The organism is Shimia litoralis (genome assembly GCF_005518135.1).
GTDB lineage: Bacteria > Pseudomonadota > Alphaproteobacteria > Rhodobacterales > Rhodobacteraceae > Shimia_E > Shimia_E litoralis.
The window spans coordinates 111338-157855 of record NZ_SULI01000007.1 but is presented as its reverse complement, the minus strand read 5'-3'; the positions used below and the strand labels follow the sequence as shown (position 1 = coordinate 157855).

Genomic DNA, 46518 nt, shown 5'->3' with positions numbered 1-46518 from the left:
CATAGTTCATCTCCTTTGTTGCAGTAAATGCTATCAAAGGAGCGGCATCAAACCGTGACAGGTCCAGTGATATCCCCATCCATCGAAAACAAACCTTCGGTCGCGATCAGCACGCGGCCAAATTTTTCTCGGTCTTGGGTCAAAATTCGGTCAAGGTCATCAAGATCGCCATGCGCATACGTCCGCACTGTGAATTTGCCCGCTTTGGTGCCCATCATGATCGAATTATGGGCCAACTCGTCGACAACGACCAAGTCTTTGGATCCGACGACATGTCCAATCAGTGTGACGTTGGTCAAATATCCGGAAATGATGGACAAAGCACCGGTGGTTCCGACGAAATCGGCCAAATCGTCTTCTAGGGCGCGGTGGGCACAGCGTTCCCCGCCGACGAGGCGCGAGGCACCGACACCCGTGCCGTGCCGATCAATGGCGGCTTTTGCAGCGGCGGTTGTGTCAGGATGGTGCATCAACCCCAAATAGTCATAGTGAGACATCGAGAGATACCCGGCATCCCAGGTTGCACTTGCATCCTCTAAGGCATCGGTGGGCACAAAATACGGGTGCCCCTTTTCAATCAGAGCTTTACCGCTAAGCCGAAAACGACGCTCTGCGAAGGTTGAAAAGCTAGAGTTTTTAATAGTCATTTTGGTCTCCGGGTGAAATTTCACCCTAAAAATCAATGATACTAAAACGGATGGAAAAGATACATCCTTTTAAAATGAATTGGCTACGAGAAGGAAACGCAGCCAGAACGCTAGGTGACTTTCTTATAGACAAAACACCGGCCCTCAATTGCGCCGGGAGGTGTCGGAAGTTCAACCAACTTGTCAAAATACATCCGGTCGCTGGAAATCATCAGGCCGTTTGTGCCCAGCAAAGGTTCAATCAGCGGCGATACTTTTCTTGCGAACTGATCGTTTTTCTCCAGATTGTGCCCGCCAAGGTCAGCGTGGATCAGGCTCGCGGTCGGACCAAAGCGCACCAATGCTTGAGGTAGCGTTTCCATAACATCCCCCAGCAACACCATATCATCGTCTGGTGTCGACGCTGGATTAGACGCGATGGCGCGCTCGAACACAAAAATATCGCGTTCAGGCATGTTTTCGCACATGTGGTGATAGGTGCGCCCGTTGCCAAGGCCCAACTCGAACACTGGTCCGGTCATCCCCTTGGTTTCGGCGATGGCATAGTCAAGGCTCGCACGTTGCGAAACCATGCGATTGATAAAGATGTCCAGACGACTCATGCGGAACTCCGGTTTCACAATGGCTTTGTGTTTTGCAACGTCCTAGACCAGAAACGCGGGTAATGACAGTCCTGTGATGGAAATTGGGGGGCTGATCGCAAAATGATCGTGTCGCGCGCCCTCATGTCTCTTGCTTGAAATATATAAATAATGTTTCAATCACAAAGGTCAGAAAACTAACACAGACTCGATGTTAAGAATCGGGCACAGAATCTGACTACAGGGCCCCGCGAGGGGAGAGGGAGATGGCGTGACGACATTATTAACGGTTGAGGGGCTCACCATCGGCTTTGGCAATGCTGCGCCAGTCGTGGACAACGTAAGCTTTTCTGTCGAAGCTGGAAAGACGCTCGCTCTTGTTGGGGAAAGTGGATCAGGTAAGACCCTGAGTTGCCGCGCGGCACTGCGTATTTTGCCTGCAGCAGCGCAAATCCGATCGGGCTCTGTGACGTTACACGGCGCAAATGGACCTGTTAATCTGCTTGATCTCAGCGAGCGTCGCATGTGCGACATTCGTGGAAATCAGGTGTCGATGATTTTTCAGGAACCGATGCGGTCTCTGTCTCCGCTACACCGGATCGGGAATCAAGTGATTGAAGTGTTGCGCTTGCATGGCGCGGCAAAGGGGCAGGGTGCTCGCAGACAGGTTCTCGAGACGTTTGAGCGGGTCGGCTTTACTGACCCCGAGCGCATTTATGAATCTTATCCATTCGAGTTGTCTGGCGGAATGCGTCAGCGGGCGATGATCGCGATGGCGATTGTCGGGAAACCCGATTTGTTGATTGCAGATGAACCGACAACGGCGCTTGATGTGACAACACAAGCCCAAGTTCTTGGCTTGATCAAAGACATTCAAAAAGACACCGGGATGGCGGTGGTGTTGGTCACCCATGATCTGGGTGTTGTGGCCAACATGGCCGATAGTGTGACGGTGATGAACCGTGGGCGCGTGATGGAGTCCGGTCCAGCGCCTTTGGTGTTGGGCGATCCTCAGCACGGATACACCAAGGATTTGTTTGCCGCGGCTCCCAAAATTGCCGAGACGGCCACGGAAACAGTTCTGGATCACACGCCGGACTATATCCTCGAAATGAAAAATGTGTCCAAGACCTATGTCCTAAAGGGGTCCGCGCCTTGGGTGCCCAAAACGGTGGTGCGTGCCGTTCGGGGGATCGAATTTGGTGTTGAGCGTGGGAAAACACTTGCTGTGGTCGGGGAAAGCGGGTCAGGCAAAACGACCTGTGCGCGTATGGCGTTGGGCGCGGAACTTCCGGACGAGGGCGGGTCGATTGTATTTCGCCCCGATCTTGGTGGAGATGCTGTCGAGCTTCAGGATCTGGATCGGGCCGGGCGTTTGTCATTCCAACGCAAGGCACAGATGGTCTTTCAGGATCCGTATTCGACCCTGAATCCGCGGATGCGGGTCAAAGAAGCCTTGACCGAACCCATGGAAATTCATGGTTTGGGCAGTTGGGAAGAACGCACCGATCGTGCGGTCGAAATGCTCAATTGGGTAGGGCTTAGCCCAAATATGCTTACGCGGTATCCACATGCGTTCTCGGGGGGGCAGCGCCAAAGGCTGTCGATCGCGCGGGCGTTGATGCTTGGTCCAACATTTCTTGTTTGTGACGAACCGACCTCGGCATTGGATGTTTCGGTACAGGAACAGGTCTTGCAGCTGCTTGAGGAAATTCGGGATCGTCTGAATTTGTCGTACCTGTTTATCAGCCATGATTTGGCGGTTGTTGCGCGGATCGCGGATGAAGTCGCGGTCATGCGCGATGGTCTCGTGGTCGAGCAAGGCCCCCCTGAAACCCTGTTTTACGATCCTAAACATCCTTACACCAAGGCGCTTTTGGCGGCTCAACCAGAGCCGGATATCGAGCGCCCCATAAATCTAAAAATTGTTGCCCAAGGCGCTGGCGAGCCAACGACATGGCCAGATGCTTTCCGTTTTGACGGATTGCAGGCGCCGCCATTGATTCAGATGGGCCCCGGACACAAGGTACGTTGTCATGTTTAAGCGTTTGTTGGTCACTTTTTCGGCGATTGCTGTGGCAACAGCAAGTTGGGCCGATTTGTCAGAAAGCCAGTTTTGGCAAGGTGAAGTCGACGCAGGAGATTTGCCACCTGTGATGGAGCGGGTTCCAAGTGCGCCTTTGGTTGTGGATTTGCAGGGGAAGGGCCGCGAGCTGGGTCAGCAAGGCGGCACGCTTCATACGTTGATCACCCGAACCAAAGACGTGCGCCAGATGGTGGTTTACGGGTACGCGCGCCTGATGGGATATAATGACAGCTATGAGATTCAGGCGGATATCCTAGAGTCGATGGACATCGAGGACGGGCGCAAATTCACACTGAATTTGCGCAAAGGGCACAAATGGTCTGATGGGCATCCGTTCACGTCTGAAGATTTCCGGTACTGGTGGGAAGATGTGGCCAATAACCCTGAGCTCTCGCCTGCTGGCCCGCTCGAGTTCTTGCGTGTTGACGGCGAGTTGCCTACGGTCAGTTTCCCGGATGAAACTACGGTTATTTACGAGTGGGCGAACCCAAACCCCCAGTTTTTGCAAGAACTGGCCGAGGCCCGACCACCGTTCATCTATCGGCCTGCCCATTTTCTTAAGCCAATGCACGTGAAGTATTCCGAGGCAGCTGATCTCGAAGAAATGATCGCGGCCAAACGTGTACGCAGTTGGGCGGCGCTGCATAACAAGTCCGACAATATGTACAAGTTCGACAACCCGGATTTGCCGACGTTGCAGCCTTGGATGTTGGCGACAAAAGGCGGCAAGAGCCGGTTCTTGTTTGTGCGTAACCCGTATTACCACCGCGTTGATACCGCCGGCACGCAGTTGCCGTATATCGATGTGGTCGAAATGAATGTGGTCAGTGGTGGTCTTGTGGCAGCCAAAGCCAATGCTGGCGAAGTCGATCTTCAGGCCCGTGGCCTTGATTTCAAAGACATTGCGATCTTGAAAAAGGGCGAGAAAACTGGCGGCTATCACACGCTGTTGTGGGGGCAGGGTACGGCGTCGCAGATCGCGATTTATCTGAACCTGAACTTTAATGATGACGCGTGGCGCGGTGTGATGCGTGATGTTCGCTTCCGCCGTGCGTTGTCGATGGGCATTGATCGTAAGATCATCAACAAAACGCTGTATTTCGGCTTGGGCAACGAGGGTGGCATGACGATGTTGCCCCAAAGCCCGTTCTATAAAGAGGAAAACCTTAAGGCGTGGGCAAACTATGATGCGGATGCTGCGAATGCGCTTTTGGATGAGATGGGCTTGACCGAGCGTGACGAAGACGGGGTGCGATTGTTGCCGGATGGCCGTCCAGCATGGGTGGTGATTGAAACCGCAGGAGAACGTCAGGAAGTTGAAAACGCGCTGCAAATTATCGTAGATAATTGGGCCGCACTTGGCATCAAATTGATCATGCGCCCACTAGAGCGTGATATCTTGCGCAATCGGGTTTACTCGGGCGAGTCCATGGCGGCCGTATGGTTCGGTTGGGACAATGGGCTTGCGCAGCCGTACACGTCTCCCGACTTTGTTGCGCCACAACGTCAAGAATTCTTTGCTTGGCCGATGTGGGGGCAATACCATCAAACGAGCGGTGCTGCAGGCGAAGCCCCTGACATGCCAGAGGCCATTCGATTGGTTGAGCTGGCCGATCTGTGGCGCCATGCGTCTACAGACGAAGATCGATCCAAAATTTGGCAGGAAATGGTCGATATCCACGCCCAGCAGGTTTATGGCATCGGGCTTTTGTCCGGCGCACGCCAACCGGTCGTGGTCAGTGACAAGCTGATGAATGTCCCTGAAAAGGCAATCTGGGCTTGGTCTCCGGGGGCGCATTTCGGCGTTCACCGTCCTGATGAATTCTGGTTTGCGAACTAAGGGGCGCGATGAATGGCCATTTTACGCTTTGCGATTTTTAGGCTCCTGACCATGTTGGCCACCTTGTTGGTGGTTTCGGTCATGATCTTCGTGATCATCAACTTACCTCCTGGTGATTTCCTATCAAATCAGATCAATGAATTGCGCGCGACCGGCCAAAGCAGTGGCGTCGCCAAAGCAGAGTTTCTGCGCAAGGAATATGCGCTGGATCGCGCTCTTTGGGAGCAATATATGATCTGGGCCGGATTTATGCCGGGTCCGCATGGATTTGCGGGAATGCTGCAAGGCGAATTTGGATGGTCTTTTGAATTCGACCGTCCGGTTGCGGATATTGTTGGCGGGGCGCTGTGGTTGACGGTCTTGGTCAATTTGGCGGCGGTTCTTTTTGTGTACGCTGTGGCTTTGCCTTTGGGGGTGATCGCGGCGGCGCGCTCAAAAACATGGATCGACTATACCTCTGCGTTTGTCGGCTATCTGGGGTTGGCCACGCCAAACTTCTTGTTGGCCTTGATCTTGTTTTACTATGGCAACAGATATCTGAATCTGCCGATTGGCGGGCTTATGGCCCCCGAATTTGAAGGCCAACCGATGAGCTTTGAAAAGATGAAGTCGGTTCTGATCCACCTGATCATTCCGACATTTGTGATCGGGACATCTGGTGCGGCTGCGATGATGCAGCGATTGCGCGCCAATTTGCTGGACGAATTGAGTAAACCCTATGTTGAAACTGCGCGTGCCAAAGGCATGAGCGAAAGCCGGATGTTGGTCAAATATCCGCTACGGGTGGCATTTAACCCATTTGTAGCGGACATCGGCACGTTGCTTCCGGCGATGGTGTCGGGGTCGGTTTTGGTGTCGGTTGTGTTGGGGCTGCAAACCATCGGTCCTGTATTGTTGACGTCGCTTAAATCACAGGATCAGTTTCTGTCCGCGTTTGTTTTGATGTTTGTGGCGCTGCTGACGTTGATCGGTACGTTGATTTCAGACCTATTGCTGGCGCTGCTTGATCCGCGCATCCGTTTCGGAGGACGTGGCGCATGACACAACTACCTGATGGCCGTTATATCGATGACGCCCCATACGAGCGTGACATAGGTGCCGAGGCTCGGCACGCAGATTTGGATGTGCCCAATTGGGTGTTGGTCTGGCGCAGGTTTAAGCGTCACAAGCTTGGGCTTGTTTCCGGCTTGTTTCTGCTGATTTCCTATTTGTTGCTGCCCGTGGCGGGAACGATTGCGCCGTATACCGCGAACGAGCGGCATGCGGATCATCTGTATGCACCACCCCAAGGCATACACCTGTTTCACGATGGCAAGTTCATCGGGCCATATGTGTTTCCAATTACCTCCGAGGTCGATCTGGAGGACTATAGCTGGAAATATGTGGCGGACCTCGACAGCCCCGCAAAGCTCAGCTTTTTCTGTGAGGGATCGTATTACAAATTGGCAGGGTTGTTCAAAACCAACCGCCATCTGTTCTGCGCCCCCGAAGGCGCCACGGTGTTTCTGTTTGGTGCTGATCGCTTGGGGCGCGATGTGTTTTCCCGCATCCTCTATGGCGCGCAGCTTTCGCTGACGGTGGGATTGGTCGGAATCACGGTGTCATTTGTAATTGGGATCGTGTTGGGCAGTATTGCCGGCTATTTTGGCGGGTTTCTGGATTGGGTGATCAATCGCGTGATCGAGATTTTGCGTTCCCTGCCAGAGCTGCCACTTTGGTTGGCGTTGTCTGCGGCGGTGCCCTCGCACTGGGGGCCTGTGTCCGTCTTCTTTATCATCTCGATTATTCTGGGCATTCTGGATTGGCCGGGGTTGGCGCGTGCTGTGCGATCAAAATTCCTGTCTCTGAGGGAAGAGGAATTTGTGCGTGCCGCCGAAATGATGGGGGCCAAGCCCGCGCGGGTGATCCGTCGACATCTTTTGCCCAACTTCTTAAGTCACCTGATTGCCAGTGCGACACTGTCCATTCCTGCGATGATTTTGGGCGAGACCGCGCTGTCGTTCTTGGGTCTTGGGCTGCGTGCGCCTGCGGTCAGTTGGGGGGTCATGCTGAATGACGCGCAGAACCTGGCGTCCATCGAAATCTATCCCTGGACGGCGATACCCATGCTGCCGATTGTCATCGTGGTACTGGCGTTTAACTTTTTCGGCGATGGGCTTCGCGACTCGCTTGATCCTTACGAAACCTGAGACCTCGTTTCAGAAGTTGATAAAGGCGCGCCTGATATGTCAGGCGCGCCTTTTCTGTGTGATAGGGGCAAAGCCTTAGCGTTCGTCGCCGCCACCGCCTTCATCAAGCTCTTCTTCTACGATGGCCGCTTGAACGGCGCCTGCGACAGCTTCTTTCTGTTTGGGGGACAGGTTTTCAGAATCTTCGTCGGCCAATCGCACGGTGACTTCACGGTGCGCGAACTTGATGCCTTCGCGTTCGAACAGTGCCCGAATTTCCTCAAACACCTTCTTACGAACCAACCACTGATCCCCCGGTTTGGTCATGAATTTGACCCGAATGATCATCGCCGAATCCTGCATCTGAATGACGCCTTGGGATTTCAGCGGCTGGATAAAGTTGTCGCCAATCACGGGATCATCCAGCAATTCGATACCAAGATTTTTGATAAGTTTGCGGACTTTCTCAACATCCGTGTCATAGGTCACGCGCAGCGGTAGCTTCATGATAACCCAGTCGCGTGAATAGTTTGTCAGAAACTGAATTTCACCAAATGGGATGGTGTGAAGCGGGCCAAGGTGATGGCGCAGTTGGAAAGAGCGCACGGAGATTTTTTCCACCGTCCCTTTGACCGATCCAATGTCGATGTATTCACCTTTGCGAAAGGCATCATCAAACAAAAAGAACGCCCCAGAGAAAATATCGCGCACCAGAGATTGTGCACCAAATCCGATTGCCAAACCGACAACACCCGCACCGGCGAACAGTGGGCTTACGTTTACGCCAAACTCCATCAGGACGATCAGGATGATCGTGACGACGATGACCAGCAGGATAAAGTTCCGGAACAACGGAAGCAATGTCGCAAGCCTGCTTGCTCCGTTAGCTCCGCCTTCGTCGCCAAGCTCTGCTTCGGCTTCTTCCATGACACCCATTTCGTCGCGAATTTTGGTGTCGATCCAGATACGGAAAACGTGAAATACGATGTAGCCGATGAACATAATGATCACGATGTCCACAAGGCGCTCAGCCATGGCACCTTCGGTCATCAACCGCTCACCGCCCCACACACGCAGGCAGGCGATCAGACCTGCAACGAGCGCGAGAATACCCGAGATACGTCGGGCCAGTTCCTCGAACGTGTTCATTTTGCGTGAATCGATGTCTTCGACAATACTCTCGAGCTGGCTCACGTCTTCGGCGCTCATCTCGTCGCCGGCTTCAATGGCTTCGGCTGCGGCCAGTGCCGCCTCGTTCATTTCGCGGATAGTGCGCGCACGATCAAAGTACTTCTCGATCGCATAATTTATTGTGGCATACACAACGATGATTGACGTGAAGATGATATAGGCACCCGCGATGAACGGGATTGTCATTTCCTCCTCGAACACCAACGTCGAACTGAGCTTGGCAAGGCCGAAAAGCACATACACAATCAGAACAGGGGCCCATAACTGCGAAGCCAACCGTGTCGCAAAAGACACCTCTTCTGGGGGACGTCGGTTCAAAATTGCAGTTGAGATCGCCCGTTTGTTGAAGAAGATCATCGCAATGTTGAGGGCCGCAAACAGGGTGCTCAGCGCCAAAACCATCATCGCATAGACATCATAATTCAGGCCAAGCTCTGATAGCCAGATGCCGAAAAACATGGTGCAGATATCAAAGGTGGCAAGAAGGAATAGCCAATGATGCAGCCGTTTGGCATCTGGTGTGGTGAAGGCCGGCACACGATATTGCTCGAGGTAGGGCGATAATATCATGCGCCAAATCAGCGAGACGATGCGCACCAACCCATAGGCGGCCGTCACGGAGAATGCCGTGAACTCGATGGCAGTGTCATTTGTGGCCTCAAAAAGCGTGGACCCAATGAGCACCGCGACAAGGATCGAGACGCCGATCCCAATGATTCCGGCTATGAAACGAATGACGAGAAACGGCAATTTTTGGGAATACCCTTTTGGGTTTTCCTTGATCAATGGCACGACAAAGTTGCGTGCGAGGCGTTTCCCATAGATTTCACGTTCGACAACGATACCGATTGCCAGCAAAAACAGAGTCCATAGCGCGGTTTTGACAAAAGCAAAAATTTCGCCAGATGGGCTTGATGCGCGCAGAATAAACTCGACTTCGTTCAATGCCGCAGGCAAGGCTTCCAATCTTTGACGCAAAACTTGGCGAAAACTTCCTATTTTCGTCTGCATCTTCATCAGGGCTGACATGTGATGCGCGTCATCGTCGGCATTCTCTGGGGCAGGGGGCGAAGCATCTGATGTGCCGACCACATTTCCTGCCGTATCCAAGACGATTACGCTGACCCCACTGTCGGCGGCCTGGCGCATAACTTCGGCAAACCCTTCGGTCGTTTCCGCAGAGGACCCTGAGCTGAGTGCGCTGGTGGGCAGTTGCGCGTGTGCCGACGGTGCCAAGGCGATGGCGATCAACAAGGGAAATACAGTAGTGAGCAGACGAATGATCATAAAGAAAGCGCTTTCGAGCGATTGGGATTAGAACAGGTTTACTGCAACATCTGGTGCGGGGCAAACTGGCAATCGCAAGCGCTCAACAGAGCGGCATGACTTGGGACCCTAGAATTGCAACATGTGGGCGAATCCCTATGGAATTTTCTGTGCGGGGGGTGACATTTCCAACCAAAGGCGGTAGCGCAGAGGGGTGTGAATTTTGCACAGGTTTGAGCAGAGTTTGATACTGAATCTGCTACTCGGGATAGTTGCTGTTTTGCGCTCGGCTTTTCGGGGAAATGCCTGACCGGGTGCAACAATTTGAAAGCACTATTGGGGCTGAAGGGAAAACAGGTGTCTGAGTTTATCACCGCGAAAGGTCTGGGTTTGACACCATCTCCACGTGTGTTGTTTTACAGCCATGATACCTTTGGCTTGGGGCATCTGCGCAGATCACGTGCGCTTGCCAGCGCCATCTGTGGTGCAAACGATCAAATATCTGCGATTATTCTGACTGGATCGCCCGTGGCGGGCCGGTTTACCTTTCCTGACCGCGTTGACCATATTCGATTGCCGGGTGTGACGAAGAACCCAGACGGGTCGTATGCGTCGGAAACGCTGGGTTTGGATATTGACGAAACCACCGCGCTGCGCGCCGGGCTTATCAAATCTGCGGCCGAGCACTTTAACCCCGATATTCTTGTCGTCGACAAAGAACCGACCGGATTTCGCGGCGAACTGTTGCCCGCGTTAGATTGGCTTAAATCCAAACGTAAGGCCCATTTGGTATTAGGCTTGCGGGATGTCTTGGACGAACCTGATGTTCTGGCGGCTGAATGGGATCGCAAAGGTGCTCTTGAGGCTGCAGAAACTTACTACGACGAGATTTGGGTATATGGCTTGGAATCCATATATAACCCGACGTCGGGCTTGGACATGTCAGCGTCAATGCGCGACCGTATGAAATACACCGGGTATTTGCGCCGTGAAAACCTCGACGATGGCGTGGCGCCAGAAGATCCATATATCTTGATTACGCCTGGCGGCGGTGGTGACGGCGAGAGCATGGTCAACCTCGTGCTCTCGGCCTATGAACAGGACCCCAACCTGTCTCCGAATGCGGTGCTTGTGTACGGGCCGTTTCTGTCGGGCGCTGATCGGGCCGCATTCGAAGCCCGCGTCGAGGCGCTGCAAGGGCGCGTGCAGGCGGTTGGTTTTGACAGCCGGATCGAGAACTTGATTGCCGGCGCACATGGCATTGTTTCCATGGGCGGGTACAATACATTTTGTGAAGTTCTGTCGTTTGACAAACGCGCGGTTATCGTCCCGCGTACAAAGCCGCGTCTGGAACAGTATATTCGCGCCAGCCGTGCCGAAGAACTGGGTCTGGTACGCGTCTTGGATGAATATCGTGATGGCCTGACAGTGTCGTCTATGATCGAAGCGATCCGTGGATTGCCGGATCAGAAAAAACCCTCGAGTGTTGTTGTGGACGGGTTGTTGGATGGTCTGGATTTTGTGTCCGCGCGCGCGCTTGGCATGCTGGGATTGAATGACGAGGTAGACGTTGCATGACGGCCCAACGACCCAAGCTTGCGGTGGTGGTCAAGGGATGGCCCCGCCTGTCAGAGACGTTTATCGCCCAAGAATTGGTCGCGCTCGAGCAGATGGGACACCCGCTCGAGATTTGGTCACTGCGTTTTCCAACCGATAAAAAACGTCATCCATTACACGATCGGTTGCAGGCGCCGGTCAAATATCTGCCCGAATATCTGCACCAAGAGCCGCTGCGCGTTGGCAAGGCTGTCATCAAAGGCATGTTTCGCAAGAGCTTTTGGCGTGCTGGGTCTGTCTGGTTCAAAGACTTGCGGCGCGACCTGACGCGCAACCGTGTGCGTCGGTTTGGCCAAGCCTGCGTCTTGGCGGCCGAGATGCCGTTGGATACTGCGGCGCTGTATGCGCATTTCATGCATACTCCTGCATCGGTGACCCGCTATGCCGCGATACTGCGAGACATGAAGTGGGGCGTGTCTGCACATGCCAAAGATATTTGGACCTCTCCCGATTGGGAAAAACGCGAAAAGCTTCAGGCGACCACCCATGGCGCAGAGTTCCTTGCGACCTGCACTGCGTTTGGGGCAGAGCACCTAAAGGGGTTGGCGGATGATCCCGCCCGTGTGGCGCTTATTTATCATGGCCTGGATTTGGCTCGTTTCCCCGCTCCTCCTGAACTGCGCAAAACCGACGCAAGCCGAGTGCGGTTTCTGTCTGTGGGGCGATTGGTCGAGAAGAAGGGGTTTGATAACCTGATCGAGGCCTTGGCCCTGTTGCCCAAGTCATTGGATTGGCATTGGGAACACATTGGCGGTGGTGGACTGGGCGATGCGTTTGTGGCGCGTGCCAAAGTTTTGAACATCCATGACCGGATCACGTGGCGCGGGGCGTGTGATCAACCCGAAGTGATCAGCGCAATGCGGGACTCCGATGTTTTTGTGCTGCCAAGCCGTATCGCGCGCGATGGTGACCGTGACGGGCTGCCCAATGTCTTGATGGAAGCGGCGTCGCAAAAGCTGTGTATTTTGTCCACGCCGGTCTCTGCCATTCCAGAATTCATCGAAACGGGCACGCATGGCATCTTGTCAGATGACGCGCCGACCGCTTTGGCGGAGGCCATGACAGAGCTGGCAGCCCATCCAGAGCAACGCCTTGCCTTGGCAGATGCGGCATACGAACGCCTGACACAGCATTTCTTGATGGCGCCAGGGATCAAGATGCTTGACGAGCGTTTACGTGCAATGACGTCAGGGTAATACATGCGTGCCATTGCCTTTTACGCCCCAATGAAGCCGCCGACACATTCGGTTCCATCTGGTGATCGTGAAATGGCCCGCGGTGTGATCAAAGCGCTGTCCGACCCTGCGCGCGCAGTCAGCGTCGACCTCGCTTCGGAGTTCCGCTGCTATGACGGCAAGGGCGATGCGTCATTTCAGCGTCAATTGTTTGCGCAAGCCGAGATAGAGGCCGCGCGATTGGTGGCGCAGGGGGGCTGGGCTGCATGGGTGACCTATCACAGTTATTATAAGGCACCGGACCTGTTGGGCCCTGCTGTGTCAAAGGTGCTTGGAATCCCGTATGTGCAGATCGAAGCCACCCGTGCGGCCAAGCGATTTGGTGGGGCTTGGGATGTGTTTGCACATGCCGCGGATGCGTCCTGCGATATGGCCGACGCCATCTTTTATCTGACCCAGCAAGATGGCGAAGGCCTTTGGCCATACGAGAAGCCGGATCAGGTGCTCAAGCAATTGCATCCCTTTTTGCATTCCGAACACCTGCCGGACTGCCGAAGCAGCAATGCCCCCGTCATTTTGACGACGGCCATGATGCGACACGGAGACAAGCTAGCGTCGTATCAAATTATTGCGCAGGCACTGCGGATGTTAGGCGACACCGACTGGCAGTTTGAAATCGCGGGGGATGGCCCCGCCCGATCAGAGATCGAAGCACTGTTCGCATCCTTCGGCGATCGGGTCCGGTTTTTGGGGCAATTGGACCGCAAAGCTTTGCAGGCTGCGTATGCCAAGGCAGCAGTGTTTTTGTGGCCCGGCGTCAACGAAGCGTTTGGCATGGTCTATCTCGAGGCGCAGGCGGCGGGCGTTCCTGTGGTTGCGCAGGATCGCCCTGGCGTGCGAGATGTGCTGCCTCGGGGAACATGTATTCCCCAAGATGATATTGCCGCCCTGGCTGTTGAAATAGGTAAGCTCTTGGGGGAGCCTGCGTATCATTCCATGCGGTCCAATCAGGCCCGAGCACTGATCTCTGACAAACATTTGTTGGGGGCCGCACGAGACACGATCTGGTCCGTTCTGGGACCTTTGACAGGAGAGACATCATGATCCGATTTGCCATGCTGCGCCACGGACATACCGATTGGAACCGCGCCGGGCGCATTCAGGGCCGCACGGATATCGCGCTGGATGAGCAAGCCCGCAGTGATCTCAAGGGGTTTGCCCTGCCCACGGCATGGCAAGGTGCTGATCTTTACGCCAGCCCGTTGTCGCGTGCGCGTGAGACCGCAGGAATCGTGTCAGGGCGCGCCCCCAAAACAGTGGACGCCTTGATCGAAATGGACTGGGGTGATTGGGAAGGTCTTAAGGGTGTGGACCTTAAGGCGGATCCAAATTCAGGCTTTCGTGACATCGAGCATTGGGGATGGGCGTATCAACCGCCTAACGGAGAAAGCCCGAGTGATGTTTGGGACCGTCTGGCGCCGTGGTTGTTTAGCTTGAAACGGGACAGCATTGCCGTGTGTCATATCGGCACCATGCGCATGGTCTTGGCCAAAGCTTATGGTTGGGATTTCTTGGGGCCAGCACCATTTGCGATCAAGCGTAATCGCATGTTCGTCGTTGACATTGAAGGGACGGATATTCGCGTCTCCGATCCCGATATTGTGCGTTTGGACAAGATAGACACATGAACGTTTTGATTGTGGTGACCCATCTGTTGGGGACAGGGCATCTTTCCCGCGCCTTGACGCTTGGACGGGCATTTGCGCAGGCCGGCCATACGGTTTCGGTGCTGTCAGGCGGTATGCCTGCGCCTCATATGGATCAAACCGGGGTCACTGTTCTGCAGATGCCGCCTTTGTGTTCGGATGGCACAAACTTCACAACGCTCTTGGATGACGCGGGCAATGTCGCGGATCACGCCTATTTATCGCGCCGGAAACTTGCCGGAGTTCAGGCATTACATGACGTCGCGCCGGATGTTTTAATCACCGAGTTATTTCCCTTTGGTCGCAGATCGCTGTCCGCCGAGTTTACCGCCATTTTGGATGCTGCGCAGGCGTTGCCCAACCGCCCCGTTGTGCTGTGTTCGGTGCGTGACATTCTCGCGCCGCCTTCAAAGCCGTCTAAGGCAGAAAAAGCCCGCGAGATTTTGTTGCGATATTTTGATGGTGTGTTGGTGCATTCCGATCCGATGATTACCCAGTTGGCCAAGAGTTGGCCCATTGATGATGATCTGTCAGAACTGTTGAAATACACTGGGTATGTTGCACCGGCAGCCGCCGCGCCGCATCCAGACGGGGTTGGCCAGGGTGAGGTGCTGGTGAGCGCAGGCGGCGGATCGGTTGGGCAATCCTTGTTCGAAGCCGCCATAGATGCAGCAAAACAAAGCGAATTACCGTGGCGCCTGCTGGTGGGAGGCAAAGACGCCTCTGAACGGATCGCGGCTTTGCGTCAGCGTGCGGGATCATTGGACATCACAATTGAACCTGTTCGACCGGATTTTCGACAGATGCTTGCAGGAGCCGCTGCGTCTGTCAGCATGTGCGGATATAACACCGCGCTGGATTTGCTCCAGAGCGGAGTACCCGCCGTGTTGGTGCCTTTTGATGACGGCGGAGAGGTCGAACAAACTTTGCGGTCCCAATCATTGGCAGAGCAATCCGCAATGTCTGTCGTCATGGCCCAGGATTTGACGGCGCACAGTTTGCTAAGGTCTTTGAACGAGGTCGTTGCCCAAGGCCCGAGACATAACTTGAATGTGGATTTTGACGGTGCTGTGCAAACGGTGCGCATAGCCCAAGATATGTGCGAGGACAGAGCGTGAAAATTGACTGGAGCCCGTTGCGATCTGAATTGGCGCTTTGGCGAGCCCAAAATCTGATACTGCCGGTTTGGTGGCGTGATGATGACGCGACGTCCCCGTCGCAAGAGTTAGATCAATTGGTGGCGCTGTCTTGTGATTGTGACGTACCCGTGCATTTGGCGGTGATCCCCAAGACTGCAACGTCAGCATTGGCCAGCTATGTCGAAGACACATCCGCGTTGATCCCAGTGGTGCATGGCTTTGCACACAAGAACCACAACCCGCAAGATATGAAAAAGTCAGAATTTGGAGCCGCGCGGGATGTGGAAGACGCCAAGCGTGACATACAAACCGGTTTTGACACGTTGGACCAATTGTTTGGAAAACGTCTTGCACCCATGTTCGTGCCCCCGTGGAATCGTATGTCACCAGAGATGTTCCCGTTGCTGGCAGAGATCGGGTATGCGTCGGTGTCGGTGTTTTCCCCGCGAGACCGTGTCGAAGCCTGTGAAGGGCTTACGCAGATCAACACGCATCTTGATCCAATTTTTTGGCGCAAGACACGCGGCCTGATTCCCGCGCCGCTTCTGGTTGAAAAAATGGTGGGTCTTTTGCATGATCGCCGGACCGGCCTTACCGATAATTCTGAACCCCTGGGATATTTGACGCACCACCTTGTGCACACGCCGGATATCTGGGAATTCTCCCGCCAGTTCCTGTTGGAGCTTCGCGAGGGGCCGATCACATTATATCGGCACGAAACACGACACACCAAAAAGGACATTTGATGAGCCGCTTAGACAGTATGATGCGCCGTTTGGCCGCCCAACGGGATGGGTTGGAATGGGGCCTGAAAGAGGTCCACGGCCTTGATGGGGATGTGGTCGATATGGGGCTTGGCAATGGCCGGACATATGATCATCTGCGCGAAGTCGCATCAGGACGCCGTATTTGGGTGATTGATCGTATCTTGCAATGCCATCCGTCCTGTATTCCACCCGAGCAGGACTTTCTTCAGGGCGAAGCTGAAGAAATGCTTAAGAAACTCGCTGCAAGTGGGGCCAAGATCATCATGGCACATTATGATTTCGGGTTTGGCGAAAAAGAAAAAGACGTGGCCGAAGCCGCACGTCTCAGCCCGATGATTGCCGACATCATGGCACCTGGTGGGGTGTTGGTTTCAGGTCAGCCGCTGGTTGGGTTTTCCCAAGTGCGCGGTCCGGAAACGGTGTCTCCGGACCGGTATTGTTTTTACCGGACCTAAGCTTACTCGGCCGCCGGAAGCTTGAGTTCGGCGGCTTCGGCGCGTGACAGCTGCTCACCCTGCTTGCGTTGCAGCAGAATGTCGCGCGCTTTGGCATACATGTCGTCTTGCCAGAAAATCATGCATCCGTTGCAGCCTTTGCCACAGCAGCCCTCTGTGCCAGCGCGGTTGGTTTTGAACCGGCGGGTGTTGGTATCTGCTTCGATCGCCTCGACCAGCGCATCGCGGCGGCGTTTATAGGCTGTTTCGCCGACCGTGTCCTTGATTTCCATGGCTTGCGCCGTTTTGTCGAGCTGTAGTCGCTTCCACTGCTCTTCGGTCAGTGCACGTTCTTTTCGCAATACGGTATAGGGTGGGAAATTGCTGCGAAGGTCGTCGATATTTTCATGCTCAAACAGCGAAAACGGCAGGCGGATGATGGTTTTTGTTGACCCGTGCACAACCTCTTTGTGCTCGCCTGTGGCTGCGACCTCGTAATCATAGCCGCGCAACAGGATGGTATTGCGCGCAATCGGAGATACGATTTCGATCACATCGCCAGGCTCGAGCTTGTTTTTGACTTCGACATAGAACGCGTCGTCTTTGACGTCGGTTACATAGCCGGCGTATTCCCACTGGGCCAAGGCTTGGGTTTGCTCATAGCCATGTGCGAGATTGGTCAAGCGACCTTTGTGGAATGCAAGCGTATAGCCGCGGTTTCCAACGGTCTCGAGTTCGGCCATGTAGTTGCTGGCATCCCAATTGTCCGGATCTTCGTAATAGTCATCGATCGCCATGCGATACGCCCGCGCTACAACCGCAGCGTAATACTCGGACTTGCCGCGCCCCTCGACCTTGAGGGAATCAACGCCAATGCGCAGATAGTCGTCCAATTTGGGCATCAGACAGAGGTCTTTTGAGTTCAGGATATAGCTGCCGCGCTCGTCTTCCTGGATAGGCAGGAACTCTCCGGGGCGCACGCCTTCTTCCAATAGGAATTCGAACATGTCGAGATTGTCTTCGTCGATGTTGAGTTCCTGAATGGTGCCATCTTTCAGGCGCAGGTGGAATTTGTAATTCCAACGACATGAGTTGGCGCAATTGCCTTGGTTGGCACCGCGTTCGGCCATAAAGTTCGACAACAGGCAGCGCCCCGAATAGGTCATGCACATCGCGCCATGGATAAAGGCCTCGATTTTGATGTCGGGGCACATTTCGCGAATTTCTTCCATCTCCGGAAAAGACACTTCGCGGGCCATCACGACCAGTTCGGCACCTTGCTGTTCCCAGAATTGCACCGAAAGCCAAGACGCCACGTTTGCCTGTGTGCTGATGTGCAAAGGAAGCTCTGGCGCGCGTGTGCGCACATATTGAAACACCCCAGGGTCCGCAATGATCAACCCATCGGGTTTCACCGTGCGCACTGTGTCGATGTATTCATCAAGTTTGGGGATGTCTTTGTTATGTGAAAACAAGTTCAGCGTAAGATAGGCGCGACGTCCGTGTGCGTGACAAAAATTCACGCCCTCAATGACGTCATCGAGGGAAAACTCGGACTTGGTCCGAAGCGACATATCCGGCGTTCCCAGATATACGGCATCGGCACCATACAGGATGGCCATTTTTAGTTTACGTAGATTACCCGCAGGCATCAGCAGTTCGGATCGGTGTTGTGTCATTTCTCGCGCCTTCCATTCCGGAAGGCTGCTCCATACATCAAAATGATGCATACGCAAAGACACTGGATGAATTTGCCCCGCACGAGGCCATTCTGTCCGCCCGCAACGGGCAGGGTGGTCTGGACAGCCAAGCGGCCCAGACCGAAAAGTTTAGAGGCTTGCGTCGAGCGCAGCAATCACGGCATCGCCCATTTCTGTGGTTGACGCAGGTGTGCCACCGTCGGCTTGCATCAGATCCGCAGTGCGCACGCCGCTTGCCAGAACGCTTTCGACGGCTGCTTCAAGGCGATCGGCTTCTGCGCCCTGATCAAATGAATACCGCAGCGCCATGGCAAAGCTCAGAATACAGGCGCAAGGGTTGGCTTTGCCTTGGCCGGAAATATCTGGTGCAGAGCCGTGCACGGGTTCGTACATGGCTTTGGGCCGGCCGTTTTCCATCGGGGCGCCCAAGGATGCAGACGGCAACATGCCAAGCGATCCGGTCAGCATTGCGGCGCAATCAGACAGAAGGTCGCCGAACAGGTTGTCGGTCAAGATCACATCAAATTGTTTTGGAGCGCGCACCAACTGCATGGCGCCGTTGTCGGCATACATGTGGCTCAGCTCAATGTCGCTATAGTCTGCTGCGTGCACTTCGGTGACCACATCGCGCCAGAGAATGCCTGATTCCATGACGTTTGCTTTTTCCATCGAACACAGCTTGCCGCCACGTTTGCGGGCCAATTCAAAGGCTGCACGGGCAACGCGGTCAATTTCGCTCTCGGTATAGCGTTGTGTGTTGATCCCCACGCGCTCATTGTTCTCGGTAAAGATGCCGCGCGGTTCGCCAAAGTAAGACCCCGAGGTCAGTTCGCGCACGATCATGATGTCCAGACCGGCCACGATATCTTTTTTCAAAGACGAAAAATCGGCCAGCGCGTCAAAACACTGGGCTGGGCGCAGGTTGGCAAACAGGTCCATTTCTTTGCGCAGGCGCAACAGGCCGCGCTCGGGTTTGACCGAAAAATCAAGATCGTCATACGCAGGGCCGCCCACAGCCCCCAGCAGAACGGCGTCGACCTCTTGGGCTTTGGCCATTGTGTCATCGTGCAATGGCACACCATGCGCATCATATGCAGCCCCGCCCACAAGATCTTCGCTCACGTCAAAATTCAGGCCACGCTTATCGCCGTACCAAGCGATAATGCGTTGAACTTCGGTCATGACTTCGGGGCCGATGCCGTCACCGGCAAGAATGAGAAGCGAAGGATTGCTCATGGGTTTGTGTCCTTGATGAATATGCTTGCCGATGCCCTAGCGGGAAGGGGCGCAAAGATCAAGAAACGAAGGGCCGCAGACCCTGTTCCAAAAGCGCCCAGATGCGGGAAATACGCGGGGTATGGCGCATCGCCTGATGCGCAGTCAGCCAAACCGGCAAGGCGGGAATCGGCAAGTCTGTTAGGACGGGGAGCACTAGGGGGTCTTTATCTGCCGTTGCGCGCTGACAAAACCCGATGCCACATCCGGCCCTGACCAGTTGCCAATAGGCGCTCTGATTGTCGCAGCGAACCTTGAACCAGTCACGTGTTGCGGGCCACCCTGCATCCCGCATTGCACGGATGATGACGTCACTGCGATCATATCCCACCAGATCATGTTGCAAAAGGTCATCGGGGGTGCGCGGCGTTCCTGCGCGATCCAGATAAGATTTGGCGGCATACATCCCAAGCGGAATATCCCCAAGGTGGTGCGTAATCATATCAAGTTGTTGCGGGCGATACATGCGCACCGCGATATCGGCACGCCGAAACAACAGGTTTTCGGTTTCGTCAGAAGGATCAAGGTCAAGGGTGATCGCGGGCTCGGCCTTGCGAATATCAGACAAGATTTCGGGCATGACATGATGGGCCATGAAAACGCTGGTGGTGATGCGCACTTCGCCGTCCAGTTTTTTCTGCGCTCCGGCTGCTGTCATCGACAAGTCTTGCATGGCACGTTGCATGTTCCGAGCGGCAGGCAGCATGGCCTGCCCAAGGTCGGTCAGAGAAAAACCACGTGCGTGGCGATGAAAAAGCTCGACCTCCAACTCGGCCTCAAGTGTTTTGATATGGCGGCCCAAGGTTGGTTGGCTGGTGCCAAGGCGATGCGCCGCCTGTGACAAAGACCCTGTTTCGGCCACGGCGAGGAATGATTGAAGCAAAGTCCAGTTGGTGATGGTCGGCATATCCATTCAGTAATGAATACCATGTCTTCACATTTTGGCAATTTATAATTGATTATGAATGTTTATCTGTGATGTGAACTTCAATAACAGGAGACCCACATGACACAGTCTGTTCTTATTCTTGGCGCATCGGGACGTTTTGGGCGCAACGTTTCAGAGGCATTCCAACGCGCGGATTGGCATGTCCGTGAATTTGACCGTCAAAAGGATGATCTTTTGACAGCCGCCAAAGGTGTTGATGTCATCGTGGTGGGCTGGAATCCCGCCTATCCGGATTGGGCCGCGCAGCTGCCTGCGCTACATGACAGCGTGATCAAGGTGGCGCGAGACACGGGTGCAACGGTTGTGGTGCCAGGAAATGTATATGTCTATGGGCCTGACCAATCTCCGGTCTGGAGCGCATCGACCCCGCATTTGGCCCGAAATCCACTTGGACTGATCCGCATCGATATGGAGCGCGCGTATCGCGAAAGCGGTGTACGGACGATCTTGCTCCGCGCTGGTGATTTCATCGATACGCAAGCGTCAGGAAATTGGTTCGATATGATTATGACGCGCAAGATTGCCAGTGGCATACTCCGCTATCCGGGACGGACCGATGTGCCGCATGCATGGGCGTTTTTGCCCGATATGGCGCGTGCTGTGGTACAGCTGTCAGAAATGCGTCAGGGCCTGAATAACTTTGAAGAGGTTGCGTTCCCCGGATACACGTTGACGGGTCATGACATGTATCAGGCAATCAAAGACGTGGTCGACCGTCCTGTGGTGTGCAAGCCAGTCAATTGGTGGATGTTTCAAATTTTGGCACCGTTTTGGAAAATGGCGCGGTGTTTGCTGGAGATGCGATACCTTTGGGATACTCCGCATGAACTGAGCGGGGAGCGCTTCAACGTGTTGCTGCCAGATTTCGTGCCCACTCCGCTGCCCACCGCTTTGGTGCAGTCTTTGCCCAAGGATGTCGCTGGCGAGAACGCCTAATACTTGAGGTCAACCCAGACGAGCCGGTGTCGGCTGGCTGTTTGGATGGTGGCCAGCGACAGGGCAGCGTGTGTGTGTTGGCTGGGCCAAACAACACCGCTTGCCACCACGCGCAACGATCTTGCGGGCAGCACATAGTCCACACGCATATCGCCCGGAACGGGGTCGGTCCAATCCACGGTGTCTGTGCCATGCGCTTGTGTCTGTCGCATTGGGTCTTGTAACATCGGGTGGGTCAACAATGTGCGAATGGCGTGGTGTCGCCCTTGGCCCTTTGTTGAGTCAAGGTTTGCATTCCCCAAAATTACAAATGGTGTGTTGATCGGTCGGCCGATTTCTTGATCCATAAATTTGGCCCAAAACGTAATCTCGTCGGCATTGCGAAGCCCGTTTCGATCTTCGGGGCCGTCAAACACCGGGGGAGTCGCATCAAACGTCAACATGGATATCGGACCATGCGGAGTGTGGATCGGAACCACCCAATGTCCGGTGGATGACAGACGCTGCACGGCGTGCACTTCTTTTGATGGAAACGGCGCATTATTCACATAAGGCATTTGGGCGTTCGGAAGGTCTCTCCACAAGAGATCAGAGAAATCCTGAACAGAATGCTCATCAATTGGCCACCTCGACAGGATGGCCATGCCGCCCTGTCCCGAAAACCTTCCATATCCTTGGGCGTCCCTTGGTTCGCCTGTGATCCCGTTTCCATCCAGATCAAACGGTGTCATCAGACCCGCGTTGGGTCTGTGCGCGAACACATAAGAAAAGTGGTGCCCAGCGTTTGAAATCGCATCGCGAAGGGCCAGAAGCCCGAGCCGATCCATGTCCCAGTCGACGCCTTGAATGGCAATGATGTCTGGGGCGGTTTGGGCAATAATCGTGGCCACGGCATCGACCTGTGGGACGTTGCGGGAAATATCGCGCAGCATCAGGCCGGGCCCCTTGCGGGACAGCTCTGTATCGAAGGTTGCGACGCGGAGTGTGTCAGCCCAAGCGGGCCAAACCATAAAGATAAGGAGGCTGAGCGCTAAGACTAGGCGGCTTGCATCGCTTGCGACGCGGCATAGGCCCGACGACGGTTTTCGTCGATCATTTCTGCGACGCGCCCCATGGCCATGCCACGCATGATCAGGCTTGCGGGTATGAACGCCCATGCGCTTATCGTCCAGATCAGTGTCATCGGGTCATCCAGATAAATCGGATCCACCAGATCAGACATCATTTGAATAATTGCTGGGATCAAGAATGGCATCAAAAACCCTAACGCGATGTTAAGGCGTCCGTCACGTTGCAATCGGGGAAGCACATCGCCGCCTGCTGTCGGATCAAACAGAGGTAGGTTGATCCAGACGTTAAAGGCGCCGTTTCGGGCAGGCCACCCAAGAATGCGGACGTAAAAGAAAAATACCGCCAAGGTCATAAGTGACACAAGATACGACATGCCTGATGCGACCCGCACCGACATCACCAGTTCAGGCGTGGCGTTGTCCGGCAACATGATGACCATCAAACGCACCGGGGAATACGGAAAATCAATCGCGTCTCCGACCACAATGCCCAGTGTCGACAAAAAGCTGGTCAGCGCGTTTGGTTCGTACTGGCCGCGTCCAATGACAGACAGGATAAAGACAGTCAGAAAAATTGCGAGAAATCGTAGCCGGTTGAAAGGTGGGGCATATCGAAACTCGACAATGCTGGGGTACGTCGAGAAATATTCGATAAACACCAAACATGCAGCAAACAGTGAAAACAGGATCACAATATGGATCGCGTCTGTGCTGACATTTGGCAGCACCAATGCCGGAGTTGCCATCAGCAAAGCCCTCAATATCGCGCGAGTCACTGCACTCGTCAGTTTTCCGAACACTACCCAATTCCCTTCAACTTGGAGCGTCGCGATACGATGCCGCGATCTTTTTTCCAACTTGATCCCACCTGCTCTGGTGGGGTGCCTCATTCTTGCCTTAATCCTGCCTTGTTTGCGGCAAGGCCACAAGGTTTTGTTTGGCCAGCTCTGCAAAACGCCGTGAATGCCGGGGGAACTGGTGCGGGAATGCATCAAAATTTGCTGAGAAAAAGTGTTCTTTGCCAGCGGTCTACAAGATATTGGGGGCAATGGGCGTCAAGCTACTAGGGGCGTGTTGCTGTAGGGCGTGCCGACACACAGGACGGGACCACAAGAAAAACGGGCCACCCAAATAGGGCAGCCCGCACAGTTCAAGTTATGTGTTCGGCGTCAAACCCAAGGGCGTGCTGCGCCGGCTTTGGCTTCGAAAGCATCAATAGAGGCTTCTTTGGCCATCGTCAGGCCGATGTCATCCAGACCTTCGAGCAGGCAATGCTTCTTGAACGCATCGACTTCAAAGGAAATCACCTGACCGTCCGAGGTCGTGATCTCTTGGCTTTCAAGATCCACAGTCATGCGGGCGTTTTCGCCGCGTTCTGCGTCTTCCATCAGGATGTCGACCTGCTCTTGTGGCAGGACGATTGGCAGAATGCCGTTCTTGAAGCAGTTGTTAAAGAAGATGTCGGCAAACGATGTCGACACAACACATTTGATGCCAAAGTCAGCGATGGCCCAAGGTGCGTGCTCGCGGGACGAACCACAGCCAAAGTTGTCTCCCGCGACAAGAATTTCTGCCTTGCGGTACTGTGGCTTGTTCAGCACGAAATCTGCGATCTCGTTGCCTTGGCGGTCATACCGCATTTCATCAAACAAGTTCACGCCAAAGCCAGTGCGCTGAATGGACTTCAGGAACACTTTGGGGATGATCATGTCAGTGTCGATGTTCACCAGCGGCATTGGGGCCGCTACACCTTGGAGTTTTTGAAACTTTTCCATTTTGTAGGGTCCTTAGATCAAGTCACGGATGTCAGTGAGTTTGCCAGTCAGCGCAGCAGCCGCGGCCATGGCAGGGGACACAAGGTGCGTACGCCCCTTATAGCCCTGACGACCTTCAAAGTTGCGGTTCGACGTTGCAGCGCAACGCTCGCCTTCGGACAACTGATCGGGGTTCATCGCCAAACACATGGAACATCCTGCCAGACGCCATTCGAAGCCGGCCTCTTTAAAGATATCGGCCAGACCTTCTTCTTCGGCTTGGGCACGAACAAGGCCCGATCCGGGAACGATCATCGCACGCATACCGTCTTTGATTTTCTTGCCTTTGACCACTTCGGCCACAGCGCGGAAATCTTCGATACGACCGTTTGTGCACGATCCAATGAATACGGTATCGATTTCGATGTCTGTCAGTTTTTGACCGGGTGTCAGGCCCATATATTCGATGGAACGGCGGGCGGCTTCGACCTTACCACCTTCGAAATCTTCGGGGCTTGGTACGACGCCGGTGATTGGCAGAACATCCTCGGGTGAGGTGCCCCAAGTCACAACGGGCTGGATGTCTTCGCCTTTCAGAGTGACAACTTTGTCGAAATGCGCGCCTTCGTCAGTAAAGAGCGTCTTCCAATAGTCCAGAGCCTGCTCGAATTGGCCAGCCTTTGGCGCATGCGGGCGACCCTTGACGTATTCAAAGGTTGTTTCATCCGGTGCGATCAAGCCAGCGCGGGCGCCGCCTTCGATGGCCATGTTGCAGACAGTCATACGACCTTCCATCGACAGATCGCGGATCGCTTCACCGCAATATTCGATGACATAGCCAGTACCGCCACCGGTGCCAGTTTCACCGATTACGGCCAAGGTGATGTCTTTGGCGGTCACACCTGGCATCAGTTTGCCGGTGATTTCGACCTTCATGTTTTTGGATTTTTTCTGGATCAGCGTTTGCGTTGCCAGAACGTGCTCGACCTCGGATGTGCCGATGCCGTGGGCCAACGCACCAAACGCGCCGTGGGTGGCTGTGTGGCTGTCGCCGCACACAACGGTCATACCTGGAAGGGTCCAGCCTTGCTCGGGGCCAACGATGTGCACGATGCCCTGACGGACATCAGTCACAGGATAATAGTGCACGCCAAATTCTTTGGCATTGGTGTCCAGCGCCTGCACCTGAATGCGGCTTTCTTCTGTCATCTGCGCTGGGTCTTCACGACCCGCAGTTGTCGGCACGTTGTGATCTGGCACAGCGATGGTTTTCTCTGGTGCGCGCACCTTGCGGCCTGCCATGCGCAGACCTTCAAACGCCTGCGGCGAGGTCACTTCGTGGACCAGGTGGCGGTCGATATAGAGCAAGGTTGTGCCGTCTTCGGCTTCGTGGGCGACGTGGGCATCCCAGATTTTGTCATAGAGCGTTTTGGGGGACATGGGTCCTCTCCGATCTGTTTTGAATTGGCGAATAGGCTGCAAAACGGGCGCGCGGTTCAGCGCACCGGACGCTTATAGAGCGGCGATGACGGATTTGGACTGACCAAAAAAGCGCCAAGGCAAAAATGCGCGATCAGCAATGTCATAGATACGTTTCATGCGCTTGCCATACACGGCGAATCGACTTCCATCAAGCTCCGTTGACTAAAGTCTGGCAAAGAACACGATACTCATGCCCAGCCCAATCACGATAATCACAGCTCTGATGATGGATTTCGGCAACCTTTTGGCCAGTCTTGCGCCTGCAAACCCGCCTGCAATGGCCGCGCCGCCCATAAGAATGGCATGATACCAAACCACCACGCCTGCGATCACAAATGTGGTGACTGAAACTGCCGAGATCACAAAGGACAAAGCGTTCTTAAGTCCATTCATTTGGTTCATGTCGTGCATGCTCCAGAGCGCAAACAACGCCAACAGAACAATCCCCAACCCGCCATTGAAGTACCCGCCATAGATCGAAACCCCAAGAAGCCCGAGCGTGCCATAAGGGGTGGCCGTGAATTGTGCACGCCGCATCCAAGATTGTATTTGAGATTGGAACGCAAAGGCAGCAGTTGCCGCGAGCAGGAGAAATGGCACCAGCACCGAGAACACGTCGTTTGATGATACCAGCAACAGTAGACCGCCAATCAGCCCGCCGAACAAGGATACTGCGCTGGCTCGGATCAATTTCGCACGCGGTAGGTCCGATATTTCCTTCTTAAAGCCCATGGCAGCGGACAAATATCCGGGAAACACCGCGACCGCACTCGTTGCGTTTGCGGCCACGGGGGGGATCCCGATAAAGACTAATGCTGGAAAAGTTAAAAACGTGCCGCCGCCGGCAAGCGCATTCACCACGCCAGCCCCAAATCCGGCTGTTAAAATCAAAAGAATTTCAATCATTCCCGAGTGGTAGGCGGGATCAAACGCATGTGCAAGGTTATTGCCCAGCAGCCATCCCACGTGCATGATGGATATATGGCAGATGAAAAAACCGCAGACCAAGTAACGGAAACCAGTTTGGAACAGGTGGCCGAAGCTGCGGCCGCGCTTGATGATGCTGACGTCCAAGAGATCGCGTTGGGGGTGTGGGGGCAGGTTGTCTATTTCCTAGAGGGCTTGGTGCGGCCGTGGAATGCTTATCAAGTCGCCATTGCATTGGGGTTACTGGCACTGGCACTTTTGCTCGCGCGCGTTGTGAAACCCAAGTTGTACGAGTGGATGCGCGAGCGGGAAGATTGGCCCAAATGGCGATATCGTTATTTGGTCACGCTGCACCGTCGGCTGGCGCTCGTGTTTTTTGTTGGATTGTTGTGGGTAACCGTTTGGATCATGCGCGAAGCCACATGGCCGAGCCGATCCTATTTGTTGGCGATCCTGTCCAATCTTGCGACGGCCTGGCTTATTGTGGTGGTCGTGGTGCGCGTCGTCCAGAATGCGTTCTTGAGAGCGGTTCTGCGATATGGCGCGTGGATTTGGGTGACGGTTTCCATCTTAGGGCTGTCAGAAGAAGCCATGCAGTTGATGGATCATGTGGCCATAGATTTGGGGGACACCCGAATTTCAATGTGGATCGTGGCGCAGGCTGTGTTGCTCATTGGGATGACCATTGCGGTGGTCCGGTTTCTCTCGCGACAATCTGCGGCGACGATCCGCAGCAACCAAGACATTTCTCCGTCGATGCAGGTGCTGTTTGTCAAATTCTTGCAAGTCGTCCTGTATGGGGTCGGGTTCGTTGTGGGGATGCGCATTCTGGGGTTTGACCTGCGTGGGTTGGCCTTTATGTCGGGCTTTATCGGGGTCGGGCTTGGCTTTGGTTTACAAAAGGTCGTTTCCAACCTTGTGTCGGGAATTATCATTTTGTTGGATAAATCTATCAAGCCGGGTGATGTCATTTCGCTGGGCGAGACGTTTGGCTGGATCAACTCACTGGGGGCCCGATATGTGTCCGTGGTCACGCGTGACGGCAAAGAATTCCTGATCCCGAACGAAGATTTGATTACAGGTCAGGTGGTGAACTGGTCGCATTCCAACGCGTTTGTCCGGTTGGATATCTATTTTGGCACCGCCTATGGCGACGACCCTCATAAAGTGCGCGAGATTGCAATTGCGGCGGCGACAAGCGTTCCTCGGGTGCTTGAACATCCCAAGACGCCTGTGTGCCACATCGTGGGGTTCGGGGACTCGTCTGTGGATTATATCCTAAGGTTTTGGATACAGGACCCGACCGGTGGACTGACTAACATCCGTGGAAACGTGTATCTAGCGTTGTGGGATGCATTTAAGTCCCACAATATCAACCTGCCATTTCCGCAACGCGAGGTCCGTATGTTGCCTGAGGACGGTGTGCCTGATCACGGTCAGGTGTTGCGAAACGACTCGGATTAGATGAAGTGCGCTCCACACGCACGCAGGTAGACTGATCCGTCGCATTTTGTGCGCTACACCGGTTTGTCAGGCGGGGTGCGGTGCCAAAACGGCGCCATGGTATGAAAAATACCGTGGTTTCCAAAGAAAAACACCGAAAAGACTTGTGACCAAATTCAGAATGCGCGAAAGGCAACGCTGCGTTGTTGCTGTGGCTTGATCACAACATCCTTTCTGGGTGTTATTGAGAAATTGCCTCTTCGATGCTATCTTAAGTGTATGTCCGGCGTCGGGGCTTTGCGGCGCGTTACAAGGAGGGCAGGTCTCTGTCTCTGAATACTGACGTGGCACAGGCTGCTGCAGGTGATCCCGAAGGCACCGGGACACAGAATGGCGTGACAAGTGAGCAATTGCTTGCACAGATTTTGGCATCTCTAGAAGACGACAAAGCTGAGGATATCGTACAGATTGATCTGCGCGGTAAGTCTGCGATTGGCGATTATATGGTGATCTGTTCGGGTCGCTCGACACGTCAGGTTGCAGCGCTGGCTGAAAAGCTGGTCGAACGTCTCAAGCAAAACTGCGATCGGTTGTCAAAAATCGAGGGCAAAGATACCGGCGATTGGGTTCTGATTGATACCGGAGATGTGATTGTACACGTCTTCCGTCCCGAAGTTCGGGAATTCTATCAGCTGGAAAAAATGTGGATGGCAGGCAGCCCCGAGTAAGGGGTGCTTGCAGCACGTAAAAAGTAGGTCGTCATCATGCCTTTACGCGTTCATATCTGCGCGGTGGGTCGGCTTCGCGCTGGGCCAGAGCGCATGTTGTTGGATGACTATCTGACGCGGTTTGACCGTTCGGGACGCGCGCTTGGGCTTGGTCCCGTGAAACTTCACGAAGTCGAAGACAAGAAAAATGGCGGTATGTCCACCGAGGCGACATTGCTGTCGGGGGTGATCCCCAAGGGTGCAGTTGTGTGCGCGCTTGATGAGCGGGGCAAGGTCATGGCGTCGCCCGAGTTCGCACATATGGTAGCGGGCTGGCGCGACGAAGGCAGAAGCGATCTTGCGTTCGTCATTGGAGGGGCTGACGGCATTGACCCAAGCTTGCGCGCGCGCGCCGATGCCAAGCTTTCGTTTGGGAAAATGGTTTGGCCACATATGCTTGCCCGCGTGATGCTCAGCGAACAATTGTACCGTGCAGCCTCAATTCTGGCGGGTGCCCCGTATCATCGTGTGTGACGATCCATCAAACCGCCAATGTTGCGGTTTGCTATCCGGCGCCAAATCCGTCTGATGTGTCCATAAGAACGGTTCTTGATTGCGAAGCGAATTCACGCCGCCATAGCACAAACAGCGTTGTCAATGTCGCGAGGACCAGTGCGTAGGGGCCAAACAGCCACGCAGCTGCGGCGAGACTAAAGTAAACCGACCGCATACCCCGGTTAAAGCTGCGCGCAGCGGTGATGTTGATTTCCGCAGCCTTTGCCGCGCGTGGACCCGCGTGCGGGTCGTTGCTGTCATTGGGGACCGCTGACATCACCACCGAGCAATAGCCAAACAGGCGATGTGCCCAGACGAATTTTAGAAATGCGTTCGACACAAACAGCAGCATTGTCAGCAATTTGATTTCAAGAACAAACGGGTCTGCGCGAACCATTGTAAGTTCGCTGGCGACGCCCGCGAGCTGATCGGTATTTCCGATAAGAGCCAGGCCGCCACCAATCGCAATCATCGTTGCAGAAGCAAAAAACGCTGTTCCTTGGCGCAGGTTTGACAATATTTGTGCGTCAAACACGCGCGGGTTTCGGTCAACAAAATGGACCAGCCACGCGCGTCTATATTTGATCATCAGCGTCGAGACCGAAGGATGTTTCGCCGGAGGGTTTTCAATGACATAGCCGATGCTACCCCAGCAAAAAAACAAAATTACGGCCGCAATAAAATCAGTCGTTGAGAACAGGGATAGTCGGTCAATCCAGAGCATACCCAAGTGTAATGCGGAAAGAAGGGACTTGCTAGATCAATAAATTGGTTATAATTATTTACCAATAATAGCTCGGAGATCGCCATGGATATGCCCTCGCCAGATCAAACGGTACTTGCCAAAAAGGCTCACATCGTCGCCCGCTTGCGGGCTGTGTTGCCTTTGGATGCGGTGATCGAAGACGAAATAGAGACGCGCGCGTACGAATGCGACGCGCTGACGGCGTACCGGTGTCCTCCGCTCGCTGCCGTGTTGCCGTCATCGACGGCAGAGGTCGCGGCTGTTCTGAAAATCTGTCACGAGGAAAATGTGCCTGTGGTCCCCAGAGGCGCAGGGACATCTTTGGCTGGAGGGGCACTTCCAACGGCGGACTCGGTCATACTGGGCGTGGCGCGCATGAATGACGTGCTGGAAACCGATTACGAGAACCGGCTTGTAAGGGTGCAAACCGGCCGCACGAACCTAAGTGTGTCAGGTGCAGTTGAGGAAAATGACTTCTTCTATGCGCCTGACCCCTCAAGCCAGTTGGCATGTGCGATTGCTGGCAACATTGCGATGAATTCCGGCGGGGCGCATTGCCTGAAATACGGTGTGACAACCAATAACCTGCTGGGTGTCACCATGGTGATGATGGATGGCGAGATTGTCGAAATCGGTGGTGGCCATCTTGATGCTGGCGGGCTTGATCTGTTGGGGGTGATTTGTGGATCAGAAGGGCAGTTAGGTGTTGTTACCGAAGCAACCCTGCGGATTTTGCGCAAACCCGAAGGTGCGCGGCCGGTTTTGATTGGATTTGATGATAACCAAGTCGCAGGCACCTGTGTGAGCGACATCATCAAAGCGGGTATTTTACCTGTGGCCATCGAGTTTATGGACAGGCCTTGTATTCGCGCCACCGAAGCTTTTGCTGGTGCAGGATATCCTGATTGCGAAGCCTTGCTGATTATCGAAGTCGAAGGCAGCGAACAGGAAATTGAGGTCCAGCTTGATCGTATCGTCGCGATTGCACGTCGTCATAATCCTGTGGAAATCAGGGAAAGCGGATCAGCCGAAGAAAGTGCCAAAATCTGGCTTGGGCGCAAATCTGCTTTTGGCGCAATGGGGCAAATCAACGACTATATGTGCTTGGATGGCACCATTCCGGTGTCGCAACTGCCATATGTGCTGCGCCGTATTTCCGAGATGTCCAAAGAATACGGTTTGGATGTCGGAAATGTGTTTCATGCGGGCGATGGCAACATGCACCCCCTGATCTTGTTTGATGCCAATAAACCCGGTGATCTGGAGTTGTGCGAAGACTTTGGCGCCGACATCTTGCGGCTTTGTGTCGAGGTGGGGGGGTGTCTCACGGGCGAGCACGGCGTTGGAATTGAAAAACGCGATCTGATGCTGGATCAATATGCGCCGGAGGATCTTGAGATCCAGATGGCGGTCAAAGACGTGTTTGACCCAAAGTGGTTGCTGAACCCTGCCAAAGTATTCCCGCTGGCCGCAAGCCATGCGCGGCGCAGTGTGTCGCACTAGGGTAAACCAATGGCTGTGACTGTGCGCAGAGCGTTGTTGTCGCCCTCAGAGAATTCGGAATGATGAAGATGTTGAAACCAGAAAACGAAGCGGCCTTGGCTGAGATGATCGCAACCGGCACGGGACCCTTGCGTATCGTCGGTGGAGGGACACGTGACATTGGTGCCTTGGTTCAGGGGGATGTGTTGTCCATGGCCGAGGTGTCGGGCATTACGCTCTATGAACCGGGTGCTCTGACGCTTGTTGCAAGAGCAGGTACGCCCGTGGCGGACATCGAAGCCGCGTTGGCGTCTGAAGGACAGCGGTTGGCGTTCGAGCCGATGGATCACCGCGGATTGCTTGGCACACAAGGGACACCCACAATTGGGGGTATCGTGGCCGCAAATGTGTCCGGACCGCGCAGGATTCAGGTCGGGGCGTGTCGAGATTCCTTGCTTGGTGTCCGGTTTGTGGACGGTATTGGCCGCGTTCTCAAGAATGGCGGGCGCGTGATGAAAAATGTCACGGGGTATGATTTGGTCAAGCTCATGGCCGGATCATGGGGCACGCTCGGGGTTCTGAGTGAGGTTTCTCTTAAGGTACAAGCGATGCCGGAAACCGAGGCGACTTTGGTATGTGAGGGCAAGACAGAGCAAGATGGCGTTGCCGCACTTTGCGCTGCTCTGGGCACACCGTTTGATGTTGCAGGAGCTGCACATCTTGATGCGGCTGCAACGGGTGGCATGTCACGCACACAAGTGCGGCTCGAGGGGCTTGAAGCCTCTGTTGCCTATCGCATGGATCGTTTGCGCCAAGGGCTGTTGGCAGGTTTTGATGTGGTCCAAGGGGCGCAAAGTGCGTTGCTTTGGGACGAGGTGCGCAATGTCACCCCGTTTGCGGACCAAACAGGCGCGGTTTGGCGGATTTCTAGCAAACCAACCGATGGGCCGCTGATCACCGCGGCACTCAAAGCCTCAGGGCTGGCGCATCGGGCGATCTATGATTGGGGGGGCGGTCTTGTGTGGGTCTTGGTGACACAGGATGACACAGCAGGTGCCGCGCCTATTCGACAGCAGGTCGCCAAGTTTGGCGGGCATGCCACGCTTGTCCGCGCCAGTCAGGTACAGCGTGCACAGCTTGATGTGTTCCAGAAAGAGCCGACACCAATCGCAGCGATTACCACATCGTTGCGTGCACAATTTGACTCTCACGGGCGTCTTAATCCGGGGTTGATGGGGGAATAATCATGCAGACGATGTTTACAGATGCGCAACTGAAAGATCCGGGAATTCAGCGGGCCAATGAAATCCTAAGGTCCTGCGTACACTGCGGATTTTGTACCGCGACTTGCCCGACATATCAGGTGCTTGGCGATGAACTCGACAGCCCGCGTGGGCGTATCTATCAGATCAAGGATATGCTGGAAAACGAACGGGTTCCGGATGCGAAAACGGTTAAGCACATCGATCGCTGCCTGAGCTGCCTTGCCTGCATGAGTACCTGCCCGTCCGGGGTGCATTACATGCATCTGGTGGATCATGCGCGGGACTATATTGAACAAAACTATACGCGATCCTTTTCCGACCGAGCCTTGCGGTGGCTTTTGGCGCGCATATTGCCGTATCCGAAACGGTTTCGTTTGGCATTGCTTGGGGCAAAGATTGGTCGCCCGTTTGCGTTTTTGATGCCGGATGCACGCCTTAAGGCGATGCTGGAGATGGCACCCAAACATATCCCACCAGTCAGTCGAAATGATGACCCTCAAAGCTTTGAACCACAGGTTGAACCGCGCAAGATGCGGGTGGCCTTGATGACCGGTTGCGCGCAAAAGGCGCTGAACACGGACATCAATGATGCAACCATTCGATTATTGACCCGCTTGGGCTGCGAGGTTGTGGTCGCCAAAGGTGCTGGATGCTGTGGGGCCTTAACGCACCACATGGGCAAAACCGACGAAAGCCACGCAATCGCGGCCAAGAACATTGAGGCATGGTGTGCCGAAATAGATACCAAAGGCCTGGATGCGATTGTCATCAATACCTCTGGTTGTGGCACCACCGTCAAAGATTACGGGTATATGTTCCGAAACGGGCCGCTGGCCGAGGATGCCGCGCGGGTCAGTGCGATTGCCAAAGATGTTTCCGAAGTCCTTGTGGATTTGGATATGCCGGAAAGCACACCGAGAGAAACGGTTGTGGCCTATCACGCGGCATGTTCGCTTCAGCATGGCCAACAGATCAAAACCTTTCCCAAGGATTTGCTGAGAAAGGCGGGGTTTCGCATCGTTGAGCCCGCGGATAGCCATCTGTGCTGTGGCTCTGCGGGAACGTACAATCTGATGCAGCCAGAAATTTCTGGGCAACTGAAACAGCGCAAAGTGCGGACTTTGGAGGCAAAAAATCCGGACATTATTGCGGCGGGTAATATTGGATGCATGATGCAAATTGGGTCGGGGACCGACGTGCCAATCGTGCACACGGTTGAATTGCTGGACTGGGCCACCGGTGGCCCCAAACCACCTGCATTGAGCATGCCCAAGTCGCGATCTGCCGAGGTGCCGATCCTGAGATAGAAGGAGAAGGCTCCCGCCACGTGCAAGGTATCTAAAGATATCCCGCGCCGTGTTGGGCCAAGCCGGACGCCAAAGCGCCCGGCTGTTTCACGATCCTGCCCAAATTTTGCCTTGTGTCACAAATAGGATGGTCCTCGATAAGGTAAGGACCTCTGATGTTTCGCAACTTGATGTATTTGTTGGCCGGTGTGGTGTGCGCGCTTTTGGTGTCTGAGCCTCTGAGTGCACAGCAAAGTGCACTGCAGCGCTTGGATACCGCGGATGACAGTCGGGGGTGGGACGCAGTTGGCCGTCTCAATATCGGAACGTCGGGGTTTTGCACGGGGGCGCTGATTGCGCCAGATCTTGTGTTAACAGCGGCGCATTGCCTTTTCGACAAGACGAGCAAAACCCGTGTAGCGCCCTCGGACATTGAATTTAGAGCGGGATGGCGCAACGGACGTGCATCGGCATATCGCACAATTCGTAGAGCTATTGTTCACCCAGACTACAACTATCGCAGCCGCAATGGGGCGCAGCGCATTGCGAATGATGTCGCGCTGCTAGAGCTTCATCATCCGATCCGGAACACCACTGTGGTTCCATTCGCCACACAGTCGCAACTGCAGTCTGGGGATGCCGTCGGCGTCGTTTCTTATGCGCAAGACCGCGCAGAGGCACCATCACTGCAAGAGCTTTGCAAGGTGTTGGGGGTGCAAGAGGGTGTCTATGTGATGTCATGTGATGTGAATTTTGGCAGCAGCGGGGCCCCGGTATTTACGTTTCGCAATGGCGGCGTAGCAGTTGTTTCGGTGGTATCGGCCATGGCAAACATGGACGGGCGGCCCGTCGCGCTCGGCATGCAGCTGGAGAAACCTTTGGATGACTTGCGTCATGCGATCTCCGCTCCGCGGATTCTGACATCCGATATGCGTCTTGGCAAAGGCGGCGGACGCGTTGGGGCCGGTGCAAAGTTCGTAAAACCCTGATGTCGTCTTTTGGGTGTTGACCCACGTGTTCGTGAAGACCTTGACACCCGAAAAATCATCACCATCTCGAGTGTGCAGGGCGCCGAATGTCGGGCTCTGTGTCGTGCCTTGCCCATTGGGAAGGCGTTTCTATTTGTTGTCGCTCATGATGGAGGATAACCCATGCGCAGCTTTGATTTTGCACCCCTATACCGTTCTTCGGTAGGATTTGACCAACTTGCAAACGTGATGGATCGCGTTTTGTCCAGCGAAGGTGGTCAAGCCAGCTACCCCCCATATAATATTGAAAAAACCGCCGACGATGCCTATCGTATTTCCATTGCCGTTGCTGGATTTTCGGCGGAGGATCTTAGCATCGAAGTGCGTGAAAACGCGCTTGTTGTGACCGCGCGGAAAGCCGATGAGGTCGAGGAAAAGGTCTTTTTGCATCGCGGTATTGCAACACGCGCCTTTGAACGTCGGTTCCATTTGGCAGACCATGTCCGCGTGACCCATGCCAGCCATGTTGATGGCATGCTGCACGTTGATCTTCAGCGTGAAATCCCAGAAGCTCTCAAGCCTCGGCGCATCGAAATTGCGCGGGCTGGTGAAGTCGACAAAGATGTCGTTGATGCCAAAGCAGTGAACTAGGATTTACGATCATAACCCAAGACGCCGATGCCCTGACCCAAAAGGTCGGGGCATTTTGCATTTGAGGATATCAACGCGCCATTAAGTATTATGCTCCAATATATCGCTTGTCCTTAGGCGAACGGCTCGGACAGAGATTAGTATGGGATGGAGCGCCAGATGGACCAAGAGGCAAAGCGGTTGATACAGGAGAACTTTTCAAAAAGGTTTGCGTGTAAAAGCCAGATATCGGCACGGTTTTACGATCATCTTTTCGAGCTGATGCCGGACGCCAAAAATCTGTTCACAAATGACGCGGTGGTCCAGAAAGAGATGTTTGCGACGATGCTGGCAACAGTTGTCCGCAGTCTTGATAAGCCCGAGTTGTTCAAATCCGTGGGGCAAAAAATGGCAGAGAGTCATGCGCGTTATGGCGTCGATACGCGTGGCTATGGCCTAGCCTCCACAGCCTTGGAAAATGCGCTTTGCGATGTGGTCGGGGACGATATCTCACCAGAAGAACTCGCAGCATGGAAAGGAGCCATCGACCGATTGACCAGTCTGATGGCTCCTCCCAAATCCGAAGATACTTAGACGGACATGCAGATGTATTTCATCTCGAGGTAATCCTCGATGCCGTGATGGCTGCCTTCGCGGCCCAGACCCGATTGTTTCACGCCGCCAAAGGGGGCGACCTCTGTCGAGATGATGCCAGTGTTGACGCCAACGATTCCGTATTCCAGCGCTTCTGCGACCTTGTATACACGGCTCAGGTCCTTGGCGTAAAAATACGATGCCAATCCAAAAATCGTGTCATTGGCCATAGCGATCACGTCGTCTTCGTCTTCAAATTTGAAGAGTGGGGCGAGTGGACCAAAGGTTTCATCTTTGGCAAAGGCCATGTCCGGCGTGGCACCCGTCACAATGGTGGGCTCAAAGAAGGTGCCGCCAAGAGTAGACGCTGCGCCGCCCAGGATAACTTCGCCGCCTTTGGAGGTGGCATCCGCAATATGCTCTTCGACCTTTTCTACGGCTTCCTGATTAATGAGGGGGCCAAACATGATGCCATCGGCAAGCCCGTCGCCAACGGGCATTTTTTCGACGGCGCTCTTAAGTTTTTCGGCAAAAGCCTCATAGACGCCAGATTGGACATAGATGCGGTTTGCACACACACAGGTTTGGCCGTTGTTGCGGAATTTGCACAAAATGGCGCCTTCTACTGCGGCATCCAGATCAGCGTCATCAAACACAATGAACGGCGCGTTTCCGCCAAGCTCCATCGAGCACTTCATGACGCTGTCCGCAGCTTGACGCAGCAGGATGCGGCCAACTTCGGTTGAACCGGTGAACGTAAGTTTGCGCACAGCGTCATTTTCGCAAAACTCTTTGCCGATCTCGCTGGCACGGGAGGACGGAACAATGTTCAATACGCCCGCAGGGATGCCAGCGCGGTCGGCAAGAACACCAAGAACAATGGCCGACAATGGCGTTTCCGCAGCAGGTCGTGCCACAAAAGCACACCCGGCGGCCAGAGCTGGTCCTGCCTTGCGGGTGATCATTGCATTGGGAAAGTTCCACGGTGTGATCGACGCGGCAACACCAATGGGTTGCTTGATGACCGTAATTCTCTTGTCGCGTTGGTGGCCGGGGATGGTTTCGCCATAAATGCGTTTGGCTTCTTCGGCGAAAAATTCGACAAACGATGCACCATAGGCAATCTCACCTTTGGATTCAGCCAAGGGCTTGCCCATTTCGGCCGTCAGAATTGTGGCCAGATCGTCTTGATGCGCCATCATGAGATCGTACCATTTGCGCAATACTGCGGCGCGTTCTTTTCCTGTCCATTTTGCCCATTCTTTCTGGGCAGTATTGGCTTGTGCAATGGCCCCGGCGACTTGCGCCCGGCTTACGTCCGCGACTTTTGCAACGATGTCACCGCGTGCAGGGTTGGTCACATCAAATGTGCCCTCGCCGTCGACCCATTGCCCACCGATGTATGCACGTGTTTCAAGCAGTGTCGGATCTTTGAGAAGCGACTTTAGGTCGGTGATAGCGTCAAGCATTGTGGCCTCCTGATGATAGCAGTTTTAGAACGACAAACATGTGCAAAGACGTTTGTCCAGACATCATCATAGGTCCAGATTATTTTTTTGATCAAATTATTTCTGGATGCCTGAAAGATTTGACAGGCATCCAGATATGAGGCGGTTGGCCCTTAGCTGCTCGCGGCTTCCAACTTGTCTTGGGTTTTTGTGTCAAAATCGCTGGCGTCGTGGCGTTCACGCAACTGGGTTTCCAGCTCGCCAAATGCACGATTAACCATTCGGCCACGGCTCACTGCCGGGCGCGCGTCAATAACTTTGGCCCAACGTTGAAGGTGCTTGTAGCTCTCTACGTCCAAAAATTCTGCGGCGCTGTACAAACGTCCAAGCACCAACTGGCCATACCATGCCCAGATTGCCATATCTGCGATGGTGTACTCTTCGCCCGAAATATACGTATTCTCGGCCAACTGACGGTCCAGAACATCAAGCTGTCGTTTGGTTTCCATGGCAAACCGATCAATGGGGTATTCCCATTTTTCTGGTGCATAGGAATAGAAGTGGCCAAAGCCGCCGCCCAGATACGGCGCGCTTCCCATCTGCCAAAATAGCCAAGACAACATTTCGGGACGTTTGGCAGGGTCCGAGGGAAGGAATGCGTCAAATTTTTCGGCCAGATGAAGCAGAATCGCGCCCGACTCAAAAATACGCGTCGGCGGCGTGGTGGAATGGTCCATCAGGGCCGGGATTTTTGAGTTTGGATTAACGGACACAAACCCGCTGCTGAACTGGTCACCTTCGCCAATATTGATAAGCCACGCGTCATATTCGGCCCCAGAATGCCCCGCGGCGAGGAGCTCTTCGAGCATGACCGTGACCTTCACGCCATTTGGTGTCGCAAGAGAATAGAGTTGAAACGGGTGATCGCCAACCGCGAGATCTTTGTCATGCGTGGCCCCGGCAATGGGACGGTTGATGCTGGCGAATTCGCCGCCGTTTCCTTGGTTCCAAGTCCAGACCTTTGGAGGAGTGTATGTATCAGTCATGAGCGCGCCCTGTGTTTTGCATTTAAAATAACCTAGGTGCTTTTGGGGATAATTGCAGCGGGTGACGTCAAAAAGATGGTCAACAAAATGTGTTGCGGGATGTGTGTAGTGGGCCAGCACGGAAAAAGTGGGTGGAAACATCACGTGCCAAAGTGAGAAAAACCCCCGCAGCGAGGCTACGGGGGTTGTTCATTCTTTGTGTCCAAGCTGGAGTAGAAGGGCTCTTAGAGCATTCCTTCGCGCTGGAGCTTCTTACGCGCCAATTTACGGGCACGGCGGATCGCTTCAGCTTTCTCGCGCGCTTTTTTCTCAGACGGCTTTTCGAAATGTTGCTTAAGCTTCATTTCACGAAAAACGCCTTCACGCTGTAGCTTTTTCTTCAGGGCACGAAGCGCCTGATCGACATTGTTGTCACGAACACTAACCTGCATGTGGTTTTCACCACCTTTCTAGTTTGAAGTTGCAAGGATTTGCAGGAGTCCGCCGTATAGCAAAGCCCGGTTTGTTTGTCTAGTATGTGACCCAACAGTGGAGAGTCGCATGCACAATATCCCCGAACGTGATTTGAAATCCCAATTGCTAGACGCCGCATTGGGCCACGTGGCCTTTGATGGGTGGTCTGCGGCGACATTTGACGCCGCAGTCGCCGATTGTGAATTGGATGCCGCGTTGGCCAATTTGATTTGCCCTCGGGGCGCGTTGGACTTAGCCGTCGCATACCACAAACGTGGTGATCAGCTGATGCAGGCGAAATTGCACGACGCTGAGCTATCCGAAATGCGGTTTCGCGATCGAATCGCGGCTGCAGTGCGGTTCCGGCTAGAGGTGTCTGATGACAAAGAGGCCGTGCGACGCGGATCGACGTTGTTTGCATTGCCGCAACATGCCGCTTTGGGAGCGCAGTTGATTTGGGATACATGCGATGCCATCTGGACGGCGCTTGGGGATACTTCAGAGGATGTGAATTGGTATACCAAACGGGCGACGCTGTCAGGCGTATATGGCACAACGGTGTTATATTGGCTTGGGGATGACAGTGACGGTCACGAGGCCACGTGGGCCTTTTTGGATCGCAGAATTGACAATGTCATGCAGTTTGAAAAGGCCAAGGCCCAGTTCAAGGCCAGTCCGATGAGCAAAGCTCTTGCAGGGCCTTTGTCGGTGCTGGGGCGTTTGCGCGCGCCAAAACCCAAAATGGATATGCCTGGACACACAACCAAAGGGTAAGAGATATGATATCCTGCGCGTTACGATGATCGCGCAGGACGGTTTTCGTCTTAGGCCACTTTCAGAACGATTTTGCCGATATGCCCACTGGCCTCCATACGAGTATGGGCTGAGGCAACGTTTTCAAGCGAAAACTCGCTATCCATGACGGGTGCAATCTGTCCTGCATCCAACAACGGCCAGACCTTTTCGCGCAGCTCGGTGGCGATGCGCGCTTTGGCAAGGTCGCTTTGCGGGCGCAATGTCGATCCGGTGACCAGCAAGCGGCGCGCCATGATTTGGGCAAAGTTAAGCTCGACTTTTGGCCCAGACAGGAACGCGATTTGAACCAGCCGCCCATCGTTGGCGAGCGTTTTTACATTGCGGGGAATATAGTCGCCACCAACCATATCCAAAATAAGATTCGCACCGCCTTCTGCACGGACAACATCCACAAAATCTTCTTCTCGATAATTGATGGCGCGCTCTGCCCCCAAAGCAAGGCAAGCTGCGCATTTCTCGGCAGATCCTGCGGTTGTGAACACGCGTGCCCCAAATGCATTGGCCAGTTGAATGGCTGTTGTGCCGATGCCGCTTGATCCCCCGTGCACCAAGAACCGCTCGCCAGCTTTCAGCCCACCACGCATGAACACATTGCTCCAGACCGTGAAAAAAGTTTCTGGCAGACAAGCGGCTTCCTTCAGGCCCAATCCGGATGGGATGGGCAGGCAATGTGCCGCGGGTGTCAGGACGTACTCGGCATACCCTCCGCCGGGCAACAGCGCACACACGTGATCCCCTTCGACCCAGTCATGAACGTCGGGGCCGACAGCGACGATTTCACCAGAGGCTTCTAGCCCCGGTAGATCGCTGGCAGTGGGCGGGGGGGCATATGCGCCTGCGCGCTGCAGCGCGTCGGGGCGGTTTACGCCTGCATATGCGACCTTGATAACAACCTCGCCGGGGCCGGGTTGTGGAATAGGGCGGTGTGTCAGTTGCAAGACTTCGGGTCCGCCGGGCTGGGTGATTTCCATTGCGCGCATCGCTTGCGTCATCTGCTGTTCCTCTTGTGAATACTCTTTGTGTCTCTTGTTGCCGCTAGCGGTCCTTGATGTGATCATACCGTTGGCGCGCGACTTGTTCATTGCGCTCGGACTTCTGGTGATCGGACAGGGATTGTTCGACATAGTCCAAGTGTCGGGTCACCGCGCGTCTGGCGGCGTCGGGGTCGCGGGCCTGAAGGGCGGAATTGATGACACGGTGTTGTTCTAGAAGATCGCTGCGTGTGGTGCGTTGCTTGAACATCACCGAGCGATTGTAGAATACCCCCTCGCGCAACAATTGATACATCGAGCGCATCATATGAAGCATGATGACGTTATGGCTGGCTTCGATGATGGCAAGGTGGAACTCGGCATCAAGCTGGGCCTCGTCGGACGGGTTGCGTTTAGAATGAGCCGCTTCCATCTTTTCGAACACGGTTTTGATGACCTTGAGGTCGGTGTCAGATGCATAGCGCGCAGCGCGTTCGGCGGCGAGCCCTTCCATGTCGCGGCGAAACGAGATGTAATCAAAAACGGCCTCGTCATGAGCAGCAAAAAGTCGAACCAGAGACTCTGAAAAGGCGCTTCCTAATACGTCAGCAACGAAAATGCCGGCACCGGCGCGCGAAGCAAGCAAACCTCGATCTTGAAGATCGGCGATAGCTTCGCGAAGGGATGGGCGTGACACGCCAAGGCGTTCAGAAAGCTCCCGTTCTGACGGGAGCCGCTCTCCGGGACGCAAAATGCCACGTAAAATCAGTAACTCGATTTGGCGCACAACGGATGTAGAGAGCTTCTCGGTCTGAACTTTTTGAAATGGCATTGGGACCTCGTGTCAGATTGGTCAAATGATATGACCATGTCGTGGCCGCAGGGGCAAGTCATAGCGATCACGAATTATGTTACAATGGGTCAGTGTTATTGACTTATTGCGTCGCGTTCGTAGGTTTGCAGTATTCACTAGGCGAGGGGAGACGCAGGATGGCACTACAACAGATGTTCGCAGGGCGCACAGAGCGCATGAAAGCGTCAGAAATTCGAGAGCTTCTTAAATTGCTTGATCAGCCGGGGATCACATCCTTTGCAGGTGGAATCCCTGACCCTGACTTGTTTCCAGCCGATGCATTTACCGATGCGTTTGCCCAAGCCTTATCGCCCAAGACACAATCGGTGGCGTTGCAATATTCCGTCAGTGAGGGCTATCTGCCGCTGCGCAAATGGATTGCGGGGCAAATGGCCAAAATCGATGTGCCGTGTGATCCGGAGAATATTCTGATCACATCTGGATCGCAGCAGGCCCTGGATTATTTGGGTAAGCTGTTTCTTTCCCCCCAGGACACGGCGCTGGTCGGGTGGCCAACCTATATGGGAGCCTTGGGCGCGTTTAATCCATACGAACCAGTCTATGGACAGCTAAGTGTAAACGGAAACCGGTCTGCCGAAGATCATGCCGCACAAGCCAAGGCGGATGGTGGGCGTGTGAAGTTTGCCTATTTGTCTGCAGACTTTGCCAACCCGACGGGCGAAACCGTCGATCAACGTGGTCGCGAGAGTGTTCTGGAGTTGGCCGAGGCATTGGATTGTGCTGTCATTGAAGATGCGGCGTATCAGGCCTTGCGCTATGATGGCGATCCTGTGCCGTCAATTCTGGCGCTTGAACTTGCGCGCAAGGGGGACCTCGAAGCCTGCAGAACGATTTACTGCGGCAGCTTTTCCAAGACGCTTTCACCCGGACTGCGGGTCGGTTGGGTTGTCGCCGCCAAACCAGTGATTTCCCAACTTGTGCTGATGAAGCAAGCTGCAGATTTGCACTCTGCCACGATCAATCAGATGGCAATCTGCACTGTTGCAGAGAGTATTTTTGACAGCCACGTGCAAACAGTGCGCAACGTGTATTCCGAGCGCCGCGATTGTATGCTTGCGGCGCTGGAGATGCATATGCCCGAGGGCGTGAGTTGGACAAAGCCGCAAGGTGGTATGTTCGTCTGGCTTACCTTGCCCGCACATATGGATGGCGCAGAGCTGCTTGATGTGGCTTTGGACACCGAGAAAGTCGCGTTTGTGCCAGGCAAAGCCTTTTTCGCAGACGGGTCTGTGGCCAACTCGCTAAGGCTGAGCTTCTCTTGTGCAAGTCCCGAGATGATTCAGGACGGAATTCGCCGGCTGGGTCGGGTGATCCGCGCCACTATGTGATGCAACAAGGCGGGCACCAAAGGGTGCCCGCACGTTTATCGGATATGGCGTTATTCGGCTGGGACGGCCGCATTTGCGCTGGGCTTGCCGAAGTGTTGACGGTTCAACCGGAGCACCAGCGCAATCATCGCGAATTGGAACAAGAGCGCGATTGCGGTGATGGACCAATACGCGATGTCAAATTTCTCAATCACACCTGCGCCGACCAACCCTTTGTTGACGAAGAACTGGATCATCACGGAAAGGGCCACGCCCGGGCATACCAGCGCATAGGATCCGGGTGATGTTTTGGTTCCAAAGACGAAGTCCGAGAAATATCCCTGACGGCGCATGACCAGCGTGCCCAGCAGCAAAAAGATCAGTTGGATCGACAAGAAACGGGCCAACATCATCATTGTTTCCGCCTTGGCGCCGTGGACTTCGAATGTGGCATGAAGGCCGTGGTCCTGACGCAGGAACATAATGCCCAAGACGGTCATAATTGGCACGATGACCATCAGGGTCGGTCCCGCTTCTTTTGCGGTGCCGTGATGCAGCATCGAGTTAAAGGCCGTCACAATCGCAACCAGCGCATAGATCACTGCGGCGGTACCTACGAATGTCGAGAGCACCAGAGAAATGCCAACGGTCGTTGTGTTCTGGCTCATCGCAGCGGGGGCCGAGAACCCAACCGCCACCATCGACAAGGCAAAGGCAGGCAACAGCTGCGCGAACGAATTGTTGGCGGTTACATCGAAAATGCCGCCTTGGGACAAGATGCGCCCAAGAAAATCACCGATGATTTTGAACGCCAACCAAGCAATCAGCGCGAATGCAATCATCGCCAAGGGAAAGAGATATTCGATAATACTCCAAAGCCCAGGAACATAGATCAAGCCGACAATGAACATCGCGTTCACCGACATGGCCAAAGCAAGCGGCATCGCCATCAATGTCGATTCCGCGTTTGAATTTTTTAGGGCGTCATAGCCGTTAGACTGCTTGAAGGCTTTGTAAGATGACAGGTTCCAGAACAAGTATTTCAAATTCAGAAAAGCCATGACCGCGATGCCGAGCACAGCCACGGCAATGGCAGCTTGCATTGCGAAGCCGCCGGTTTGGAATGCGGTCGAGATGTCTTCGAATGTGGGGACGGGCTTGCCTTGGTGCGGAACCCAAAACATCAGATACATGAAAAACGTCACCGCCAGACCACCCGCGCCCAAGGACGCAAGGAAGTAAAGCGGAGAGTAGGTGTCGGCGGGTCTCTTTATTTGAGTGGTCATGGGACTCTCCAATAAGTATTCCAAAGTTGGCATATGATCGCATTCTAAAAATGGAATATATATGCGACATCCAGCCGCAGACATTGCGCGCCGCTGATAACCAAGCTTTAACCATGTTGCGGTCAGATGGGCGAATGAGAGGTTTGGTCGTCATTTGCGCGCTTGGTCTGATCGGCTGTAACACACCAAGTATGCATTTTTCCGGAATTGATCCGGTGCGTGTTCGTGTGTTGGAGAGCACGTTTGATTTGCGCCGACGTGATGCCCAAGTACAGATCATCCGTGTGAGCCGAGAATATGCGCCCCGCCTAAGTCAGCAGTTGGGGCGCCGTGCCGAAATTGCCGTGGAACGGCAGTATGGTTGCCCCGTATCGCGTATTCGAGGTGACGCGTCGATGATGGTGGCATATCTTAAATGCGGAAAGCCGGATGATCTGGCGCGAATAGGGAATGGTCCCTAACTTGGCATTTTATCACCAGTTTGCACGGCTCAGTCTAGGCGCTTGCTCATAAACAGAGATGTCGTATTCGCCTCATAGTCGCCAAAGGCGTCACAGACTTCAAATCCATGTGCCTTGTAAAGCGCCACGGCTGACTTCAGTTTGTCACCGGTTTCCAGCTTCACACTTGTGAGGCCTTGGGCGCGCGCATCTTGTTGTATAGCGCTCATCAGGCGATGTGCGACACCCAACCCGCGTGCATCTGGGTCCACGAACATCGATTTAATTTCACCGTATGCGCCTTTGTTGGCGAGGGCGACGCATCCAATGGTCTGACCATCCCGGGATGCCAGAAAAAAGTGGATGGAGGGCACACAAAGCTCGTCCACTTCTAGGTAATGGTTTTCCTCAGGATCAAACAGGTCCTGCATCAGGGCATGGCTGGCGCTGAGCAAGGCGGTGGCTTGTGGGCTTTTGGGATCGCCGCGTTTGACTTGGACTTGTTGCATAAGTGACCTGTACTCTGTTCTGATGCTTGTGTGGCAGGGCGTTGCCCGTTAGTCCATAGGACGAAACAAGAGGGCTGCAGGATGACGCATAAGCTATTTATATGTGAGACCTGTTTGGGCACGGATGGTCAAAAATCAGGCGCTGATATTGCCGACGCGGTTGCTCGGCTTTTGGACGATCGTGGGGGGTGCCACGATGTGGATGTGATCAAAACACCCTGCTTGAATATCTGTGATGAGCCGGTGTCGCTTGCGCTGCGAGCCAAAGGCAAAATGGCCTATTTGTTTTCGGGAATCGAACGCGAGGATGTTCACGATATCGCCGCTCTGGTTGATTTATATGTTCAGGCCAAAGGGGGCGTGATTGAAGACGCGCGTCCGGCAGGTCGGTTACGCTTTTGCCTGAAAGGTCGCATTCCCGCGGAATAAGCGTGGTGAGCTTCCCCAAGGAACTGCAAGAATTCCAAGGGGAAGAGCCGAGTGTGATCTAGTCTTCGCCGCGAGACATAAAATAGCCCGCGAAGTATCCCATCATGGTCCATCCAATCAGAGCTGTTGCTAGGCTTGCTGTGGCAAACTCGGCGGACAATTCAGGTGGAGCAATGCCAAAGTACGTGTCGAGATGTGGCGCACCAATGACATGCGGCACGAGAACCAGAACCAAGCCGAGAAACTGCAGTGGCATGGATCGTGCAAAGGCAATCACAGAGAGGCCGACAAGCGTGGCAATGATTGTGCCTGTCCACCACATCTGGCGTGGCGCGAGTTCTGCCGCAACAGTACCAGGAAGCTCTGGTGGGAGGCCCATTGCAGGGGCCAGTTGAACGGCGATGAAACCGCAGATACCCCAGATCAGACCCGCTTGCGCATTGATCTGAGTGCCCGCGCGTTCACGCGCAAAACCCATCGCAGCAACGGTCAAAAGTGCATAGCCGGTATAGGTGACGATGTTAAACGCAACGGTCATCGCGTGACGCGCCCAA

Annotated in this window: 45 protein-coding genes (1 of these 45 running past the window's edge); 25 read left to right on the top strand and 20 right to left on the bottom strand. The window is 54.4% G+C overall.

Annotated elements, in window-relative coordinates:
- Positions 1-47: 47 nt before the first annotated feature.
- Both FAP39_RS08420 and FAP39_RS08415 read right to left on the bottom strand, forming a co-directional pair.
- Complete coding sequence (locus FAP39_RS08420; RefSeq protein WP_138015956.1) at positions 48-647, bottom strand: aminotransferase class I/II-fold pyridoxal phosphate-dependent enzyme; 600 nt, start codon at positions 645-647, stop codon at positions 48-50.
- Positions 648-757: 110 nt separating this feature from the next.
- The gene (locus tag FAP39_RS08415) at positions 758-1249 is read right to left on the bottom strand and encodes a class I SAM-dependent methyltransferase (protein ID WP_138015955.1); all 492 of its coding nucleotides are present in this window, start codon (positions 1247-1249) and stop codon (positions 758-760) included.
- 250 nt (positions 1250-1499) lie between these two features.
- On the opposite strand from FAP39_RS08415, the gene FAP39_RS08410 reads away from it, so the two are divergent.
- Genes FAP39_RS08410 through FAP39_RS08395 form a run of 4 tightly spaced genes read left to right on the top strand, consistent with a single transcriptional unit; the run spans position 1500 to position 7343 of the window.
- Entirely contained in the window at positions 1500-3272 is a 1773-nt protein-coding gene (locus tag FAP39_RS08410; RefSeq protein WP_138015954.1) for an ABC transporter ATP-binding protein, read from the top strand.
- Positions 3265-5154, top strand: a complete 1890-nt coding sequence (locus FAP39_RS08405; protein WP_138015953.1) for an ABC transporter substrate-binding protein — start codon at positions 3265-3267, stop codon at positions 5152-5154. The genes FAP39_RS08410 and FAP39_RS08405 overlap by 8 nt, the downstream gene beginning before the upstream one ends.
- Before the next feature lie 12 nt (positions 5155-5166).
- Complete coding sequence (locus FAP39_RS08400; protein WP_138015952.1) at positions 5167-6195, top strand: ABC transporter permease; 1029 nt, start codon at positions 5167-5169, stop codon at positions 6193-6195.
- Positions 6192-7343, top strand: a complete 1152-nt coding sequence (locus FAP39_RS08395; RefSeq protein ID WP_138015951.1) for an ABC transporter permease — start codon at positions 6192-6194, stop codon at positions 7341-7343. The genes FAP39_RS08400 and FAP39_RS08395 overlap by 4 nt, the downstream gene beginning before the upstream one ends.
- A gap of 75 nt (positions 7344-7418) precedes the next feature.
- Here FAP39_RS08395 and FAP39_RS08390 read toward each other — a convergent pair whose 3' ends face one another.
- Positions 7419-9800 carry a mechanosensitive ion channel family protein gene (locus FAP39_RS08390; RefSeq protein WP_171006809.1) on the bottom strand — a complete coding sequence of 794 codons (2382 nt, stop codon included), beginning with the start codon at positions 9798-9800 and terminating at the stop codon, positions 7419-7421.
- A 336-nt stretch (positions 9801-10136) separates the two neighbouring features.
- On the opposite strand from FAP39_RS08390, the gene FAP39_RS08385 reads away from it, so the two are divergent.
- Genes FAP39_RS08385 through FAP39_RS08355 form a run of 7 tightly spaced genes read left to right on the top strand, consistent with a single transcriptional unit; the run spans position 10137 to position 16638 of the window.
- On the top strand, positions 10137-11357 hold the full coding sequence (locus tag FAP39_RS08385) for a glycosyltransferase family protein (RefSeq protein ID WP_138015950.1): 1221 nt from the start codon (positions 10137-10139) through the stop codon (positions 11355-11357).
- The gene (locus FAP39_RS08380; RefSeq protein ID WP_138015949.1) at positions 11354-12592 is read left to right on the top strand and encodes a glycosyltransferase family 4 protein; all 1239 of its coding nucleotides are present in this window, start codon (positions 11354-11356) and stop codon (positions 12590-12592) included. The genes FAP39_RS08385 and FAP39_RS08380 overlap by 4 nt, the downstream gene beginning before the upstream one ends.
- A 3-nt stretch (positions 12593-12595) precedes the next feature.
- Positions 12596-13675 (top strand): glycosyltransferase family 4 protein, encoded by a 1080-nt coding sequence (locus FAP39_RS08375; RefSeq protein WP_138015948.1) that lies wholly within the window; start codon positions 12596-12598, stop codon positions 13673-13675.
- Positions 13672-14259 (top strand): histidine phosphatase family protein, encoded by a 588-nt coding sequence (locus FAP39_RS08370; protein ID WP_138015947.1) that lies wholly within the window; start codon positions 13672-13674, stop codon positions 14257-14259. The genes FAP39_RS08375 and FAP39_RS08370 overlap by 4 nt, the downstream gene beginning before the upstream one ends.
- Positions 14256-15395, top strand: a complete 1140-nt coding sequence (locus tag FAP39_RS08365) for a glycosyltransferase family protein (RefSeq protein WP_138015946.1) — start codon at positions 14256-14258, stop codon at positions 15393-15395. The genes FAP39_RS08370 and FAP39_RS08365 overlap by 4 nt, the downstream gene beginning before the upstream one ends.
- Positions 15392-16162 (top strand): polysaccharide deacetylase family protein, encoded by a 771-nt coding sequence (locus FAP39_RS08360; protein WP_138015945.1) that lies wholly within the window; start codon positions 15392-15394, stop codon positions 16160-16162. Before FAP39_RS08365 ends, FAP39_RS08360 begins: the two co-directional genes overlap by 4 nt.
- Positions 16162-16638 carry a class I SAM-dependent methyltransferase gene (locus FAP39_RS08355; protein ID WP_138015944.1) on the top strand — a complete coding sequence of 159 codons (477 nt, stop codon included), beginning with the start codon at positions 16162-16164 and terminating at the stop codon, positions 16636-16638. Before FAP39_RS08360 ends, FAP39_RS08355 begins: the two co-directional genes overlap by 1 nt.
- A gap of 2 nt (positions 16639-16640) precedes the next feature.
- On the opposite strand, the gene FAP39_RS08350 is transcribed toward FAP39_RS08355, so the two are convergent.
- The 3 genes from FAP39_RS08350 to FAP39_RS08340 all read right to left on the bottom strand — a co-directional run bounded on the left by FAP39_RS08350 (position 16641) and on the right by FAP39_RS08340 (position 20505).
- On the bottom strand, positions 16641-18296 hold the full coding sequence (locus tag FAP39_RS08350; RefSeq protein ID WP_138015943.1) for a U32 family peptidase: 1656 nt from the start codon (positions 18294-18296) through the stop codon (positions 16641-16643).
- Positions 18297-18446: 150 nt separating this feature from the next.
- On the bottom strand, positions 18447-19553 hold the full coding sequence (gene leuB, locus FAP39_RS08345) for a 3-isopropylmalate dehydrogenase (RefSeq protein WP_138015942.1): 1107 nt from the start codon (positions 19551-19553) through the stop codon (positions 18447-18449).
- A gap of 58 nt (positions 19554-19611) precedes the next feature.
- Positions 19612-20505, bottom strand: coding sequence for a LysR family transcriptional regulator (locus FAP39_RS08340; RefSeq protein ID WP_138015941.1), 894 nt, complete (start codon positions 20503-20505; stop codon positions 19612-19614).
- A gap of 93 nt (positions 20506-20598) precedes the next feature.
- On the opposite strand from FAP39_RS08340, the gene FAP39_RS08335 reads away from it, so the two are divergent.
- Entirely contained in the window at positions 20599-21477 is an 879-nt protein-coding gene (locus FAP39_RS08335; RefSeq protein WP_138015940.1) for a Rossmann-fold NAD(P)-binding domain-containing protein, read from the top strand.
- On the opposite strand, the gene FAP39_RS08330 is transcribed toward FAP39_RS08335, so the two are convergent.
- The 5 genes from FAP39_RS08330 to FAP39_RS08310 form a co-directional block, all read right to left on the bottom strand.
- On the bottom strand, positions 21474-22409 hold the full coding sequence (locus tag FAP39_RS08330) for an endonuclease/exonuclease/phosphatase family protein (RefSeq protein WP_246059020.1): 936 nt from the start codon (positions 22407-22409) through the stop codon (positions 21474-21476). The two genes, FAP39_RS08335 and FAP39_RS08330, sit on opposite strands and share 4 nt — an antisense overlap.
- A gap of 104 nt (positions 22410-22513) precedes the next feature.
- On the bottom strand, positions 22514-23293 hold the full coding sequence (locus FAP39_RS08325) for a hypothetical protein (protein ID WP_246059018.1): 780 nt from the start codon (positions 23291-23293) through the stop codon (positions 22514-22516).
- Positions 23294-23716: 423 nt separating this feature from the next.
- Positions 23717-24322 carry a 3-isopropylmalate dehydratase small subunit gene (gene leuD, locus FAP39_RS08320; RefSeq protein WP_138015937.1) on the bottom strand — a complete coding sequence of 202 codons (606 nt, stop codon included), beginning with the start codon at positions 24320-24322 and terminating at the stop codon, positions 23717-23719.
- Between the two features lie 12 nt (positions 24323-24334).
- Positions 24335-25741, bottom strand: coding sequence for a 3-isopropylmalate dehydratase large subunit (leuC, locus tag FAP39_RS08315; protein ID WP_138015936.1), 1407 nt, complete (start codon positions 25739-25741; stop codon positions 24335-24337).
- 204 nt (positions 25742-25945) lie between these two features.
- Positions 25946-26689 (bottom strand): sulfite exporter TauE/SafE family protein, encoded by a 744-nt coding sequence (locus FAP39_RS08310; RefSeq protein ID WP_138015935.1) that lies wholly within the window; start codon positions 26687-26689, stop codon positions 25946-25948.
- Positions 26690-26716: 27 nt separating this feature from the next.
- On the opposite strand from FAP39_RS08310, the gene FAP39_RS08305 reads away from it, so the two are divergent.
- The 3 genes from FAP39_RS08305 (at position 26717) to rlmH (ending at position 29394) form a co-directional block, all read left to right on the top strand.
- The gene (locus tag FAP39_RS08305) at positions 26717-28174 is read left to right on the top strand and encodes a mechanosensitive ion channel family protein (protein WP_246059016.1); all 1458 of its coding nucleotides are present in this window, start codon (positions 26717-26719) and stop codon (positions 28172-28174) included.
- A 323-nt stretch (positions 28175-28497) separates the two neighbouring features.
- Complete coding sequence (rsfS, locus tag FAP39_RS08300) at positions 28498-28881, top strand: ribosome silencing factor (RefSeq protein ID WP_138015934.1); 384 nt, start codon at positions 28498-28500, stop codon at positions 28879-28881.
- Positions 28882-28917: 36 nt separating this feature from the next.
- The gene (rlmH, locus tag FAP39_RS08295) at positions 28918-29394 is read left to right on the top strand and encodes a 23S rRNA (pseudouridine(1915)-N(3))-methyltransferase RlmH (RefSeq protein ID WP_138015933.1); all 477 of its coding nucleotides are present in this window, start codon (positions 28918-28920) and stop codon (positions 29392-29394) included.
- Positions 29395-29425: 31 nt separating this feature from the next.
- Here rlmH and FAP39_RS08290 read toward each other — a convergent pair whose 3' ends face one another.
- Complete coding sequence (locus tag FAP39_RS08290; RefSeq protein WP_138015932.1) at positions 29426-30139, bottom strand: DUF599 domain-containing protein; 714 nt, start codon at positions 30137-30139, stop codon at positions 29426-29428.
- A gap of 84 nt (positions 30140-30223) precedes the next feature.
- On the opposite strand from FAP39_RS08290, the gene FAP39_RS08285 reads away from it, so the two are divergent.
- The 6 genes from FAP39_RS08285 to FAP39_RS08260 all read left to right on the top strand — a co-directional run bounded on the left by FAP39_RS08285 (position 30224) and on the right by FAP39_RS08260 (position 36385).
- On the top strand, positions 30224-31663 hold the full coding sequence (locus tag FAP39_RS08285; RefSeq protein WP_138015931.1) for an FAD-linked oxidase C-terminal domain-containing protein: 1440 nt from the start codon (positions 30224-30226) through the stop codon (positions 31661-31663).
- 68 nt (positions 31664-31731) lie between these two features.
- Positions 31732-32886, top strand: a complete 1155-nt coding sequence (locus tag FAP39_RS08280; protein ID WP_246059022.1) for an FAD-binding protein — start codon at positions 31732-31734, stop codon at positions 32884-32886.
- Between the two features lie 2 nt (positions 32887-32888).
- Entirely contained in the window at positions 32889-34214 is a 1326-nt protein-coding gene (glcF, locus tag FAP39_RS08275) for a glycolate oxidase subunit GlcF (RefSeq protein ID WP_138015930.1), read from the top strand.
- Between the two features lie 155 nt (positions 34215-34369).
- A complete protein-coding gene (locus FAP39_RS08270; RefSeq protein WP_138015929.1) occupies positions 34370-35182 on the top strand; it encodes a trypsin-like serine peptidase in 813 nt (270 codons plus the stop codon).
- Positions 35183-35344: 162 nt separating this feature from the next.
- Positions 35345-35812, top strand: coding sequence for an Hsp20 family protein (locus FAP39_RS08265; RefSeq protein ID WP_138015928.1), 468 nt, complete (start codon positions 35345-35347; stop codon positions 35810-35812).
- Positions 35813-35971: 159 nt separating this feature from the next.
- Positions 35972-36385, top strand: a complete 414-nt coding sequence (locus tag FAP39_RS08260) for a globin domain-containing protein (RefSeq protein ID WP_171006807.1) — start codon at positions 35972-35974, stop codon at positions 36383-36385.
- Here FAP39_RS08260 and FAP39_RS08255 read toward each other — a convergent pair.
- From FAP39_RS08255 to rpsU, 3 genes are all read right to left on the bottom strand, one after another.
- Entirely contained in the window at positions 36382-37854 is a 1473-nt protein-coding gene (locus FAP39_RS08255; protein WP_138015926.1) for an NAD-dependent succinate-semialdehyde dehydrogenase, read from the bottom strand. The two genes, FAP39_RS08260 and FAP39_RS08255, sit on opposite strands and share 4 nt — an antisense overlap.
- A gap of 152 nt (positions 37855-38006) precedes the next feature.
- Complete coding sequence (yghU, locus tag FAP39_RS08250) at positions 38007-38879, bottom strand: glutathione-dependent disulfide-bond oxidoreductase (protein WP_138015925.1); 873 nt, start codon at positions 38877-38879, stop codon at positions 38007-38009.
- A gap of 224 nt (positions 38880-39103) precedes the next feature.
- Positions 39104-39310, bottom strand: a complete 207-nt coding sequence (gene rpsU, locus FAP39_RS08245; protein WP_085306716.1) for a 30S ribosomal protein S21 — start codon at positions 39308-39310, stop codon at positions 39104-39106.
- 109 nt (positions 39311-39419) lie between these two features.
- On the opposite strand from rpsU, the gene FAP39_RS08240 reads away from it, so the two are divergent.
- Positions 39420-40106: a COQ9 family protein gene (locus FAP39_RS08240; protein WP_138015924.1), complete on the top strand. Its 687-nt coding sequence runs from the start codon at positions 39420-39422 to the stop codon at positions 40104-40106.
- A 50-nt stretch (positions 40107-40156) separates the two neighbouring features.
- Here the strand turns inward: FAP39_RS08240 and FAP39_RS08235 are convergent, their stop codons facing one another.
- On the bottom strand, positions 40157-41140 hold the full coding sequence (locus FAP39_RS08235; RefSeq protein WP_138015923.1) for an NAD(P)H-quinone oxidoreductase: 984 nt from the start codon (positions 41138-41140) through the stop codon (positions 40157-40159).
- A gap of 43 nt (positions 41141-41183) precedes the next feature.
- The gene (locus tag FAP39_RS08230) at positions 41184-41951 is read right to left on the bottom strand and encodes a FadR/GntR family transcriptional regulator (protein ID WP_138015922.1); all 768 of its coding nucleotides are present in this window, start codon (positions 41949-41951) and stop codon (positions 41184-41186) included.
- 158 nt (positions 41952-42109) lie between these two features.
- Between FAP39_RS08230 and FAP39_RS08225 the strand changes: the two genes are divergently transcribed.
- Positions 42110-43321 (top strand): aminotransferase-like domain-containing protein, encoded by a 1212-nt coding sequence (locus tag FAP39_RS08225; protein WP_138015921.1) that lies wholly within the window; start codon positions 42110-42112, stop codon positions 43319-43321.
- A 50-nt stretch (positions 43322-43371) separates the two neighbouring features.
- Here the strand turns inward: FAP39_RS08225 and FAP39_RS08220 are convergent, their stop codons facing one another.
- Positions 43372-44586: a TsoY family (seleno)protein gene (locus tag FAP39_RS08220; protein ID WP_138015920.1), complete on the bottom strand. Its 1215-nt coding sequence runs from the start codon at positions 44584-44586 to the stop codon at positions 43372-43374.
- Between the two features lie 134 nt (positions 44587-44720).
- Between FAP39_RS08220 and FAP39_RS08215 the strand changes: the two genes are divergently transcribed.
- Positions 44721-45047, top strand: coding sequence for a hypothetical protein (locus FAP39_RS08215; protein WP_138015919.1), 327 nt, complete (start codon positions 44721-44723; stop codon positions 45045-45047).
- A gap of 29 nt (positions 45048-45076) precedes the next feature.
- On the opposite strand, the gene FAP39_RS08210 is transcribed toward FAP39_RS08215, so the two are convergent.
- Positions 45077-45535, bottom strand: coding sequence for a GNAT family N-acetyltransferase (locus FAP39_RS08210; RefSeq protein ID WP_138015918.1), 459 nt, complete (start codon positions 45533-45535; stop codon positions 45077-45079).
- An 81-nt stretch (positions 45536-45616) separates the two neighbouring features.
- Between FAP39_RS08210 and FAP39_RS08205 the strand changes: the two genes are divergently transcribed.
- Positions 45617-45964 (top strand): DUF1636 family protein, encoded by a 348-nt coding sequence (locus FAP39_RS08205; RefSeq protein WP_138015917.1) that lies wholly within the window; start codon positions 45617-45619, stop codon positions 45962-45964.
- 58 nt (positions 45965-46022) lie between these two features.
- Here FAP39_RS08205 and FAP39_RS08200 read toward each other — a convergent pair whose 3' ends face one another.
- Positions 46023-46518, bottom strand: the 3' portion of a protein-coding gene (locus tag FAP39_RS08200; protein WP_138015916.1) for a CbtA family protein. 191 nt of this gene lie beyond the right edge of the window; the window shows 496 of its 687 coding nt (coding positions 192-687); its start codon lies beyond the right edge, outside the window; the stop codon is at positions 46023-46025.

Excerpts from the sequence above, each read along its gene's own strand:
- FAP39_RS08420 (WP_138015956.1), bottom strand. The coding sequence starts at position 647 with ATGACTATTAAAAACTCTAGCTTTTCAACCTTCGCAGAGCGTCGTTTT.
- FAP39_RS08415 (WP_138015955.1), bottom strand. The coding sequence starts at position 1,249 with ATGAGTCGTCTGGACATCTTTATCAATCGCATGGTTTCGCAACGTGCG.
- FAP39_RS08405 (WP_138015953.1), top strand. The coding sequence starts at position 3,265 with ATGTTTAAGCGTTTGTTGGTCACTTTTTCGGCGATTGCTGTGGCAACA.
- FAP39_RS08400 (WP_138015952.1), top strand. The coding sequence starts at position 5,167 with ATGGCCATTTTACGCTTTGCGATTTTTAGGCTCCTGACCATGTTGGCC.
- FAP39_RS08395 (WP_138015951.1), top strand. The coding sequence starts at position 6,192 with ATGACACAACTACCTGATGGCCGTTATATCGATGACGCCCCATACGAG.
- FAP39_RS08390 (WP_171006809.1), bottom strand. The coding sequence starts at position 9,800 with ATGATCATTCGTCTGCTCACTACTGTATTTCCCTTGTTGATCGCCATC.
- FAP39_RS08380 (WP_138015949.1), top strand. The coding sequence starts at position 11,354 with ATGACGGCCCAACGACCCAAGCTTGCGGTGGTGGTCAAGGGATGGCCC.
- FAP39_RS08375 (WP_138015948.1), top strand. The coding sequence starts at position 12,596 with ATGCGTGCCATTGCCTTTTACGCCCCAATGAAGCCGCCGACACATTCG.
- FAP39_RS08370 (WP_138015947.1), top strand. The coding sequence starts at position 13,672 with ATGATCCGATTTGCCATGCTGCGCCACGGACATACCGATTGGAACCGC.
- FAP39_RS08365 (WP_138015946.1), top strand. The coding sequence starts at position 14,256 with ATGAACGTTTTGATTGTGGTGACCCATCTGTTGGGGACAGGGCATCTT.
- FAP39_RS08355 (WP_138015944.1), top strand. The coding sequence starts at position 16,162 with ATGAGCCGCTTAGACAGTATGATGCGCCGTTTGGCCGCCCAACGGGAT.
- FAP39_RS08350 (WP_138015943.1), bottom strand. The coding sequence starts at position 18,296 with ATGACACAACACCGATCCGAACTGCTGATGCCTGCGGGTAATCTACGT.
- leuB (WP_138015942.1), bottom strand. The coding sequence starts at position 19,553 with ATGAGCAATCCTTCGCTTCTCATTCTTGCCGGTGACGGCATCGGCCCC.
- FAP39_RS08340 (WP_138015941.1), bottom strand. The coding sequence starts at position 20,505 with ATGGATATGCCGACCATCACCAACTGGACTTTGCTTCAATCATTCCTC.
- FAP39_RS08335 (WP_138015940.1), top strand. The coding sequence starts at position 20,599 with ATGACACAGTCTGTTCTTATTCTTGGCGCATCGGGACGTTTTGGGCGC.
- FAP39_RS08330 (WP_246059020.1), bottom strand. The coding sequence starts at position 22,409 with ATGCTGCGCGATATTTCCCGCAACGTCCCACAGGTCGATGCCGTGGCC.
- FAP39_RS08325 (WP_246059018.1), bottom strand. The coding sequence starts at position 23,293 with ATGGCAACTCCGGCATTGGTGCTGCCAAATGTCAGCACAGACGCGATC.
- leuD (WP_138015937.1), bottom strand. The coding sequence starts at position 24,322 with ATGGAAAAGTTTCAAAAACTCCAAGGTGTAGCGGCCCCAATGCCGCTG.
- leuC (WP_138015936.1), bottom strand. The coding sequence starts at position 25,741 with ATGTCCCCCAAAACGCTCTATGACAAAATCTGGGATGCCCACGTCGCC.
- FAP39_RS08310 (WP_138015935.1), bottom strand. The coding sequence starts at position 26,689 with ATGATTGAAATTCTTTTGATTTTAACAGCCGGATTTGGGGCTGGCGTG.
- FAP39_RS08305 (WP_246059016.1), top strand. The coding sequence starts at position 26,717 with ATGTGCAAGGTTATTGCCCAGCAGCCATCCCACGTGCATGATGGATAT.
- rlmH (WP_138015933.1), top strand. The coding sequence starts at position 28,918 with ATGCCTTTACGCGTTCATATCTGCGCGGTGGGTCGGCTTCGCGCTGGG.
- FAP39_RS08290 (WP_138015932.1), bottom strand. The coding sequence starts at position 30,139 with ATGCTCTGGATTGACCGACTATCCCTGTTCTCAACGACTGATTTTATT.
- FAP39_RS08285 (WP_138015931.1), top strand. The coding sequence starts at position 30,224 with ATGGATATGCCCTCGCCAGATCAAACGGTACTTGCCAAAAAGGCTCAC.
- FAP39_RS08280 (WP_246059022.1), top strand. The coding sequence starts at position 31,732 with ATGTTGAAACCAGAAAACGAAGCGGCCTTGGCTGAGATGATCGCAACC.
- glcF (WP_138015930.1), top strand. The coding sequence starts at position 32,889 with ATGCAGACGATGTTTACAGATGCGCAACTGAAAGATCCGGGAATTCAG.
- FAP39_RS08270 (WP_138015929.1), top strand. The coding sequence starts at position 34,370 with ATGTTTCGCAACTTGATGTATTTGTTGGCCGGTGTGGTGTGCGCGCTT.
- FAP39_RS08265 (WP_138015928.1), top strand. The coding sequence starts at position 35,345 with ATGCGCAGCTTTGATTTTGCACCCCTATACCGTTCTTCGGTAGGATTT.
- FAP39_RS08260 (WP_171006807.1), top strand. The coding sequence starts at position 35,972 with ATGGACCAAGAGGCAAAGCGGTTGATACAGGAGAACTTTTCAAAAAGG.
- FAP39_RS08255 (WP_138015926.1), bottom strand. The coding sequence starts at position 37,854 with ATGCTTGACGCTATCACCGACCTAAAGTCGCTTCTCAAAGATCCGACA.
- yghU (WP_138015925.1), bottom strand. The coding sequence starts at position 38,879 with ATGACTGATACATACACTCCTCCAAAGGTCTGGACTTGGAACCAAGGA.
- rpsU (WP_085306716.1), bottom strand. The coding sequence starts at position 39,310 with ATGCAGGTTAGTGTTCGTGACAACAATGTCGATCAGGCGCTTCGTGCC.
- FAP39_RS08240 (WP_138015924.1), top strand. The coding sequence starts at position 39,420 with ATGCACAATATCCCCGAACGTGATTTGAAATCCCAATTGCTAGACGCC.
- FAP39_RS08235 (WP_138015923.1), bottom strand. The coding sequence starts at position 41,140 with ATGACGCAAGCGATGCGCGCAATGGAAATCACCCAGCCCGGCGGACCC.
- FAP39_RS08230 (WP_138015922.1), bottom strand. The coding sequence starts at position 41,951 with ATGCCATTTCAAAAAGTTCAGACCGAGAAGCTCTCTACATCCGTTGTG.
- FAP39_RS08225 (WP_138015921.1), top strand. The coding sequence starts at position 42,110 with ATGGCACTACAACAGATGTTCGCAGGGCGCACAGAGCGCATGAAAGCG.
- FAP39_RS08220 (WP_138015920.1), bottom strand. The coding sequence starts at position 44,586 with ATGACCACTCAAATAAAGAGACCCGCCGACACCTACTCTCCGCTTTAC.
- FAP39_RS08215 (WP_138015919.1), top strand. The coding sequence starts at position 44,721 with ATGAGAGGTTTGGTCGTCATTTGCGCGCTTGGTCTGATCGGCTGTAAC.
- FAP39_RS08210 (WP_138015918.1), bottom strand. The coding sequence starts at position 45,535 with ATGCAACAAGTCCAAGTCAAACGCGGCGATCCCAAAAGCCCACAAGCC.
- FAP39_RS08205 (WP_138015917.1), top strand. The coding sequence starts at position 45,617 with ATGACGCATAAGCTATTTATATGTGAGACCTGTTTGGGCACGGATGGT.